The following is a 56043-nucleotide window of genomic DNA, read 5'->3' as shown; positions in this document are numbered from 1 at the left end:
ATGTGGCTGTTGAACATTCGCGGCGCCGATATTCCGCGCAACCCGGTGGCACATGGCTTTGCCATCCTGCATGACGACGGGCGGGTCGACCTGTTCATGGCAGCGGCCAAGCTGACCGGTCTGGAGGAGCATCTAGGGCCGATGGTGACGCAGCACGAACCGGATGCGTTTCTTGATGCGGTAGAGGCACTGGCAGGTCCGGTGCGGGTTGACCTGAGCACGGTACCGCAGATTGTCGCAGATCGGCTGGGACACCGGCTGGCCAAGGGGGGGGATCCCTGCGCCCTGCCCAAGGCCCGCAAGAACGCCGCCGAGATCGCAGGCGCCGCCGAGGCGCATCTGCGCGACGGCGCCGCGATGGTGGACCTGCTGGCCTGGCTCGATGCGCAAGAGCCCGGCAGCCTGACTGAAACGCAGGTGGTCAGCCAGTTGGAGACCTGTCGCCGCCGCGATAACGGCTTGCAGGATATCAGCTTTGAGACCATCGCGGGCACCGGGCCCAATGGTGCGATCATGCATTACCGGGTGACCGAGGAGACCGACAGCCGTCTGGAGGACGGGCATCTTCTGGTGCTGGACAGCGGCGGCCAGTATCTGGACGGGACCACCGACATCACCCGCACCATCGCCATCGGCACCGTGGGGGACGAGGAGAAAGCCTGTTTCACGCGGGTGCTGAAAGGCATGATCGCCATGTCCATGCTGCGCTGGCCCGTGGGGCTGGCGGGGCGCGATATCGAATGCGTGGCGCGCCTGCCGCTGTGGCTGGCGGGGCAGGATTTCAACCACGGGGTCGGGCACGGCGTCGGTGCGTATCTGAGCGTGCATGAGGGGCCGCAGCGGCTGGCACGGGTCAGCCACGTGCCGCTGGAGCCGGGCATGATCCTGTCGAACGAGCCGGGATATTATCGCGAGGGCGCATTCGGCATCCGCATCGAGAACCTGGTGGTGGTGCAAGAGGCCGCCCCCCTGCCCGGTGGCGACGCAGAGCGCGCCATGCTGAATTGGCGCACCCTGACCTATGTCCCGATTGATCGGCGGCTGATCGTCGCGGAGATGCTGACGGTTGAGGAACGCGACTGGCTGAACGACTATCATGCCGACGTCGCGGCAAAGATCGGTCCACGTCTGGGCGCCGAGACGCGGATGTGGTTGGATGCCGCAACCGCGCCGCTTTGACACGCGGCTGTTACACCGGCGGGGCAACACTCGCCGCCGGACCGAAAAATACGAGATACGAGATACGGGGAAGGAAACGGAACATGAGCGATCACATCACCATCCGCAAGGCGCCGGGCAAATGGAGCGTCCGGTCGGGCGGCGCCATCCTGGGCGAAAGCAGCAACGCGCTGGAACTGAGCGAGGGCGATCTGCCACCGGTGATCTATTTCCCGCGCGCCGATATCGCCATGGCGTTTCTAGACCGCAGCGACAAGACCACCCATTGCCCGCACAAGGGCGATGCCAGCTATTACTCGATCGTCAACCGCTCGTCGGTGACCAAGGACGCGGTCTGGAGCTATGAGGACCCGCTGCCCGCGATGGAGCGGATCAAGGGCCATCTGGCCTTTGTGCTGAGCGACAGCGTCAAGGTGGAACAGATCTGAACGAAAAGAAACGCCGTGCAGGACCTTGCTCCTGCACGGCGTCATGCCTTTTGGGGCGTGTCCCTTAGCCTGCCGCGCGCACAAGCCCCTGCGGAACCACCTCGTACCCCGGCTCTTCGGGTTCGTCGTCCACCATCTCGGGCGGAAAGCCCGGCGCGGTGATGTCGAGGCCGGTCGCCTCTTCCAGGCGGCGGATGATGTCGTCGGACTGGGCCCGCATGCCATAGCGGGCGATCCCGTCCTCGAAGATGCTGATCATCAGCGGCGAGATTTCCAGCGGTACGCCGGTGCGGTCGGCAATCGACTGAAACAGGCCGATATCCTTTTTCACCAGGTCCATGGTGAAGTTGATGTCGCGACTGCCGTTCAGGATCACCTGGCTTTCCGTCTCGTGCACGAAGGAGGTGCCCGAGCTGATCTTGATCGCCTCGTAGGTGGTGTTCAGATCCATGCCGGCGGCCTTCATCGTCACCAGCGCCTCGCAGCAGGTCAGCAGGTTTGCGGTGGCCAGATAGTTGGTCATCACCTTCAGAACCGAGGCGCTGCCCAGCGGTCCGGTATGCAGGATGCGACGGCCCATGACGGTCAGAAAGGGCAGGATGCGCTCGAACGTGGCCCGGTCGCAGCCCGCGAAGATCGAGATATTGCCGGTATCGGCCCGGTGACAGCCCCCCGAGACCGGGCAGTCGACCGCGGCCCCGCCGCGCGCGATCACCTGTTCACCCAGCCGTTTGACCTCGGCCTCGTCGGTGGTGGACATTTCCATCCAGATCTTGCCGGGTCCGACCTCGGGCAACATCTCCTCCATCACCGCGGCACTGGCGGCGGGCGACGGCAGACAGGTGATCACCGCGTCGCAATCGCGCATCATCTGCGCCGGCCCTTCGGCCGCCTTGGCGCCGCGCGAGACGAAACCCGCGACCAGATCGGGGTTGAGATCATGCACCGTCAGGTCGATGCCATTGCGCAGGAGCGAGCCCGAGAGCTTGCCACCCACATTGCCCAGTCCGATAAAGCCTACTTTCATTGCGTCCTCCCTTGCCGGTCCTGCCGGGGTCATGGTTCGCGCGCAGTATGAAAGCTGGATTTAGCCAAGAGAAACGAATAAAAAATCGAAAGATGCCATGAATTTTTTGGTGATGGATGTCGAACCAGCGCAGCCGACAAAATTTCCCCGGAAATTTTGTCCCAGAAAATTTGAATTTTCTGGGCCCCGCCCCGGTCCTCGGTCCGGAGCCACGCTGAGATGGCCCGCCTGCCCAACCCGGTCTGGCTGCGGACGTTCGAGGCCGCCGCCCGTCATCTGAACTTTACCGAAGCCGCGCGCGAGTTGGGGCTGACCCAGACCGCCGTATCCCTGCATATCCGTTCGCTCGAGGCGGAACTGGGCGAGCCGCTCTTCACGCGCGCCGCCCGGCGGCTGGGCCTGACCGAGTTGGGGCGCAGCTATGCGCTGTCGGTGCGGCAGGCGCTGGCGGATGTGGCGTTGTCGACCTCCAGCCTGTTCGGCCCGGCCAGGCGCGGCATCCTGCGCATCCGTGCGCCGATCTCCTCGGCGACCTACTGGCTGGCCGCCACCCTGCCTGATTTTGCCACCGATCATCCCGGCATCCCGGTCCGGTTGGTTTCGAACATCTGGGATGACGGTCCGGCGGCGGGCGGCGTGGATGTGGATATCCGGCTGGGGCGTGGCGACTGGGCAGGGCTGGTGACCGAGAAGCTCTGCGATGAGACCATCGTGCCGGTGGTCCGGGCCGGGGCGCCGGAGCAGCCCCTCGCGGCGTTACAGGCGCACCAGTTGATCCACATCCTGGGTTACGATGACAACTGGCCGCGCTGGTTCGCGGCGCAGGGCCTGCCCGCTCCGACCGGCGGCAGCCTTTATTCGGTCGATACCACCGTCGCGGCGCTGCAACTGGTGATGGCGGGCGCCGGGCTGGCCATCGTGCTGACCCGCTTTGCCCAGGGCGCCATCGCCCAGGGGGCTCCGCTTCGGCTGGCGGGACCGCCGATTCCCTTTTCGCAGGCGCATTACCTGGTTCGGCCTGAACGCGCCGCCGCGCCCGGGGCCCCGGCACAGCTCTATCTCGACTGGCTGCGTACGCGGCTGGCGGCGGATGCCGCTGGCTGAACGTCAGAGGTCGCTTTTCCCCTGCCCCCTCAGGCGCACCGCCAAGCGCGCTTGACAAGGCCCCTGCCCATGCCGCATGTCCGCCCTGTTGGTGTCCGGGAAACCGGATGAAAAGGGAATGCGCCAGCGGATCGGCCCCAAGGCCGGACGTCAAGCGCAGCCGCCCCCGCGACCGTGACCGGAGAGGGTGCCCAAGCCACTGGCCGATTGGCCGGGAAGGCGGGACGCCCGACAGGGCAAGACCCTGACATCCGCAAGCCGGGAGACCTGCCAGCACCCGAAGACAAGACCGGACGGGGTGTTCCGGTGTCGGGTCCATGTCCGAGAGCGTGGCCCGCGCAAGCCCCGTCCCCCGCACCAGACGAGGGGGGATGAGAGACATGACCGAAGCTGCACCAGTCGAACTGCTGGTCTGCACCACCTGCCGCCGCGGATTGCCGGTCGAGGACGATGCCCAGCGCCCCGGCGCCCTGCTGCACCGCGCGCTGAGCGCGGCCGAACTGCCCGAAGGGGTCACCGTGAGGCCGGTCGAATGCCTGTCCAATTGCGATCAGGGCTGTTCCATCGTGTTGCGCGGCGGCCCGGCGCGCTGGACCTTTGTCTATGAGAACCTCAACGAGGCCGACGACGTGGCCACCATCGTCGAGGGCGTCACCAAGTATCACGCCACCGCCGACGGGCTGGTGCCCTGGCGCGAGCGTCCCGTCCATTTCCGCAAGAACTGCGCCGCGCGCATCCCCCCGATCGGAGCCTAAGCCATGAGCACCCTTGAAAAACTCCCCGTTACCGTGATCACCGGCTTTCTCGGCTCGGGCAAGACCACGCTGATCCGCCACCTGATGCAGAACCCGCAGGGCAAGCGGCTGGCCGTGGTGGTCAACGAGTTTGGCGATGTTGGCGTCGATGGCGAGATCCTGAAAAGCTGCGCCATCCCGGAATGCCCGGCGGAAAACATCATGGAACTGGCCAATGGCTGCATCTGCTGCACCGTGGCCGATGACTTCATTCCTACCATCGAGGCGCTGATGGCGCTGGAGCCGCGCCCCGATCACATCCTGATCGAGACCTCGGGCCTGGCGCTGCCGAAACCGCTCTTGAAGGCGTTCGACTGGCCCGATATCCGCTCGAAAATCACCGTGGATGGCGTCATCGCGCTGGCCGATGCCGAGGCGGTGGCCGCGGGCCGCTTCGCGCCCAACGTGGCGGCCGTGGACGCCCAGCGGCTGGCAGACGACTCGATCGACCATGAAACGCCCCTGTCCGAGGTGTTCGAAGACCAGATCAGCTGCGCCGACATCATCCTGCTGACCAAGCCCGATCTGGCCGGCCCCGACGGCGTGGCCCGCGCGCGCGAGGTGATCGCGGCCGAGGCCCCCCGCCCGCTGCCGGTGGTCGAGGTGGCCGAGGGCGCGGTGGATGTGCGGGTGATCCTGGGCCTTGGCGCCGCCGCCGAGGACGACATGGATGCCCGCCCCAGCCATCACGATGGCCATGACGATCACGAGCATGACGATTTCGAAAGCATCGTGGTGGAACTGCCCGAGCAATCCGACCCGGCAGAGCTGGTCGCGCGGATCGAGCGGCTGGCCAACGAGCTGAACATCCTGCGGGTCAAGGGCTATGCCGCCGTTGCGGGCAAGCCTATGCGCTTGCTGGTGCAGGCGGTTGGCGCGCGGGTGCGCCACCAGTATGACCGTCCGTGGCAACCCGGAGAGGAGCGCCGCTCGCGCATGGTGGTGATCGCCGAGCATCACGACATCGACGAGGCCGCGATCCGTGCCATCCTGACCGGCGTTTCCGAGCCTGCGGAGTAAGCCCACGTCATGCATGTCGTTTTCCGCGAAAGCCACGGGCTGGAAGAGACCGAGACCCCGACCGACCTGGGCCAGAGCCCGGCGGATCTGGTGGTTTTGTCGTTCTCGGACAGCGACCTGGGTGCTTTTGCGGCGGGCTGGCATCGCGGCGGCGGGGCGGTGGGCAGAATGCCCACCCTACGCCTGGCTAACCTGACGGCACTCAAACATCCTCTGTCGGTCGATACCTATGTGGAAAATACCCTGTCAGGGGCCAAGGGCATTCTGATCCGGCTGATCGGCGGGGTGCCCTATTGGGCCTATGGGCTGCAACAGGTTCTGGCGCTGGCGCAGGAAAAGGGGCTGGCGCTGGCGGTGTTGCCGGCGGATGGGCGCGAGGATACGCGGCTTGACGCCTATTCCACCCTGCCTGTGTCCACCCTGCGGCGCCTGCAACATCTCTGCGATACCGGTGGCGAGGTAGCGGCGCAGGCGGCACTGGCGCAGATGGCGCTGGCGACCGGGCTTTATGCCGGGCCGGTGGTGGGGTCAAAGGTGCTGCCGGAATGCGGGTTCTGGTGCCCCGAGCGCGGCGTGATCGCCCCCGAGACCGTGTTCGAGGGCGACGCCCCGCGCATTCTGGTGACCTTTTACCGCGCCTACCTGACTTCGGCCGACACGGCCTCGGTCGCGGCGCTGATCCGTGCCTTTCGCGCGCGTGGGTTTCAGGCGATGGGCATGTTCGCGCCCTCACTGAAGGCACCCGCCGCTGCCGACTGGATTGCCGGGCAGATGCCCGGGCTGGCCCCGGCGGCCATCGTCAATGCCACCGCTTTCTCCGGCAAGGGCGCCAATGGCGCCTCGCCGCTTGATGCCGCCGGTGTACCGGTGTTCCAGGTGGCGCTGGCCACCTCGCGCCGCAAGGCCTGGGCCGAGGCCGAGCGCGGCCTGTCGCCTGCCGATCTGGCCATGCATGTGGTCCTGCCCGAGGTCGACGGGCGCATCGACGCAGGCCTGATCTCGTTCAAGGAGCCGGGCAAACGCGACCCGGAGTTGGAGTATTCCCGTTTCGCGCACCGCCCAGAACCCGACCGGATCGAGGCGGTGGTGAACCGGGTGTCGGGCTGGCTGCGGCTGACGGCCAAACCCGCTGCCCAGCGGGTGCTGGCGCTGGTTCTGTCCACCTATCCCGGCAAGGATTGGCAGATGGCCCATGCGGTGGGTCTGGACGCGCTGGCCTCGGCCGAGGCGATCCTGAGCGATTTGCAGGATGAAGGGTACGATATCCAACCTGGACAGCCGATTGCGGAAGACCTGCAAACTGTGTCGATTTCGTGGCCAATCTCGGAATATCGCAAAGCTTTGGCCAGCATTCCGCCACAATTGCGCCAGGATTTGCAAAACGTTTGGGGTGATCCGGAGTCTGATCCGGCATTTTCGCAAGGCAATTTGCACTTTCGCGCCATTCGGCGTGGCAAGGCGCTGGTCGCCCTGCAACCGGAACGGGGCACGCCCGAGGCGCGCGATGACGATTATCACGATCTCTCGCGCACCCCGCGCCACGGCTATGTCGCCTTCTATCTCTGGCTGCGGCAGGCGCTGGGGGCCGACGCCCTGATCCATATCGGCGCCCATGGCACGCTGGAATGGCTGCCGGGCAAGGCGGTGGCGCTGTCGGATGAATGCTGGCCCGAGGTTCTGATCGGCGATCTGCCGGTGATCTATCCCTTTATCGTCAACGATCCGGGCGAGGCCGCACAGGCCAAGCGCCGCATCGGCGCGGTGACGCTGGGCCATATCCCCCCGGCCCTGCGCAGCAGCGGCACGCCGGACCGGATGGTGCAACTCGAGGCACTGCTCGACGAGTTTTCCAATGCCGACGGGCTGGACCCCAAGCGCCGCGACCGCTTGCAGGACGATATCCGGGCCGAGGCGCAGGCGCTGGGGCTGGAAGACGATCTGGGCCTCGACCGCGCCACCTCGACCGCCGAGGCGATCACCCGCATCGACCGGTTTGTCTGCGACGTGAAGGAAAGCCAGTATGGCGACGGGCTGCATGTCTATAGTCGTGTGCCCGAGGTGACCGGTCCGTTCGATCCCACCCCTTCGGCGCAGGGCGAGGCGCGCGCGCTGATCGATGCGCTGGCGGGCAAGCGGATCGCGGCGGGGCCGTCCGGGTCGCCCTATCGGGGGCGGACCGACGTGCTGCCGACCGGGCGCAACCTTTATACCACCGATCCCCGGTCGGTCCCCACCCGCGCGGCCTATGCGCAGGGCGTGAAGCTGGCCGAGGAACTGGTGCGGCGGCATTTGCAGGAAGAAGGCGATTACCCCAAGGGGCTGATCGTCGATCTCTGGGGCTCGGCCACCATGCGCACGGCGGGCGAGGAATTCGCCATGGCGCTGCATCTGTTGGGGGTTAAACCGGTCTGGGATCAGGGGTCCGAGCGGGTTTCGGGCATCGAGGTATTGCCGATCACCGACCTGGACCGGCCCCGGCTGGACGTGACCCTGCGCGTTTCGGGCCTGTTCCGCGACGTGTTTCCGACCCTTTCGGCGCTGTTCGGGCAAGCCGTGCGCGCGCTCAGCGCGCGTGACGAGGCGCCCGATTGGAACCCCTATGCCGGACATGCGCCCGCAGCACGGGTCTATGGCCCGGCGCCGGGCAGCTATGGGCTGGGCATGGGCCACCTGCCCGAGACCTATACGGACGAGGCCCGCCAACAGGCGGGAGAGGCCTGGCTGGCGGCCAGTTCCTTTGCGCTCGAAGGCGAGAACATCGCCCGCGATGCCGAGGGCATCCGCGACCGCGTCGCCAAGGCCGACGGGTTCGTGCATTTGCAGGATCTGGCCGAGACCGACCTTCTCCTGGCCGCCGACTATGCCACCCATGAGGCAGGCTTTGCCGCCGCCAAACGGGTGACAGGGGGCAAGGCGCAACTCTATCATCTCGACAACACCAACCCCGACACCCCCCGCGCCCGGACCCTGCCCGAGGAAATCGCCCGCGTGGTGCGCGCCCGCGCCGCCCATCCCGGCTGGATCGCGGGTATGATGCGGCACGGGTTCCGGGGCGCCGCCGAGATCGCGGCGACGCTCGACCACATGGCCTCGTTCGCGCATCTGGCCGACAGCGTGGCGCCGCATCTGTTTGACCTCTACCACGATGCCACTTTGGGAGACGCGCAGGTCGCGGCCTTCCTGCAAGAGGCCAACCCGCAGGCCTATCAGGCCATGCTGGACCGGTTCCGCGCGCTCTACGAGGCGGGGCTGTGGCAGACCCGGCGCAACTCGATCCGGGCCGATCTGGAGGGGCTGGCATGACCGCACCCATTGTTCAGGGCTGGTGCCCCGGCGCGCATCGTCCGATGATGTCGGGCGACGGGCTGGTGGTGCGGGTGCGCCCGCGCCTCGCCCGGCTGAGCGTGGCGCAGGCGCTGGGTCTTTGCGCGCTGGCAGACCGGTTCGGCAATGGCACCATCGACCTGACCAACCGCGCCAACCTGCAACTGCGCGGGGTGGGTGAGGCGGATCATCAGCCGCTCTTGGCGGAACTGGCGGCGCTTGACCTGTTGGACGGTGAACCGGGGATCGAGGTACGGCGCAATATCCTGTTCTCACCGCTTTACACTCATGGCGACTTGACCGAGCGGCTGGGGCGAGAGTTGACGGAGCGACTGGGCGAGTTGCCCGCGCTGCCTGCGAAATTCGGCTTTGCCATCGACACCGGGGCGGGCCGCCTGCTGAGCGGGGACTCGGCGGATATCCGGCTGGAAACCGGCGGAAATGGCCTGATCCTGCGCGCCGATGGCGTGGATACGGGACGTGAGGTGACCGAAGGCGAGGCGATCGACCGCCTGATCGAACTGGCGCGCTGGTTTGCTGACCGGTTTACCCCCGACACCCGCCGCATGGCGCGGCTGGTGAAGGTCGAACCGCTGCCTGCTGTCTGGCTAGGTGTTGCACCGGGGCCGGTTGAAGAACCGCTTGCGCCCGGCCAAACCACCCTTGGTTCACTGTACGGCGCCGCCTTTGGCCAACTGCCCGCGCAGGCGCTGGCTGCGCTCTTGCGTGACAGCGGCGCCACCGGTTTGCGGGTCACCCCCTGGCGGCTGATCCTGCTGGAAGGCGCTCGGGCCATCCCCGCCCCCGATTTCGTCACCCGCACCGGCGATCCGCTGTTGACCACAGATGCCTGCCCCGGCGCGCCCTATTGCCCGCAGGCCCAGGCCGAGACCCGCGATCTGGCCCGCGCGCTGGCCGGGCGCGTGAGCGGCAGCCTGCATGTCTCGGGCTGTGCCAAGAGCTGCGCCCGGATGGGCGCCGCCGATATCACGCTGGTCGCACGTGACGGGCGATTTGACCTTGTAAAACAGGGCCGCGCAGGGGATGAGCCCTGCCAGCGCGGCCTGACCCCCGAAACACTGAAGACGATGGACCTGACCTGATGCCCTATGAATACGAAACCGATGGCGCGGCGATCTACAAACAGTCCTTTGCCACCATCCGGGCCGAGGCCGATCTGGCCCGTTTCGACACGGATGAGGAACAGGTCGCGGTGCGGATGATCCATGCCGCCGGCATGGTCGGGCTGGAGGAGTTCGTTCATTTCTCGCCCGGCTTCGTCACCGCCGCGCGGGATGCTCTGGAGGCGGGCGCGCCGATCCTGTGCGATGCGCGCATGGTCAGCGAGGGCGTGACGCGGTTCCGCCTGCCCGCCGACAATCAGGTGATCTGTACCCTGCATGACGAGCGCGTGCGCCCGCTGGCCGCCGAGATGGGCAATACCCGCTCGGCCGCCGCGCTGGAACTGTGGCGGCCGCATCTGGCGGGCGCGGTGGTGGCGATCGGCAATGCGCCCACCGCCCTGTTTCACCTGTTGAACATGCTCGAGGACCCCGACTGCCCGCGCCCCGCCGCAATCATCGGCTGCCCGGTTGGCTTTGTCGGCGCGGTCGAGTCGAAAGACGCCCTTTGGGAGGCCCAGCCGGTGCCCTGCTGCATCGTCAAGGGCCGCCTGGGCGGCAGCGCCATCACCGTTGCGGCGATCAACGCCATCGCGAGCCGCGCCGAATGAGCGCGGGCACCATATACGGTCTGGGCCTTGGCCCCGGCGACCCCGACCTGATGAGCGTCAAGGCCGACCGCCTGCTGCGCAGCGCCCGCCACGTGGCCTATTTCCGCAAGCCCGGCCGCAGCGGTCAGGCCCGCAAGATCGTCAACGGCATGGTCCCCGAGGGCGCGGTCGAGTTTCCGATGGAATACCCGGTGACGACCGAGATCCCGGTCACCGACCCCCGCTATAACCAGCTGCTGTCCGAGTTCTACGAGGGTGCCGCCGCCCATCTGCGCGCGCTGGCGGACGCGGGCGAGGATGTGGTTGTCCTGTGTGAGGGTGACCCATTCTTCTACGGCTCGTTCATGCATCTTTATACACGCCTGCGCGATCTGGTCCCGGTCGAGGTGATCCCCGCCATCACCGGCATGTCCGGCGCCTGGACCGCCACCGGCACCCCGATCACCTGGGGCGACGATGTGTTGACCGTGCTGCCCGGCACCCTGCCCGAGGATGTGCTGTCCGCCCGCATGGCCGAAACCGACGCGCTGGTGGTGATGAAGCTGGGCCGCAACCTCGACAAGGTGGTGCGCGCGCTCAAGACCTCCGGTCTGTTCGAACGCGCCTGGATCGTCGAATACGCCCAGATGGCCAATCAGCAGGTCTCGCGCCTGTCCGAGAAATGCACCGGCATCACCCCCTATTTCTCGATCATCATCGTGCATGGCCAGGGGCGGCGGCCATGAGCGGCTGGCTGCGGATTGTCGGACTTGGCCCAGGCACCGAGGCACTGGTGACGCCCGAGGTGACGGCGGTGCTGGCTGAGGCCACCGATGTGGTGGGCTATATTCCCTACGTCGCGCGGGTGGCTGAACGGCCCGGCCTGACGCTGCATGCCAGCGACAACCGGGTCGAGATCGACCGGTCGCGCCACGCGCTGGAGATGGCCGCCGACGGACACCGGGTGGTCGTGGTCTCGTCGGGCGATCCCGGCGTGTTCGCCATGGCCTCGGCAGTGTTCGAGGCGGTGGACTCTGGGCCGCGCACATGGCGCGATCTGGATATTCAGGTGCTGCCCGGCATCACCGCAATGCTCGCCGCTGCTGCGCGCGCAGGCGCGCCGCTGGGCCATGATTTCTGCTGCATCAACCTCAGCGACAACCTGAAGCCATGGCCGTTGATCGAACGCCGGTTGCGGCTGGCCGCGCAGGCGGATTTCGCCATGGCCTTCTACAATCCGCGCTCGAAGTCCAGGCCCGAAGGGTTTGAAAAGACGCTGCAAATCCTGCGTGAGGAATGTGAGCCTGAGCGGCTGATCCTGTTCGCCCGCGCGGTGTCGCGCCCGGACGAGGCGCTGCGTGTCACGCAGCTGGCCGAGGCGACACCCGAGATGGCCGATATGCAGACCGTGGTTCTGGTGGGATCGTCACGCACCCGTCTCATCGAAAGAGATGGCGCACCAATCGTTTACACGCCGAGGTTCACGCCGGAATGACGCAGCCAGCGCAGCACATCGGCGGGGGTGGCAAGCTCGGTCCGGGGGGGCAGAACGGGGCGGTCGATCATCAGCACCGGCAGGCCCAGATCGCGGGCCGCGTCCAGCTTGGCCCGCGCGCCCGCTCCGCCTGCGTTCTTGCTGACTACAAGCTGCGTTTTATGCTGTTGCATCAGGGCCTTGTCTCCCTCGCTTGTGAAGGGCCCCCGCGACACCACGACCTGCGCCTTGGGCAAGGGCAGCGGACCGCCGGGCGCATCGACGAGACGCAGCAGATAGTCGTGCTGCGGCTGGGCGGCAAAGTCGTCCAGATGCATCCGTCCAACCGCCAGAAACACGCGCTGCGGCGTCCCCGCGAGTGCGGCAACAGCGGCAGGGATATCGCGAACGTGGCGCCAGTTGTCTCCATCGACGGGCTGCCAGGCGGGCCGCGTCAGCGCGGCCAGCGGCGTGCCCGTTTGGGCGCAGGCAGTGTAGGCATTGATGCTCATCTGCGCGGCAAAAGGATGTGTTGCATCAACGAGATGCGTGACATTGTTGCTGTGGATGAAATCCACCAGACCGGCCACGCCTCCAAATCCGCCGACCCGCACCGGGATCGGCTGCTCGCGCGGCGCCTCGACCCGGCCGGCATAGGAATAGGTCGCGCGCAGGCCCGTGTCTGCCACGGCGCGCGCCAAGGCGTTCGCTTCGGTGGTACCGCCCAGGATCAGGAGGTGGGACATGTCTGATGCTCCGTGGCTGAGCGTGATCGGCATGGGCGAGGATGGACTGGATGGCCTGCCACCCGCAAGCCGTCAAGCCCTGGACGCGGCCGATGTGATCATGGCGCCGCCCCGGCACCTGTCGCTGCTGCCCGAGGGACCGCAAGAGCGCATCGCTTGGCCTGTCCCCTATGCCGACGGGTTGGAGATTCTGGTCGGGCTGCGCGGACGCCGTGTCGCGGTGCTGGCTTCGGGCGATCCGTTCTGGTTTGGCGCGGGCGCGGTCATTGCCCGGCATTTCGATGCGAGCGAATGGCGCGCGCTGCCGGGGGTATCGACCTTTTCGCTGGCGGCAGCGCGGCTGGGCTGGCCGCTGGAGAAGACCCTGACACTTGGCCTCCATGCTGCCCCCCTGTCCCGGCTGCGCCCGCATCTGGCATCCGGCCTGCGCGCGCTGGTCCTGCTGCGTGACGGTGCGGCGGTATCCGAGTTGGCTTGCTATCTGGACCAGAGCGGTTTTGCCGCCAGTCGCCTGCATGTGATGGAGGCGCTGGGGGGGCCGCGCGAGCGCGTGCATATCCTGTCTCTGGCTGAAGCGCAGGCCGGTGCCTTCACGCACCCGGTCTGTGTCGGCATCGAGGTGGCGGGCGACGGCCCCGCGATCCCAAAGGCCAGCGGCAGGCCCGATGCCATCTTTGAGACTGACGGACAGATCACCAAGCGCCCGGTGCGGGCGCTGACCTTGTCGGCACTGGCACCGCAACGGGGCGAACACCTGTGGGATATCGGCGGCGGCAGCGGCTCGATCGGGATCGAATGGCTGATGAGTGACCCGACGCTGAGCGCCACCACGGTCGAGCCCCGCGCCGACCGCGCCGCGCGCATCCGCGCCAATGCCGACGCATTGGGTCAGGACCACCTGCGCCTGGTCGAAGGCAGCGCGCCCGAGGTGCTTGGCAGTCTCGGCCAACCCGATGCTGTGTTCATCGGCGGTGGTCTGAGTGCCACCTTGCTGGAATGGCTCTTTGCCGAACTGCCCGCCGGAACCCGGCTTGTCGCCAATGCGGTGACGCTGGAAAGCGAGGCTTTGCTGGCGCAATGGCAGGCCAAGAAGGGCGGCGATCTGCTGCGGATCGAACTGGCGCAGGCCGCTCCGCTGGGGCCGCGCCGGGGCTGGAAATCGGCCTATCCCGTGGTGCAGTGGAGCGTGACGCTATGATTGTCGCCGGACTGGGTTTCACCACCACGGCAGAGGCGGCAAGCCTGCGCGCGGCTTACGACAAGGCCGCCGCCGGGCAGGCGGTGGCCGCGCTCGCCACCGTTGCCGACAAAGCCGGGCACCCGGCGCTGGAGGCACTGGCTGAGGAACTCGCCTTACCCCTGCATCTGATCCCCGCCGCTGAGCTTGCCGGGCAGCGCACCCTCACCTGCTCGCCGCAAAGCCGCGCCAGCTATGGCACCGGCAGCGTGGCCGAGGCCGCAGCACTGGTCGCCGCCGGGCCGGGCGCGCGGCTGATCACCCCCAGACAGATATCGGACGACCGGCGCGCCACCTGCGCCCTCGCCATCGGAGACAAGACATGACCGTTCATTTCATCGGCGCCGGACCGGGCGCCGCCGACCTGCTGACCCTGCGTGGCCGCGATATCATCGCCTCTTGCCCGGTCTGCCTCTATGCCGGGTCGCTGGTGCCCGAAGAGATCCTGAGCCATTGCCCCGAGGGGGCAAGGATCGTCAACACCGCGCCGATGGATCTGGATCAGATCATGGCCGAGATCGAGGCTGCGCATCAGGCGGGGCAGGATGTGGCACGGCTGCATTCGGGCGATCTGTCGGTCTGGTCGGCCATGGGCGAGCAGATCCGGCGGCTGAAACAGTTGGGCATCCCGGTCAGCGTGACGCCCGGCGTGCCCTCGTTTGCCGCCGCCGCCGCCGCGCTAGGGACCGAGCTGACCCTGCCGGGTCTGGGGCAATCAGTGGTACTGACCCGCACGCCCGGTCGCGCCTCGTCAATGCCCGAGGGCGAGAGCCTGGAGAATTTCGCCCGTACCGGCGCCACGCTGGCCATCCACCTGTCGATCGGCAACCTCGACCGGGTGATCGCCGACCTGACCCCGCATTACGGGGCCGATTGCCCGGTGGCGGTGGTCTATCGCGCCAGCTGGCCGGACGAGCGGATCATCCGCACCACCCTGGCCGGGCTGGCAGGGGCGGTGGACGAAAGCATCTCGCGTACCGCGCTGATTCTGGTGGGGCCGGTGCTGAAGGGCGAAGGGTTCGACGAAAGCTGCCTGTATTCACGGGAATACGACCGCCGTTACCGGCCGCAAAGCGCCGACAGCCCATGGTCGAGCTGGAGCCATGGCGATGACTAACCCCCGCGGCCTGATGATCTCGGCCCCGGCCTCGGGCACCGGCAAGACCACGGTCATGCTGGGGTTGTTGCGCGCGCTGGCCGAGGATGGGCTGATGGTGCAGCCCTTCAAGAGCGGGCCCGATTATATCGACCCCGCCTTTCACCTGGCGGCGGCGGGACGGGCTTCGTTCAACCTCGACAGCTGGGCGATGGGCGAGGGTCTGCTGAGTGCTGTGGCCGCGCAGGCGGCAGGTGCCGATATCGTGGTGGCCGAAGGGTCGATGGGCCTGTTTGACGGCGTCGCCAAACCGGGCGAAACCGGCCACGGGTCGAGCGCCGAGACCGCGCTCAGGATGGGCTGGCCGGTGGTGCTGGTCCTCGATGTGGGTGGACAGGCGCAATCGGCGGCGGCGACCGCGCTGGGGTTCCGGATGTACAATCCCGACCTGCCCTTTGCCGGAGTGATCCTGAACCGCTGTGCCAGCCCCCGGCACGAGCGGCTGACCCGGCTGGGGATGGAGCGCGCGGGCCTGCCGGTTCTGGGCGTGCTGCCCCGGCGCGGCGACCTGACCCTGCCCGAGCGGCATCTGGGCCTCATTCAGGCGGTGGAACATCCCGACCTGGAGGCCGCCATCGCGGGCTATGCCGCGTTCCTCCGGGAACATGTGGATCTGGACGCGATCCGCGCCGCCGCCTCTTCTAGCCCTCTCGGGCTTTCCTCGGCACCGCTGCCGCCGCCCCCCGCCCAGCGCATCGCGCTGGCGCGGGACGCCGCGTTCTCGTTCACCTATCCGCATCTGCTGGAAGGCTGGCGCGCTGGCGGCGCCGAGATCCTGCCGTTTTCGCCGCTGGCCGACGAGGCCCCCGCACCCGATGCCGATCTGGTCTGGCTGCCCGGCGGCTATCCCGAACTGCATGCGGGCACACTCGCCGCCGCCAATACCTTTCGCGCGGGGCTGAGACGACATGCCGAAACCCGGCCCGTGCACGGCGAATGCGGCGGCTACATGGCATTGGGCGAAGCGCTGATCGACAAGGATGGCACCCGCCACCGGATGGCGGGTCTGTTGGGCCTCGTCACCTCGTATGAAAAGCGCAAGTTCAACCTGGGCTATCGCCGGGCCGAATTGCTGGCGCCCCTGCCCGGCTATGGCACCGGTGCCACCCTGCGCGGGCACGAGTTCCACTATTCCTCGATCCTGGAGCAACCCGACGCGCCGCTGGCCCGTGTTTTCGATGCCGAGGGCGTCGAGGGGCCGCAAACCGGATCCGTGCGCGGCCATGTGACCGGCACCTTCTTTCACCTGATCGCGGAGGCGGGATCATGAGCGGCTTTGTCTCCTTTGTCGGCTCGGGGCCGGGCGACCCGGACCTGTTGACGCTGAAAGCGGTGGATCGGCTGGGCAAAGCCGATGCGGTGCTGTTCGACGATCTGTCGAGCGGTCCGATCCTGACCCATGCGCGCGCGGATGCCGATCTGGTTGGGGTGGGCAAACGAGCGGGCCGCGCCTCGCCCAAACAGGACCATGTGAGCCGCCTGCTGGTGGATTATGCCCAGACCGGCGCACATGTGGTGCGGCTGAAATCCGGCGATGGCGGTCTCTTTGGCCGGCTGGAGGAAGAACTGGTCGCGCTGCGCGCGGCCGGGATCGGGTATGAGATCATCCCCGGCATCCCCTCGGCGGTGGCGGCGGCGGCGGCGGCGGGCATCCCGCTGACCCGACGACTGACCGCGCGGCGGGTGCAATTCGTCACCGGCCATGACGTCAGCGGGCAATTGCCCCCCGACCTGAACCTGCCCGCACTGGCGGATTCGCAGGCCACCACGGTCGTGTTCATGGGCAAGCGCACCTTTCCACTGCTGCTGGATGCGCTTGAGGCGCATGGCCTGCCACGTTCAACGCCTGCGCTGATGGCCGAAAGCGTCTCGACCCCTGAACAGCGCCTGACCCGCGCCACCATGGGTGAACTGGCCGAACGGCTGGCAGCGGAGATCGGCACCGCCCCTGCCCTGATCCTTTATGGTCCGCTGGCGGAGTTCGGCGATGACTGAGCTTCTCCTGATCGGAATCGGCACCGGCAATCCCGACCACATCACCCGCGAAGGCATCGCCGCCATTCGCGCCGCCGATCTGATCCTGATCCCGCGCAAGGGGGCGGGGAAATCCGATCTGGCCGGGCTGCGCGAGCGCATCATCACTGACGCCACCGACACACCGCCGCAGATCGCCTATTTCGACATCCCGGCGCGCCGGGCCGAGGATGGGTATCTGAAGGGTGTCGACGAGTGGCACGATGCCATTGCGCTCCGCTGGCAGGCGGCGATGGAGGACCACCCCGACGCGGCGCGGGTGGCGCTGCTGATCTGGGGCGACCCGTCGCTCTATGACAGTTCGCTGCGAATCGCGGCGCGGCTCGATCCGCAACCCAAGGTGCGGGTGATTCCCGGCATCACCGCGCTTCAGGCGCTGACAGCGGCGCATGGCATTCCGGTCAACGAATTGGGGGCACCGTTCCTGGTCACCACCGGGCGGCGCCTGCGCGACGAAGGCTGGCCGCCCGCGGTGGATACCGCGGCCGTGATGCTGGACGGCGAATGCTCGTTCCAGGCGCTGGATATGTCCGATTACCACATCTGGTGGGGCGCCTATGTGGGCATGGAGGAACAGATTCTGGTGGCGGGACCTCTGGCCGAGATGGCGGGCGAAATCGTCGAAACCCGTGCCCGTGCGCGAGCCGATCACGGCTGGATCATGGATATCTATCTTTTGAAAAAGCGCGGAAACTGACCGGAAAGGTCGCAAATGACGATTGCGCCGGATGCGCGTTCGCGGCTAAATGGAGGGGTCTGGTCCTGCCGGAGCAATCCGGATGCTAAGAGGGAATTTGGTGCGACCGCCCGTCGGTTCAGGCCAAAGCCGCCCCCGCGACTGTAAGCGGTGAGCCTCTGTTCAACCAGCCACTCCCGGGTTCGCTCCGGGGGGAAGGCGAACAGAGGCACCGACCCGCGAGCCAGGAGACCTGCCAGACAGGTAATGAAACACCGGCCGTCGGGTGCGGCGGCAAGGAGGAAATGACATGACGACCAAAACACTCAAGGCATCGGCCACCGGTTCCGCGATCTTGCCGGCTCTGTTCGCCGTGATCCTGGGCCTGGGCATCGTGACCCTGGCGGGCCATGTGCAGGCATCCGCGCTGCATGACGCCGCCCACGACGTGCGCCACGCAACCGGCTTTCCCTGCCACTGAACCATGTTCAGTCGCATTCTGACCAGCGCGTTGTTCGCTGGCGCTGCAGCAGGGCTGATTGCCGCCTTGCTGCAGTTTCTGTTCGTGCAGCCCGTGTTGCTGCATGCCGAGTTGTATGAAACCGGCGAACTGGTGCATTTCGGCGCCGAGGCGGTAAGTGCCCAGCCCGACCTGCCCGGCATGTTCGCCGATCCGATGCGCGATGCGCTGACGGTCGTTTTTGCAATGCTCACCTATACCGGCTATGCTGTGGTGATGGTCGCCCTGATGTCGGTGGCCGAGGGGATGGGTCATGCGGTCACCGCGCGCGCCGGTCTGCTCTGGGGTCTGGCCGGGTTCATCACCTTTCACTTCGCACCCGGACTGAGCCTCGCGCCCGAGGTGCCCGGTGTGTCCTATACTGATATCACCGCCCGCCAGATCTGGTGGACCGCGACCGTGGCCGCTGCGGGTATCGCCATGTGGCTGATCGCCTTTGGCGGAAACCTGATGGCCTATGGCGCCGCCGCGCTGCTGTTGATGGCGCCGCATCTGATCGGCGCGCCCGAGCCTGACAGCTTTGCCGGCCCGGTGCCGACCGAGCTGGGCGCCCTGTTTGCCGCCCGCGCCTTTGGTGTCGGGATGGCGGCCTGGGTGCTGCTGGGTGGTTTCGCCGGTTACTTCTGGCAGACCGAGAGCAAGCGCGCCGAAGCGCACGCCTGATCCGTCGACCCATATGCCCCGCCGGACCCATCCGGCGGGGTTTTCCTTTGTTTGGAGACTGATATGTCCCGCTCTCTCGCTCTTTTCGCCATCGGCCTTGTCTTTGGTGGCGGTGCCGGTTTCGTCACCGCGGCGGCCTATGGTGTCACCTTTGACGGTCATGATCATGGCGACACGGCCCAGCATGGCGCCCATGACCCGGCACAAGACGGCCACAACCACGCCCAGGCCACCCATCTGCCCGCAGGCCCCGACGCACCCGGTGTGTCCGTAGCACTGACCCGCGATCCGATGTCGGGCTGGAACCTGCATGTAAGCCCGCAGAATTTCCGCTTTGCCCCCGAAAACGCCTCGGCCAGTGACGTGCCGGGCGAAGGCCATGCCCATGTCTATGTCAACGACGTGAAACTGGCCCGGCTTTACAGCGAATGGATGCATATCCCCGACCTGCCCAAAGGTCCGGTCGAGGTGAAGGTCTCGCTGAACGCCAACAGCCACAGCCCGCTGATGGTCGATGGCATCCCGGTCGAGGCCGTGGTCACGGTTCAGGTGGAATAGGCCGGGATCCGCGCCAACAGGCATTGCCGCAACCGTCCACAGGGACGGGCATCGGCAATCCAGCCTCCGGGGCTGTCCAGATAGACACGGCAGGTGGCGGCGATATCGTCGGCATCCGCCACCACGTCGAGATCCGAGAACACATAGCTGGCCCGCCCCGGCCCCTGAAGGGCCAGCGCCACCGGGGTGGCGCAGGCGCCGAAACAGGCATGATCCACCAGCTCCACCCGCCCGCTCAGCCCGGCGCGCGCCAGCGCCTCGGACACGGCGGCACGTTCGGCCCCTTGGTCACGGTCCCGCTCACCCTGGCAGCTGGAGCAAAGGGAAAGGCGCATGTCGCTCATGGTGTCTCCTTGATCGGTGCGGCAGATGTGGCGCATCGGGTCCGCCGAGGCAAGCTCAACGCGCCATTTGCGCGGCCTCTATCCGCAGCGCATCCAGCACCCCGGCGACCGAGGGCGACAGGCTGGCAGATTTGCGCATCGACACGCCCACCGGCCCGATCGGGATCGGCACCGGCCAGTCGACCCGCGCCAGCGCCCCCGCGCTGATATCGTGGCGCGGCACATGCGCGGGCATCACCGCCAGCATGTCCGACCCCACCAACAGGCCCCGATTGGCCAGATACGACACCGATTCCACCGCATAGGGCGGCGCACCACCGCCCAGATCGACAAAGACCTGATCCAGCTGGCGGCGCAACGTGGTTTCCGCCGGTGGCAGGATCCAGGGGTATTCCATCAGGTCGGTCAGCGCGGGCGCGGCATGGCGATGCACCGGGTGGTCGCTCCGGGCGACACATATCACCTCTTCGTCGAACAGCCGCTCCTGCACGATCTCGGCCCTGTGCCGGTGCATCGGCAAGCGCCCCACCACCAGATCGACATCGCCCGAGCGCAGCGCCGGCATCAGCACCTCGTTGGTGCCCTCGACCAGTTTCACCACCAGCCCCGGCTTGTCGGTCAGAAGCCGGGTAAGCACGCGGGGCAGAAACTCGGCCGAGGCGGCCAGCAACGTGCCCACCACCACGCGCCCGCCATTGCCCTCGTTCAGATCGTCAAGCTCTTGGGCGGCATGGGAAATCTGCGCCAGGATCAGCTTGCCATGCCGGATCAGCGCCGCCCCGAACACGGTGGGCACCATGCCGCGATTGGTGCGGTCGAACAGCTGCACGTCGAAATCCAGCTCCAGATCCTTGATCAGCTTGGTGGCGGCGGGCTGGGACATGTTCAGCGCCTGTGCCGCATGCAGGATCGAATGCCGCTCGCCCACGGCGACCAGCAGGCGCAGCTGTTTCAGCTTGAGCCGGGTCAACACGCGCTCGACAATGCGGATCTGGGTGCGGTTCATGGGTTTTGCGATATCACGAAGCGTGGCTATCGGTCAAAGCGATAGCCGGATCGCCGCGCCGCGCTGTCTCAGCGCCGCCAGCAGGCTGAGGGCGGTCAGCGCCGAGGAGCGCGGATTGCCCGGCAGCGGCAACCCCTCGATCTGAAACCGGAACCGGCCAAAGGCGCCCTCGGCCGCGATCTCGTGGATATTGGCGGTGGCGCCCGGATCGGCGATCAGCTCGGCCCGGGTGGCGTCCAGCCCGGCCCCGGCCAGCGCCACGGCAGCGGCCACATTGGCGTTCTTGGGATAGGCCTGCGCCGCCGCGCGCGCGGTGCCGGTGAAATGGGTGGCGGGTGCGGTAAGCGCGTCCAGATCCAGCACCTTTTCGGCGCGGCTGCCGCGCCAGCCCTGCGGCGGCTTGCGCCCGGTATAGGTCACCTGCAAGCCCGTCCCCATCGCCGCCGCCGCCAGCGCATCCAGCGCCCCGATCGCCCCCGAGGCCAGGCACAGCCTTGTCCCGCCAACGCGGGCGGCAGCCTCAAGCTCGGCACAGAACACGGCATCGGCCAATGCACCGACCGAGACGGTCAGCACCTCGACCCCCGCGCCCAGCGCCGCCACCCCATGGGCGCGCAGGCCGGAATGACCCGCGCAATCGACCAGCAGGTCGGGCCGTTCGGACAGGTCCTCCAACACCTGCGCAACCGGCACGCCCAAGACCGCCCGCGCGGCCTGCTCGCGCCCGGGCCGGCAGAGCGCCCCGATCAGCCTGACGCCTTCGGGCAGATGCGCCGCCACATGGGCGGCAATGGGCCCGTGCCCGATCAGTGCTATCCTCACCCTGTCCCCCTTTGGCCGACTGCCCCATAGTTTCCACATATCAGCATGATTGTGATATGCCGATTGCGGATAGCAGGATGCAATTTCGCGATTTGTGCCCACCCGGTCGGGCTTGCAGGATCGAGGCACCCGCCACCGCAACCGAGACCCCCGTGACCAAATCCGCTCCCTATACCGGACAAGCGCTGCCCCGGCGCGAAGACCCCCGCCTGCTGCGGGGAGAGGGGCAGTATACGGGTGATATCCATCTGCCGGGGGCGCTGCATCTGGCCTTTCTGCGCAGTTCCCACGCCAGCGGGCGGCTTGACGCTTGCGACGTGACCGCGGCGCGCGCGATGCCCGGCGTGGCAGCTGTGCTGACCGTCGCCGACCTCGGCGCACTGGGCAGGCTCGAGGTCAACCCGGTGCTGCCGCTCGACCATGCCACGCCCTATCCGATACTTGCCGGCGACACGGTCTCGGCAGTGGGTCAGCCCATCGCGGCGGTGCTGGCCGAAACACCGGGACAGGCGCTGGACGCGGTCGAGGAGATCTGGGCCGAGATCGACGAGACCCCCTCCCCACCCTCCGAGCTTCTGGCCATGCAACATTGGCAAAGCGGCGATCCGGCGGCAGAGTTTGCCCGCGCCGCCCATGTGGTCACGGTCCGGGTCGCGCATCCCCGCCTTGCCCCCAGCCCGATGGAGCCGCGCGCCATCGCCATTCTGCCTGAGAGCCACGGTCTGACCGTCTGGCTGTCCACCCAGACACCGCACCGGGCGCGGGCCGATCTGGCCCGTATCCTGTCGCTCGACCCCGAACACCTGCGGGTGATCGCCCGCGATGTGGGCGGCGCCTTTGGCATGAAGGCCTCGCTTTACCCCGAAGAGGTGCTGGCGGTCTGGGCCGCGCATCATCTGGGCCGCCCCGTGCGCTGGACCGCCACCCGCAGCGAAGAGTTCCTGTCGGCCACCCATGGCCGGGGGCTGACAAGTGAAGGCCAGCTTGCCATTGACGGTGACGGGCGGTTTCTGGCGCTCAAGGCCCGCGTCGAGGCACCGCTGGGCCACTGGCTGCCCAATTCGGCGCTGATCCCGGCCTGGAACGCCGCGCGCATCCTGCCCGGCCCCTATGACATCCCTGCCACCGATCTGGGCACCAGCGCCCGACGCGCCCATACCGCGCCCACCGGCATCTATCGCGGCGCGGGCCGCCCCGAGGCCTGCGCGCTGATGGAGCGTCTGGCCGATGCCGCCGCCCGCGCCACCGGCCTTGATCCCGCCGAGATCCGCCGCCGCAACCTGAACCGCTTGAACGGCCCGCGCGACCTGCCCGCGGGCCGGGTCGAGGGGGCCGACTATGCCACGGCACTCGACCGCTTTCTGACGCTGGCCGATTACCCCGCCTGGTGCGCCCGACGCGACGCAAGACGCGCCGACGGCGCATTGGCCGGTGTTGGGCTGGGGTTCTATGTCGAACCTTCGGGCAAGGGCTGGGAAAGCGCCCGGGTCACCCTGGTGGCGGGCCGCGCCACAGTGGATTTTGGCGGCAGCAGCCAGGGCCACGGGCGCGAAACCGCGCTGGCCCAGATTGCCGCCGACGCACTGGAGCTAACGCCCGCCGATATCACCGTGCTGCATGGCGACACCGCCACCTGCCCGCCCGGCATCGGCGCGCTGGCCAGCCGCAGCACCCCCATCGGCGCCAGCGCCGTGCTCGAGGCCTGCCGCGAGATCACCCGCCGCCGCGACGCGGGCGAAAGTGAACCGATCACCGCCGACACCGTCTATACCGCCCCGGGCGAGGCCTGGGGCCATGGCTGCTACCTCGCCGCGATCGAGATCGACCGCGACACCGGCGCCCCGCAGTTGACGCATATGGCCTGCCTCGACGATGCCGGGCGGCTGATCAACCCCATGCTGGCCGAGGGACAGGTGATGGGTGGCTTCGCGCAAGGCCTGGGAGAGGCGATGATGGAGGCGTTGCACTTCGCCGACGGCCAGCTTCTCACCGGCTCGTTCATGGATTACGCGATGCCGCGCGCGGATGACCTGCCGTCACTCACCATCCACAAGACCGAGACGCTCGCCACCACCAACGCGCTCGGCGCCAAGGGCATCGGCGAGGCCGGCACCATCGGCGCCCCGGCGGCGATCCTGAACGCCGCGCTGGACGCGCTGGCACCGCTGGGCGTGACCGATCTGCAAATGCCGCTTACCAGCCTGTCGCTCTGGCAGGCGATCACCGATGCAAGCAAGGAACCCCAGACATGAAATACGCCAAGAGCGAGGCCAAGGACCATGCCCGCGAACATATGCGCGGCATCTGGGCCGCCGCCCTCAACCCCTTTGCCGAGGATCTGTCATTTGACGAGGCCGGTTTTCGCCGCAACATCCGCCACTGGGTCGATGATCTGGGCATCGAGGGCCTCTTCATCTGCGGCAAACAGGGAGAGTTCTTCTCTATGTCGCTGGAGGAGCGCAAGCGCAACCTCGAGGTTGCGGTCGAGGAATGCGCCGGGCGCGCGGGCACCATGATGTCGGTCTCGGACCAGAATTTCGACACCGTGCTGGAACTGGCCCGCCATGCCCAGGACGTGGGTGCCGATTATATCGTGGTGCATGCGCCGGTGCTGCATTTCGTGCATGACCGCGACGCGCTGCTATTTGAATACTACAAGGCCATCAGCGAGGCGGTCGATATCGGTATCGCCATGTGGAGCCATCCTGACAGCGGTTACCTGATGAGCCCCGAGCTGTGCGCCCGCATCGCTGACCTGCCCAATGTGGTGGCGATCAAATACTCGGTCCCGCGCGAGATGTATGCCCGCCTGACCGAGCTGGCGGGTGACCGGATCCAGGTCTCTACCGCCTCCGAAGAGGAATGGTTCGACAATATCGTGGAACTGGGCTGGCGGCTTTACCTCTGCTCCTCGCCGCCCTACCAGCTGCAAACCGCAAACGACCGGCGCATGCATGACTATACCCAACTGGCTTTTGCCGGCCGCATCGACGAGGCACGCGCCATCCGCGACAGCCTCGACCCGGTGCGCCAGGCGATCAAATCCACCAAACCGGGCGGCAAGCCGCAGGCGCATGGCAAATACTGGCAAGAGCTGCTTGGACAGACCGGCGGGCGAGTGCGCTTTCCCATGCAGGAGCTGACCGAGGCGGAAAAATCCGCCACACGTGCTGCCTTTGAGGCCTGCGGCCTGCGCCTCTGACCCTTCATTTCGCTGAAAATACTCCGGGGGAGTCGCGCACGGCGCGGCGGGGGCAGCGCCCCCTCCCCAACTCCGCTAAAGCAGAACCTCGATCAGGTTTGGCCCCGCCTCGGCAATGCCCCGCGCCAGCGCCTGCGCAAAATCCTCGGCCCGCTCGACCCGGACAGCCGGCACACCAAGGCTTTGCGCCTGCCCGACCCAGTCGATGGCGGGCCGTTCCAGGCTCAGCATGTCCAGCGCGCGTGGGCCGGGGTTCATCACCCCCACGCCCGACAATTCGCCCAGCAGGATGCGATAGCTGCGATTGGCCCAGATCACCACGGTGATATCCAGCCCCTCTCGCGCCATGGTCCACAGCGCCTGCGGCATGTACATGGCCGAGCCATCGCCGGTGAGCGTCATCACCTTGCGGTCCGGGCGGGCGATGGCGGCCCCGATGGCGGCGGCCAGGCTGTACCCGATGGAGCCGCCGCAATTGTTGACCCATGTATGCGGCGCAGCGCCCAGCGTGGCGCCGTGAAAGGCGCGGCCCGTTGTCACCGACTCGTCCAGCACGATGGCGCCTTCGGGGATGCTTTGGCCCAGCACGGCGGCAACGCTCTCGGGCGTACAGGGGCCGCTGACCGATCCCGGTGCGACAGGCGGCGCGAGCACCGGCGCGGCACCCGCAGCGCCCACTGCCTGTTCCAACCCTGCCAGCGCGCCGTCCAGATCGGCGGCCCAATCGGCCAGCGCGATGATCTCGGCCTCGGGATGGGTCAGCACGGCGGGCTTGCCCGGATAAGCGAAAAAGCCGATGGGAGGACGCGCGCCGAGCAAGACGATGCGCCGAAAGCGCGCCAGCGCCTCCAGCGCCATGTCGATCGGATAGGGCACGCGCGCCACCGGCACCCGGCCCGCGCCGCGCTCCATCCGCGCATTGGCCCATTCCGACAGCAACGCGCAGCCGGTTGCCGCCGCGATGCGGCCAGCACGTTCCAGGTTTTCCTCGGTAAGCGCTTCGCCCCCGAGCAGCAACAGGCTGTCCGGCCCGCTCAGCGCGGCGGCGGCCTGCTCCAGTGTCGCTGCCTCGACCGGCGCGCGCGCAGGCACCGGCAAGGCCGATGCCACCTTCCCGCCCGGGGTCCAGGCCGTGTCCGAAGGCAGGATCAGCGTTGCCACCTGCCCCGGCGCGCTGCGCGCCGCCTGTACCGCGCGGGCGGCATCGCGCCCCACATCCGCCGCAGACAGCGAGGTCTCGACCCAATGCGACACCGGCCGCGCCAGCCCTTCGATATCCGCGGTCAGCGGCGCGTCCAGTTCCAGATGGCTGGCCGCGTGCTGGCCGACGATGTTGACGACGCCCGATCCGGCCTTCTTGGCGTTGTGCAGGTTCGAGATACCGTTGGCCAGACCCGGCCCCAGATGCAGCAGTGTCGCCGCCGGTTTGCGCGCCATCCGGTAATAGCCATCCGCCGCCCCGGTCGCGACCCCCTCGAACAGCGCCAGAACCGAGCGCATGCCCGGCACCTGATCGAGCGCCGCCACAAAATGCATCTCGGAGGTGCCGGGATTGGTGAAACAGGTATCGACCCCGCTTTGCAGCAGGCTGTGCACCAGGCTTTCGGCGCCGTTCATTTCGCTCATCACCCTCACTCCTCGCAATTGGGGCGAGCCTAGGCGGCGCGCGGCGTCACGTAAACGGTGCACGATATCGTGAGCAGCGGGGAGCGATGAAATCTGGCATCAAGGGTCCAGCAAATGAGAGACCCGCCATGCGCCTTGCCATCCTCACCCTGATCACCTGCCTTGCCCTGCCCGCATTGGCGGGTGACCTGAGTCCGCGCCCGGGCTGGGCGGTACACGCCACGGCCAAGACCCATGCACAACTGGTCGAGGATACCCGCACCGCGATCACCGCAAACGGCTTGGGCATCGTCACCCAGGCGGGCCCGACCGAGGCCGCCGCGAGGCGCGGCATCACCATTCCCGGCAACCGGGTCATCGGCGCCTTCAACAACGATTTCGCTGTGCGGATACTGGCGCTGTCCACCGCCGCGATGATCGAGGCACCGATCCGTTTCTACGTCACCGAAAATACCGATGGCACCGCGACACTGGGCTACAAGCTGCCCTCGCAGGTCTTTGCCCCCTATCTGGACGAAGGTGGCGACGAACTCGCCGCGATTGCCGCCGAGCTGGACGCACGGTTTGCGGCGGTGGCGGCGCAGGCAATCGCCTCACAGTGACGTGACCCCCCTTGCCTTCGGGCGCAGGCTCCGCAATCTCGGCCAGAACCGACCCCTGTAACGGAGCCCCACCATGTCAGACCCCCTTCCCCGCGCCGCCGACCTGCTGGCCCGGCGGCTGTACGAGGCGGGCTGCCGCCATGCCTTTGGCATGCCTGGCGGCGAGGTGCTGACGCTGGTCGATGCGTTGGACAAGGCCGGGATCATCTTTCATCTGGCCAAGCATGAGAATGCCGCGGGCTTCATGGCCGAGGCGGTGCATCACCGCGATGGCGCACCCGCGATCCTGCTGGCAACGCTGGGGCCGGGGGCGATGAACGGGGTCAACGTTGTGGCCAATGCGCTGCAGGACCGGGTGCCGATGATCGTGCTCACCGGCTGCGTCGATGCCGACGAAGCGCTGACCTATACCCATCAGGTGATGGACCATGCCCAGGTGTTCCGCCCGATCACCAAGGGCAGTTTCCGCCTGACCGCCGAAAGCTCGGATATCATCGCCGACAAGGCGGTGTCGCTGGCGATGCAGCCCCGGCCCGGCCCGGTTCATATCGACGTGCCGATCGGCGTGGCCGATACCCCGGTGCGCGAGACAAGGCGGCGGCGGCTGACCCCGGCGGCCCCGGTGGCGCCCGGCGGCACCTGTCTGGAAACCGCCCGCCGCTGGGTCGCCGAGGCGCGGCGCCCGCTGGCGGTCATCGGCCTCGACGTGCTGGCGGACAACTCGAAATGTGTCCTGCAAGCCTTTCTGGAACATTTCGAAATTCCCTTTGTCACCACCTACAAGGCCAAGGGTATCCTGCCCGAGGATCACCGCCTTTGCCTGGGCGGCGCGGGCCTGTCGCCGCTGGCCGACAGCCACCTGTTGCCGCTGGTCAAGGCCGCCGACCTGATCCTGTGCCTGGGCTATGACCCGATCGAGATGCGCCCCGGCTGGCGCGAGGTCTGGGACCCCGAAAACCAGCGGGTGATCGACATCTCGGCGGTGGTCAACGATCATTACATGCATCAGGCCGGGATCAATATCGTTGCCGATACCGGCGCCACGCTCGAGGCCATCGCCAAGGGGACGACCGGGCATGCCACCTGGCCCGCGGGCGAACCGCAGGCGGCCCGCGCCGCGCTGGCCCGCGCCTTTCCGCAGGACGAGGTCTGGGGCCCCGCCGCCATCATCGCCGAGGCCCGCGCCACCCTGCCCCAAGGCACATTGGCCACCGCCGACAGCGGCGCCCATCGCATCCTGCTGAGCCAGATGTGGCGCTGTGACGAGCCGCGCGGGCTGATCCAGTCCTCGGGCCTGTGCACTATGGGTTGCGCCCTGCCGATGGCAATCGGTCTGAAACTGGCCGCGCCCGACCGCCCGGTCATCAGCTTCTCGGGCGATGCCGGGTTCCTGATGGTCGCCGGAGAGCTGTCGACCGCCGCCGAGATGGGCGGCAACCCGATCTTTCTGGTCTTTGTCGATGCCAGCCTGTCGCTGATCGAGTTAAAACAGCGCGGCCGCCAGTTGCCCAATCGGGGCGTCGATTTCGGGCATCACGACTTTGCCGCCATAGGCCGCGCCTTTGGCGGGCATGGACACACCGTGCGCTCGCGGGCAGAGTTGCGCGCGACGCTGGAGGCGGCGCAGGCAGCGGACCGCTTCACGGTGATCGCCGCCGAAATCGCGCGAGGGGATTACGATGGCCGGATCTGAACAACCCAAAGGGCCGCTCGACGGGGTGCGCGTGCTGGACCTCAGCCGCATTCTGGCGGGGCCGACCTGTACCCAGCTGTTGGGCGATCTGGGCGCCAATGTGATCAAGATCGAGAACCCCGGCTCGGGCGGTGACGACACCCGCCAATGGGGGCCGCCCTATGTGACTGATGCGGATGGCAATCCGAGCGACCTGAGCGCCTATTTCATGGCCGCCAACCGCAACAAGAAATCGGTGGCGCTGGATATCTCGACGCCCGAGGGGCAGGCACAAATCCGGCGTCTGGCGGCACATGCCGATATCCTGATCGAGAATTTCAAACCCGGCGGGCTGGCCAAGTACGGGCTGGATTATGCGAGCCTCGGCCCGGAATTTCCGGGCCTTGTCTATTGCTCGATCTCGGGCTTTGGCCAGACCGGCCCCAACGCCTCGAAACCTGGTTATGACCTTATGGCCCAAGGGTTTGGCGGCGTGATGTCCCTGACCGGAGAGCCCGAGGGCGCCCCGATGAAGGTGGGCGTGGGCATCGCCGACGTGATGTGCGGCATGTATGCAACCGTGGGGATCCTCGCCGCGCTGCATCACCGCCAGTGCACCGGCGAGGGCCAGCATATCGACCTGGCGCTGGTCGATGCGCAGGTGGCCTGGATGATAAACGAGGGCGTCAACTATCTGACCAGCGGCGCCCTGCCCCAGCGGCGGGGCAATGCTCATCCCAACATCATGCCCTATGACGTCTATGCCACCTCGGACGGGCATGTGGTGCTGGCGGTGGGCAATGACAGCCAGTTCCGAAGGTTCTGCGGTTTTCTCGACCTGGGCGCGCTGGCGGACAACCCGCGCTTTGCCACCAACCAGGCGCGGTTGCAAAACCGCGCCGAACTGGATGCGCTGCTGCGACCGGCGCTGGCGGCGCGCAGCATGGCCGAGGTGATTGCCGGGCTCGAGGCGCTCAAGGTCACGGTGGGGCCGGTCCAGACCATCGACCAGGTCTTTGCCAGCGATCAGGTCGTGGCCCGGCAGATGCAGATCGACATGGAGGCCGAGCCCGGCCCGGTGCACCTGATCGGCAATCCGCTGAAACTGTCGCGCACCCCTGTCACCTATCGCAGGGCGCCGCCGCGCTGCGGGCAGGACACCGAATCCGTGCTCTCCTCGGACGAGCCGTTCGCAGACTGAAACATCGCCTGTCCCTGGGCGGCAAATTGCTGAAACAACAGGGGCATTCGGCGGCTTTTCCCCCATTTTCCGCACACGCGCTTTCACCAATTCGCGAGCGGCGTCGATCCTGATACGGGGCTCCAATAGACTTGGCAAAGGCGCGAACTGCCCCCTTTGCAAGGAACGGACCCGGTATGAGAGACGATGTTTTTGGACAGACCAACAGCCTGACCCGCGCGGACAGCGCCGAGGCGTGGGACGGCGTTCTGTTGGGCTTCATGGCCCATGCGGCAGTAACCCCGCAGCACCTGGCGCGGGTGTTGGAACTGGAACCCGATTTTGCCCTGGGCCATGCCATCAAGGGCCTGTTCATGCTGCTATTGGGCCGGCGCGAGATGACGCCGGTCGCGGTCGACGCGATGGCCGCCGCCCAGCGCGCGGCCGATGCGCACCCGGTGACGCCGCGCGAGGCGCATTACCTGGCCGCGCTGCGCCACTGGCTGGCAGGCAGCCCCAGCCGCGCGGTTGAGGAATTCGAGGCGGTACTGCGCACCCATCCCGAGGATACGCTGGCGATGAAGCTCAGCCATGCGACCCGGTTCGTGCTGGGCGATCCCGACGGAATGCGTCGCTCGATCGAGCGGGTGATGCCCGCCTATGCCCCCGATCACGCCGGGCGCGGATACCTGCTGGGTTGCCATGCTTTCGCGCTGGAGGAAACCGGCGCTTACGACAAGGCAGAGATCGCCGGGCGGCAGGCGCTTTGGATGGTTTCGGACGATGCCTGGGGCCTGCATGCGGTTGCGCATGTCCATGAAATGAAAGGACAATCCGAACAAGGCCTGGAATGGTTGGCCGGGCGCGAGTCGGCCTGGTCCCATTGCAACAATTTTCGTTACCACGTCTGGTGGCACAAGGCACTTATGCATCTGGACCAAGGCCAGATTGATCAGGTATTCGATCTCTACGATTCAGCGATTCGCAAGGATAAGACAGACGACTATCGGGACATATCGAACGCCACCTCGCTGCTGTCGCGGCTCGAGCTCGAAGGCGTAAATGTCGGAAACCGCTGGGAAGAACTGGCCGATCTGAGTGCCGCGCGCACCGAGGATGGATGCCTGATCTTCGCAGACCTGCATTACCTGCTGGCCCTGACCGGGGATACCCGAGAAGACGCCATCTCGCGAATGCTGCACCGGATCAAACGCGATGCAGACATGGCCCAATGCGACACCACGCGCCGCATGGCCGACCCCGGACTGGCCGCCGCACAAGGGCTCGAAGCCTTTGGCGAGGGGCAGTATGGCCAAGCCTTCGACCACCTGCTGGCCGCGCGCGGCAGCATGCAGCTGGCCGGTGGCAGTCACGCCCAGCGCGACGTTTTCGAACGCATCACCATCGACGCGGGCCTTCGGGCGGGGCGTCTGGACGCAGTCGAGCGGGTGCTGGACGATCGTCGCGCCAAGCGCGGCGGTCATGAAGATACCTATGCCCTCGCCCGCCGGGCCTTGATCGAGGCGGGCCGCGACGACCGCGATTTTCACAGCGTTCCCGCGGAATGACGAGTGACACAGAAGGACCAAGGACGTATGGCGACGATTTCGCCCGCCTCTGATTTCGCCCCCACAGCCGCGGCGCCCCGCGCTGCGGCCACGGCTGCCAGAACCCGCGATCTGCGGCTGGATTTCTTTCGCGGTATCGCGATGTTCATCATCCTGGTGGCGCATATCCCTTTCAACCCCTGGGCCGGCTGGATCCCGGCGCGGTTCGGCTTTTCCGACGCGACCGAGATCTTTGTCTTCTGCTCGGGCATGGCCTCGGCCATCGCCTTTGGCGGCGCCTTTCTGAAACGGGGCTGGTGGATGGGCACCGCCCGCATCGCGTTCCGGGTCTGGCAGGTCTATTGGGCACATATCGGCCTGTTCTTCTTCACCGCCATGTGCATGGCGGCGCTGGACCTCTCGGGACTGTTTGAAAAGAGCTATGTAGACGGGCTGAACCTTCAGCATTTCTTTGGCGATCCGATGCCGCAGATCGTGGGCTTGTTTACGCTCACCTACGTCCCCAACTACTTCGACATTCTGCCGATGTATCTGGTGGTTCTGGCAATGATGCCGCTGATGATGGGACTCCGACAGGTTGGGTTCTGGGCGATGGCGCTGGCCTCGGTGCTGATCTGGGCGGTGGCCCAGACAGGTGCGCTGGCGCTGCCGGCGGAACCCTGGTCCGAGCGGCAATGGTTCTTCAACCCGTTCGGCTGGCAGTTGCTGTTCTTTACCGGCTTTGCCTTCATGCGGGGCTGGATCCCGGCGCCGCCCGTCCACAAGGCACTGATCTGGGCGGCGGCGCTGTTCGTGGTGCTGTCGGCCCCGTTCGGCTCGTGGAAGGTGTTTTTGTGGGTCGATGCCTGGAACTCCACCGTCAGCGAGCCGATCCGCGAGACCTGGAAAGTGACCGGAGAGCTGCGCGACAAGACCGATTTCGCGCTGCTGCGCTATGTGCATTTCCTGTCGCTGGCCTATCTGGGATGGGTCGTGGCAGGCGACAAGGGCGCGCGGTTGCTGCCGCAGGGCACTGGCGGGCTGGCGCGTCTCTGGCAGATCGTTCTGAACGTCATCCTCAAGGTCGGTCAGCAATCGCTGGCGGTCTTCGTCTTCTCGATGGCCGCGGCCCGTCTCCTTGGTGTGCTGCTGGATCTGGGCGGGCGCGACGCCGCCACCGTTCTTGCCGTCAACCTGTTCGGCTTCGCCCTGATTGCAACGGTCGCCTATGGCGCCGCCTGGTTCAAATCGCATCCCTGGAAATCCCGCACATGATGCTGTCTCGCCGTTTCTTTCTGGCCTCTGTCTCGTCTCTGGCGCTGGTGCCGCGCGCCTTTGCCGCTGCACCTGCCGAGCCTTTCGAGCGCGCGATGGTGACCGCCATGGCGCGCGATCTGGCATCGCGCGCCTACGCGCCGCGCCCCAGCGTACCCGAGCCATGGCAGGCGCTGACCTATGAGCAATACCGCTCGATCCGGTTCCGCATCGACCACGGGCTCTGGGCCGGGACCGAGACCCCGTTCAGCGTCGATTTCTTCGCGCCCGGTCTCTATTTTCCGCGCGCCGTTCAGGTCGAGGCGGTCGAGAGCGGCATGACCCGCCCGGTCGCCTTCGAGATGGACATGTTCGACACCGGCCCCGAGGTGCCGCCGCTGCCTGCCGACGAGGCACTGGGCTTCTCGGGCCTGCGTCTGCGTACCGAGATGCACCGCCCCGGTGAGACCGATGAATTCTGTGTCTTTCAGGGGGCCAGCTATTTTCGGGCCATCGGCCTGGGCGAGGCCTATGGCCTGTCGGCGCGCGGTCTCGCGCTCAAGACCGGCGATCCGATGGGTGAGGAATTTCCCGATTTCATCCGCTTCTGGCTGGAACGCCCTGAACCGGGCCAACGCACCATGGTCGTGCATGCGCTGATGGACAGCCCCTCGGTCACCGGCGCCTACAGGTTCGAGGTCACCGCCGGCGAGGATACCGTGATGGAGGTCGAGGCGACGCTGTTTGCCCGCGAGGACGTGGACCATGTGGGCCTCGGCCCGCTCACCTCGATGTTCCTTTACGACGCCACCGATCGCACCAGGTTCGACGATTTCCGCCCTGCCGTGCATGACAGCAACGGTTTGATGATCCGCAATGGCGCGGGCGAGGTGATCTGGCGACCGCTGGCCAATCCGCGCGACTTGCAGATCTCGTCGTTTGTCGACGAGAACCCGCGCGGGTTCGGCCTGATGCAGCGGGCACGCGACTTTGCCGATTTTGCCGATCTCGAGGCGCATTACCACCGCCGCCCCGGCCTGTGGGTCAAACCGCATGGCGACTGGGGCAAGGGCGCGGTGACCCTGGTCGAGATCCCCGCCGATCAGGAGATCTATGACAATATCGTCGCCTATTGGCGCCCCGCGCCCCCCTATGCCGCCGGCAGCGAGGTGTCGCTGGCCTATCGTCTGACCTGGGGCGAGGAACCGCACCGCACGCCGCTGCCGCGGGTGATCCGCACCGCCATGGGCGAAAAGACCTTTGGCGAGGGGCGGCTGGTCGTCATCGACTTTGAAGCCAGCCCGCTGTTCGACGATGCCGATACGCTGGAACCGATCGTGCAATCGCCCCATGCCCAGATCGCCCCGCCGGTCCTGCAACGCAACCCCGACACAGGCGGCATGCGACTGGCGTTTTCCTTTGTTCCCGGCGAGGTCCCGCTGGTCGAATTGCGCGCCCAGCTGCGTCACGACAAGGAACCGGCCTCCGAAGTCTGGCTTTACAGGTGGACCGCGTGATGCGCGACGATCTTCATATCATGCCGCCCCGCGCGCCGCTCGACATGCGCGCGCAGGACTTCAGCGCCGGGTTCCGCGACGCGCAGGCCCCATCGGACACCGCGCCGCAGGACGTGGCACTGTGGCGGGTGCTGGCCTTCTCGCCCGCCATGGCGGCAACGCTAGCGCTGGTCTGGCTGATGGGCGACTGGTTCTCGGACAGCGGCATCTCGGTAATCGAGCTGGTACTGCTGGCTCTGATCTCGTTCAACTTCTTCTGGATCGCCTTTGCGGTCAGCACCGTCCTTCTGGGCATGCTGTCGCTGTCGCGCCAGCCCGCCCGGGCACGCGCGGGCCGGGCCGGGCCGCTGAAGGTGGCGTTGCTGATGCCGGTCTATAACGAAGTGCCCTGGTATGTCCTGGGCAATGCCCGCACCATGCTGGAAGAACTCAAGGCGCGCGGCGGCCAGCATCAATACGCCATGTTCATCCTGTCCGACACCCGCGACGACGCCATTGCCGCGCAGGAACAGGCCAGTGTCGAGGCTCTGCGCACCACGCTGGCGCCGGATCTGGCGCTCTACTATCGGCGCCGGGTGGAAAACACCGACCGCAAGGTGGGCAATATCGCCGATTGGGTCGCCGGCTGGGGCGCCGACTGGGACGCGATGCTGGTGCTGGATGCCGACAGCCTGATGACCGGTCGCGCCATCGTCCGGCTGACCGACGCGCTGGCGCGTGACCCCGGCGCCGGGCTGATCCAGAGCTTTCCGCAACTGATTGGCGCGCAATCGGTTTTTGCCCGGATGCAGCAATTCGCCAATGGCGTCTATGGCGCCGCCTTTGCCGAGGGCATGGCCCGCTGGTGCGGGCAGGAAGGCAACTATTGGGGCCATAACGCGATCATCCGCACCGCCGCATTCGCCAATTGCGCGGGCCTGCCCAAGCTGCGCTCGCTTTCGGGGCGCGAAAAGCTGATCATGAGCCACGATTTCGTCGAGGCGGGATTGTTGCGCCGGGCCGGATGGTCGGTGCGCTTCCTGCCACGGATCCGGGGTTCCTACGAGGAAACCCCGCCCACCCTGATCGACCACGTGCTGCGCGACCGCCGCTGGTGCCAGGGCAACCTGCAACACCTGAACCTGCTGACCGCGCGCGGCTTTCGCTCGGTCTCGCGGTTTCACATGTTCCATGGCGCGATCGGATATCTGATGTCGCCGATCTGGTTTGCTCTGTTGGTGATGTGGGCACTGATCGGGCATGGGCAGGACGGATCGGTGCTGTATTATTTCAGCCCGGACAACCCCCTGTTCCCGCAATGGCCCGAGATGACCGAGGGCCGGCATGTGCTGATCATCGTGGTGATGTATGCGATGCTGCTCTTGCCCAAACTTCTGGGCGTCGTAGCGCTGCCGCTGAGTGGCGCGCATTACTCGGATTTCGGCGGCGCGGGCCGCTTCCTGCTGTCCTTCGTCTCCGAGGTGGTGCTGTCTATCCTCTATGCGCCGATCCTGATGGTACAGCAGATGATCGCGGTGTTTCGCACCTTTCTGGGCATCCAGAAGGGTTGGTCACCGCAGGCCCGCGACGGCGGCACTTATGGGCTGGCCACTCTGGTCAAATGCCATGCGCTGGAAACGCTGAGCGGCTTGGCGCTGGGTACCGGCATCGCGCTGGGTCTGGTCTCGGTCTGGCTGGCACCCATCGCGCTCAGCCTGGCGCTGGCGGTGCCGCTTTCGGCGCTGTCGGGCGTGACGGCGGGCACCGCGCGGCGCCTGATCGGCATGCGCGAGGAATTCCGTGAGCCCGCGATCACCCGCCGTGCCCACGTTTACCGCACCGAGCTGAAAACGCTCCTGGAACGCGGCAGCCGCGCCCACCCGGCCGAGTGACGGGTCAGGGCGCGGGCAGCGCCTCGACCCAGTCGGCCATCATGTCGGCCCAGCCGTCGGGCACCGTATGGCCGCCGGGAAACAGCGCGAATTCCAGCGAGCCACCGCTGCAACCCTGCCAGCGGCGGCGCAGAAAGGTGCCCGTCTGATCAAAGCCGTCCGGCTTGTGCTCGACGCAACCATTGGTCTCGCGCCAAAGCTCCAGCCCGGCAAAGATATCACCCTGCTGGAACCGGCCACCGCCCAGGAAACGCCCTTCGAGCGGCACCACCGGGTCGGCCCAGCCATGGGTCTGGAACAGGTGCACCGGACCGGCACAGCTGTCGGGCTGGGGTCGCCAGAACCCGCCCGAAACCGGCACATAGGCCCGATAGGCCCCGGGCGTGGCGCAGGCCAGATAGGTCACCATGAAGGCGCCCGCCGAAAACCCGCCCAGCACCGCCCGCTCGGCATCCAGCCCGAAGCGCGCGCTGGCATCGGCCAGAACCTGGGCCAGAAAGGCGGTCTCGTCCCGTCCCTCCCATCCGGGAAAGAAGGTCCAGCTGCGCGGGCGACCCGGCGCGCGGGACTGGCCATCAGGCGCGATCACAGCCCAGCCACGCGCCAGCAAGGGCGCCACCAGCCGCGCATTTCGCAGGGTCGCCGCGCCCTCGCCGCCATGACCGTGCAAGAAGATCAGGACCGGCGGGTTCTCAACCTCGGGCAAGGCGATGTGATAGGTGCCGTCTGAGGTCTCGCAGGGGGCGGCGTCGCCTGCACAGCCTGCCAGCGCCCCCTGCCCCCAGAAACCGGCCAGCAGCGCCAGAACAGCCGCGCGCCTCATTCCAGTGCCTCGGCATGGGCCACGACCGGCAGTCCAGCGCGCAGCCAGCCCGGCCCCGCGCGCGAGCCCAGCATCCCCTCGGGCACGTCGATGATGCCGGTGAATCCGGCCTGCGCCAGCCGGTTGGCCAGCCGCGCCGAGCGCACCCCGCGCGCGCAGATAAGGGCAATCGGTCGCCCCCGATCTCCACCCGCCAGTTCATCAAGCGCCGCCACGAAATCCTCGCGCCGCATGTCGAGCGGCTGTGCCCCGGCCCCGATCCCTGTCGAGGCCCATTCATCGGGACGGCGGATATCGACCAGCAATACCTTACCCGAGGCGGCCCGCGCATGTGCCTCTTCCACGCTCAGGGCGCCACCGGCGAAATCCTCGGGCGTCAGCAGGTATTCCCGAACGGCAAATCCGGCCAGGGCCGCAGCGCCCAGTACCAGTACGGCCCGGCGACCGACCCGGTGGGCAAGCATGGTGGATGCGGTCAAAGCAGCGTCCTTTCTGTCGAATTCGCCTGTTTCTAACACGGACGGGCCCCTGCCGCGCGCCTGGATTGGCACCTGAATGATCAAGAAAACGTCAGTCCGGAATACATGAAACACTCTGTCGCGCCGAAACTTCGGGCTTTGCATCCTTGCAATACCGGCCAAGGACATAAATTATCGCTGCAAAGCGGAAACAAGAATAACCAGCAGCGGAGTAATCGACGGTGTCCCTCTTCCTCATCGCCGCCCTTCCCTTTCTCGGGGCAATCTTCCCTGCCCTGTTGATCCGGGCGGGACGCAACGCCTCGGCCTCGGCGGCGGGACTGACCAGCTTTCTGGCCTTTACCGGTCTGATGATCCATGCCCCGACCGTGCTGTCGGGCGGGGTGGTTACGGCAAGGTTTGACTGGCTGCCCAGTCTGGGTCTGAACGCCAATTTCATGCTGGACGGTCTGGGATTCCTGTTTGCAACGCTGATCCTGGGGATCGGCATGCTGATCATCCTCTATGCCCGGTTCTATCTGTCGCGGCATGACCCGATGGGGCAGTTCTATACCTATCTGCTGCTCTTCCAAGGCGCGATGGTGGGCATCGTCCTGTCCGACAACATCCTGCTTTTGCTGGTGTTCTGGGAGCTGACCTCGCTCAGTTCCTTCCTGCTGATCGGCTATTGGAAACACCTGCCCGAAGGCCGACAGGGTGCGCGCATGGCGCTGGCTGTGACCGGGTCGGGCGGGCTGGCGATGATCGCGGGCATGTTGATCCTGGGCCATATCGCCGGGTCCTATGACCTGAGCGTGATCCTGCAACACAAGGAGGCGATCCAGGCCTCGCCGCTCTATCTGCCGGCGCTGATCCTGATCCTGTTGGGCTGTTTCACCAAATCGGCGCAGTTCCCGTTCCATTTCTGGCTGCCGCACGCGATGGCGGCGCCGACGCCGGTATCGGCCTATCTGCACTCGGCAACCATGGTGAAGGCGGGGCTGTTCCTGATGGCGCGCATGTGGCCGGTGCTGGCGGGCACGCCCGAGTGGTTCTATATCGTGGCTACCACCGGTCTGGTAACGATGGTGGTGGGCGCGGTCATCGCGCTGTTCAAGGACGATCTCAAGGCGCTGCTGGCCTTTTCGACTGTCAGCCACCTGGGGCTGATCACCATGCTGCTGGGCTTTGGCACCAAGGTCGCGGCGGTGGCGGCGGTGTTTCACATCATCAACCACGCCACGTTCAAGGCCGCCCTTTTCATGAGCGCCGGGATCATCGACCACGAGACCGGCACCCGCGACATCAAGCTGCTCGGCGGTTTGCGCCGGCTGATGCCCATAACCTTTGGCATCGCGCTGATCGCGGCCCTGTCGATGGCCGGCATTCCGCCGCTCAACGGGTTCCTCAGCAAAGAGATGATGCTGGAAGAGACGTTCCACATCGTCTGGCTGGACAGTCATGTGGTGGTGCCTGCGCTGGCGGTTTTCGCGGCGCTGTTCTCGGCGGCCTATTCCTTTCGCTATATCGCGCATGTGTTCCTGGGGCCCGAGCGCGAGAGCTATCCGCAGAACCCACATGATCCCGGTCCGGGCCTGTGGCTGTCGCCCGCCCTGCTGGTGGTGCTGGTGGTGATCATCGGCCTGAACTCGGCCACCGTGGCGGGACCGCTGGTCAAGGCCGCCGCCGGTGCGGTGATCGGGGGCGAATTGCCCTATTTCAAGCTCAAGCTCTGGCATGGGTTCACGCCCGCGCTCTACATGTCCATCGTGGCGGTTCTGGGCGGCCTGCTGCTGCTGGCGCTGCACCGGCATCTGGAGCGGTTCTGGAACGCCCTGCCCCGGCCCGAGGCAAAGGTCATCTTTGACGCGGTGATCGAGGCGCTGACGGCGCTGTCGAACCGGGTGACCGACGGGCTGCACAATGGTGTCATCAGCCGCTATGCCGCCATCATGGTCGCCTTTACCGTGGGCATCGGATACTACGCCTATGCCTCGGGCAGCATGGGGGCACCGACCCGTGTGCCGCTCCCCGCACCGATCCTGCCGATCATCGGCTGGGTCTGTCTGGTGGGGGCAACGCTGGCGATCATGTGGTTCCACCGCAACCGCCTGCTGTCGCTGGTGCTGATCGGGGTCGTCGGCCTGATCGTGTCGATGGCGTTCAACTATCTCTCGGCCCCCGACCTGGCGCTGACCCAGATCTCGGTCGAGGTGGTGACGATGATCTTGCTGCTGCTCTCGCTAAACTTCATGCCGACGGAAACACCGGTGGACAGCACCAATGGGCGCAAGCTGCGCGATGCGGCGATCTCGATCGTCGCGGGCATCGGCGCGGGCGGACTGATCTATGCGCTGATGCTGCGCGATTTCGCCTTTCCGACGATCTCCGAGTTCCACCTGGCCAATTCCTACAAGGGCGGCGGCGGCACCAATGTGGTCAACGTGATCCTGGTGGACTTCCGGGGTTTTGATACCTTTGGCGAGATCATCGTGCTGGGTATTGCCGCGCTGGTGATCTTTGCCCTGACCGAAAGCGTGCTGGCCACCAAGGTGCGCGCCTATCTGCTCAATCGCAAGCCGCACTGGCCGCAATCGGGGGATGCGCATCCGCTGATGATGGTGGTGGTGACGCGCGTGATGATGCCCATCGCTCTGATGGTGGGGGCCTATATCTTCTTCCGGGGTCACAATCAGCCGGGCGGCGGTTTCATCGCCGGTCTGGTGGTCGCCATCGCCTTCTTGATGCAATACATGGCCAGCGGTTTCACCTGGGCGGCCGAGCGGCAGCGGTTCTATTACCATGCCACCATCGGCTGGGGCGTGCTGATCGCGGCGGCCACCGGTCTGGGCGCCTGGTTCAACGACATGCCCTTCCTGACCAGCGATTTCGGCTATCTGCACTGGCCGCCGCTGGAAGAGTTCGAATGGGCCACCGCGATGCTGTTCGATACCGGCGTCTTCCTGGCGGTGCTGGGCGCGGTGATGCTGACGCTGGAAAGCCTGTCGCGCTTTGCATGGCAGCCGGGGATGACGCAGGAATTCCCGATGGATATCAACCCCGCGCGCGAGGCGCTGCGCCAGTTCGTCGAGGAGACCAAGCAGAAGATGGCCGAACAGGGAAAGACCATAGACTCGGAAAAGGGGGCCTGAGATGGAAGCGCTTCTTGCATCCGCCGTGGGCGTTCTGACCGCCGCCGGCATTTTCCTGATCCTGCGCCGGCGCACCTTTCCGGTGATCCTGGGCCTGTCGCTGCTGACCTATGCGGTCAACGCGTTCCTGTTCGCCACCGGGCGGCTGGCGCTGAACGCGCCGCCGGTACTGAACAAGTACAAGGAGGTCGCCTATACCGATCCGCTGCCGCAGGCGCTGGTTCTGACGGCCATCGTGATCTCGTTCGGGATGACGGCGGTGATCGTGATGATCGCGCTCAGCGCCTATCTGTCGTCGCGCGATGACCGCATCGACATGAGCGCGCAGGACAGTGTCGACGCGGCGGGAGAGGACGCATGAACCACTGGATCATCGCCCCCATCGTGCTGCCGGCACTGCTGGCGCCCTTCATCATCATGGTGCTGCGCTATCACCTTGATTTGCAGCGCATCTTTTCGGTCGCAGGCACCGTCGGCCTGGTCGGCATCGCGCTGACGCTGACCGCGCAGGCCTCGACTGGCGTTGTTCAGGTCTATGAGTTGGGGAACTGGCCCGCGCCCTTTGGTATCGTGCTGGTGCTCGACCGGATGTCGGCTCTGTTCGTGCTGCTGACATCTCTGCTGGCACTGGTCGTGGTGCTCTATGCGATGGGATCGGGCTGGGACAAGCGCGGGCGGCATTTCCACCCGCTGTTCCAGTTCCAGCTGATGGGGGTCTGCGGTGCCTTTCTGACCGGCGACGCCTTCAACCTGTTTGTGTTCTTCGAGGTGTTGCTGATCGCCTCTTACGGGCTGATGACCCATGGCGGCGGCGCGGTGCGGCTCAAGGCCGGGGTGCAATATGTCACCTATAACCTGCTTGGCTCCACCCTGTTCCTGTTCGCGCTCGGTACGCTTTACGCGGTGACCGGCACGCTGAACATGGCCGATCTGGCGGTGCGGGTGGCCGAGCTTCCGGCCGAGGATACCGCCCTGCTGCGCGTTGGGGCAGTCCTTCTGCTCCTGGTGTTCTGCATCAAGGCCGCGGTGCTGCCGCTGCATTTCTGGCTGCCGGCCAGCTATGCCAATGCACCGCTGCCGGTGGCGGCATTGTTTGCGATCATGACCAAGGTCGGCGCCTATGCCATCCTGCGCATGTATACGCTGGTCTTTGGCCCCGATCTGGCGATTGCCGAGGGGCTGGCGGGCGCCTGGCTGCTGCCCGCTGCTCTGGTCACGCTCGCGGTGGGCGCGATCGGTATCCTGGGCACCCAGCATGTTGCCCGCATGGCGGCCTTTGGCGCCATCGCCTCGATGGGCACATTGTTGATCGCGGTCTCGCTGTTCACCCCGCAGGCCACGGCGGCGGCGCTGTATTACGCGGTGCATTCGACCCTGGCGGCGGCGCTGATGTTCCTGGTCGCCGATCTGGTGATGGAGCGTCAGGGCGGACGCATCGACGGCATGCCGCCGATGGCGCAATCGGGGCTGATCGCGGTGCTGTTCTTCATCGGTTCGATCGCGCTGGCCGGGATGCCACCACTGTCGGGCTTTGTCGGCAAGCTGCTGGTGATGGACGCCGCGCGCGACGCGGGAGATTTCGCCGCGATCTGGGCGGTGATCCTGATCAGCTCCTTCGTCACCATAGTCGGTCTGGCGCGGGCGGGGTCGCTGATCTTCTGGCAGAGCCATGACGAGCGTCACAACACCGAGCCGGACCCGGAAAACGAGGACGAGGTGATCCACCAACCCGCGCCCGAGCCGATGCCCGGCCTGACCTTTGCCGCTGTGTTCGGCCTGGTGGCCGGTCTGGCGGCGGTCACCCTCTTTGCCGGACCGATGATGGACTATACCCGCGCCACCGCGGAGCAGCTTTATGCGCCGCAAGGGTATATCGACGCCGTGCTGACGGGAGATGAAGAATGAAGCTCTTGCGCCGCATCTTTCCGCACCCCCACCTGACCCTGCTGCTGACGCTGGTCTGGGTGCTGCTGGCCAATGCGCCGTCGCTCAACTCGCTGCTGTTCGGGCTGATCCTGGGGATCGTGATCCCCTTCATCACCCAGCCCTATTGGCCGGACCGACCCAAACTGCGCAACTGGCCGATGGTGGTGGAATACATTCTGGTCGTGCTGTGGGATATCGTGGTGGCCAATGTCACCGTTGCCGGCATCATCCTGTTCAAGCGCGACGCCGACCGCAAACCGGCCTGGATCTCGATCCCGCTGGAACTGCGCAGCCCCGAGGCGATCACCGTTCTGGCGGGCACCATCACCATGACCCCCGGTACCGTCAGCTGCGACCTGTCCGAGCGCGGCCTGAACCTGCTGGTGCATTGCCTGGACGCGCCCGACCCCGACGCGGTGCGCGACGAGATCAAGCACCGCTATGAACGCCGCCTGAAGGAGATTTTCGAATGATCCTGACCTATGCGATCTATTTCACCTTTGCCTGTTTCGGCGCGGCGATCATGATGTGCCTGTGGCGGATCATTACCGCCGACGGGGTCGGCACACGGGTGCTGGCGCTGGATACGATGGTGATCAACACCATCGCGCTGATGATCCTTTATGGCCTGGCCATCGGCAGCGAGATCTTCTTCGAGGCGGCCATGATCATCGCCATGCTGGGTTTTGTTTCAACCGTGGCCTATGCGCGCTTCATGCTGCGCGGCAATATCATCGAGTGAGGGCAGGATGGAACAAATCTGGGAAATCGTCATCGCCTTCTTCCTGATCGTGTCGGGCGTGTTCGGCTTTGTCGGCTCGTTCGGGATGATCAAGCTCAAGGACCCGATGTCGCGCCTGCACGCGCCGACCAAGGCCACCACGTTGGGGGTGGGCGGGGTCCTGATCGCCTCGATCCTGCATTCTCTGACGCTCGAGGATCACATCTCGCTGCATGAAATGCTGATCACGCTGTTTCTGTTCCTGACGGCGCCGGTCACGGCGCTGTTCATTGCAAAATGGCACATTCACCGGCATGAAACGCCCGAGACCCTGCCGCCCACCGGCGGGGATGGCAGGTGGGCCACCCATGCGGTTGCCCCCGACAACGACACACCAGAGCATACGGCCAACTGACAACATGCACATACCGCCCCTGCCCCGCACCCGTGACCTTGTACTGATCGGCGGGGGTCACACCCATGCGCTGGTGCTGCTCAAATGGGGGATGCTGCCACTGGCCGGTACCCGGGTGACGGTGATCAATCCCGGCCCCACCGCGCCCTATTCCGGCATGCTGCCCGGTTTCGTCGCCGGACACTATGACCGCGCGGCGTTGGATATCGACCTGGTGCAACTGGCGCGCTTCGCGGGCGCGCGGGTGGTGCTGGGCGCGGTCCAGGGAATCGACCTCGACCGGCGCGAGATACATGTGCCGGGGCGTCCGCCGGTCGGCTTTGACGTGGCCTCGGTCAATGTCGGCATCACCTCGGCTATGCCCGAGATGGCGGGCTTTGCCGATCACGCGGTTCCGGCCAAACCGCTGGGCCCCTTCGCCGCCCGCTGGGCGGCCTATCTGGCGGGCACCGGCCCGGCGCGTGTGGCGGTGATCGGGGGCGGGGTGGCTGGGGCCGAACTGGTCATGGCCATGGCCCATGCCCTGCGCAGCCGGGGTCGTGCGGGTCAGGTCACGCTGATCGACCGCGCGCGGGTGCTGGCGGGTCTCGGCCCGCGCGCCACCCAACGCATCCGGCAGGCTATGGAGGGGCTGGGCGTGACCCTGGTCGAAGGGGTCGAGATTGCCCGGATCACCGCCAAAGCGGTCGAACTGGCGGATGGCCGCCGGATCGAGGCCGATTTCGTGACCGGCGCCGCCGGCGCGCGCGCCTATCCCTGGCTGACCGAGACCGGGCTCGACACCCACGAGGGGTTCATCTCCGTCGATGCCTGCCTGCGCTCGAGCGATCCGATGGTGTTCGCCGCCGGAGATTGTGCGCATCTGACCGACAATCCGCGCCCCAAGGCCGGGGTCTATGCCGTGCGCGAGGCGCCGGTTCTCTATGACAATCTGCGCGCGGCGCTGGGGGCCGGGCATCCGCGCCCCTATCGCCCGCAATCCGATTACCTTAAGCTGATCTCGTTGGGCGGCAAATCCGCCCTGGCCGAGAAATGGGGCCGTGTCTTTGCGGGGCCCGCCATTTGGCGATGGAAGGACCGGATCGATCGGACCTTCATGGACCGCTTCCGCGAGCTGCCGCAGATGGGCCAGCCCGCCCTGCCCGAGCTTCACAGCGCCGGGCTGAGCGAGGCGCTGGGGGACAAGCCGCTTTGCGGCGGTTGCGGCGCCAAGGTCGGGCGCTCTGCGTTGCGCGCGGCGCTGGCGCCACTACCGGGCGCGATACGCAACGATATCACCCCGCTGCCCGGCGACGACGCGGCGCTGCTGTCAACCGGCGGTGTCCGGCAGGTGATGACCTCGGACCACCTGCGCGCGCTGGTCGAGGATCCGGTGCTGATGACCCGCATCGCCGCCCATCACGCGCTGGGCGATATCTGGGCCATGGGGGCAGAGCCGCAGGCGGCCACCGCAACGGTGATCCTGCCGCGCCTGTCGCCCGAGTTGCAACAGCGCAGCCTGACCGAGATCATGGCCGCTGCAACCGAGGTGATGCGCGCCGCCGGGGCCGAGATCGTCGGCGGCCACAGCTCGGTCGGGGACGAGCTGACCATCGGTTTCACCCTGACGGGCCTTTGTGCACAAGACCCAATCACTCTGGCGGGTGGAAGACCCGGAGATGTCCTGATCCTGACCAAGCCGCTGGGCAGCGGTGTGCTGATGGCCGCCGAGATGGCGGGCCAGGCGCCAGGCACCGATGTAGCCGCAGCTTATGCCCATATGACCACAGACCAGGGAGCCGCCGCGCGAATACTGACCACGGCCCGTGCGATGACCGATGTAACGGGCTTCGGCCTGGCCGGTCACCTGCACGGCATATGCGAGGCCTCGGGTACCGGGGCCCAGATCGCCCTCGACGCGGTGCCGCTGATGGCGGGCGCGCTGGCCCTGTCCGAGGCGGGTCACCGCTCGTCCATCTTCGCCGATAACCGGATGCTGGTGCCGGAATTGCCCGCCACCGGCGCGGCGGCGCTGCTCTTTGATCCGCAAACCGCGGGCGGTCTGTTGGCCGCTGTCGCCCCCGATCAGGCCCAAACGTGTCTCGCAGCATTGATCAAAGCAGGTTACCCCGCCGCCCGGATCGGGACACTCACCGAAAAGCCCGGCCTGCGCCTCGCCCGTTGACGGGGGGCCAGCCCCCCGCCGCCCGTTCCGGGCGCCTCCCCCCGGAGTATTTCCAACCAGAAAGAAGCAGCAGGCCACACCCCTTCATTTCGCCCCAAAATACTCCGGGGGAGTCGCGGCCCGCCGCGACGGGGGCAGCGCCCCCTCGCGCAGCACTCAGAGGTTATCCAGCGCTGCGGCCACCTGTTCCGCCAGCGCATCAATGCCTGCATGGTCGAGTGTGTCGGAGCGCAGGCACGCCGCAACCTGCACCGCATGGCTGGTGCGGGATTTACGGTAAGCCGGGTCGTAATGCTGTTCCATCAGGGCACGGGTGACCCCGTGTTTGTCACCTGCCGCAACCAGGGCCAGCCACCCCTCGACAACCGCATGCCCCCGGTGATAGCGCAGCGGGTCGAGCCGGGCGGTCAAAGTCTCGGCATCCGACAGGATATCGTCATAGGCAGCGGTCAGATAGGCGGTGCGGGCGGCGACCGGCGCCTCGATCTCGATCCGGGGCGCGGCGCAGAGCGCGGCCCAGAGGCTGGGCGGCAGGATGCGTTCGCCAATCTTGGAGCTTTCCGCCTCGACCACCACCGGGCGCGCGGGGTCGAGCCTGCAAAGCGCCGCCGCCAGCGCCGATTCGAACGCCTTCTGCCCAGGTTGGCCGCCGGGACGCGCCCCCAGCAGCGAACCGCGATGATTGGCCAGCCCTTCGAGGTCCAGCATCTGGACGCCCAGCGCCGGAAGCCGGGCCAGGATCTCGGTCTTGGCGGTGCCGGTGAACCCGTCGAGCGCCACCAGCCGGTGCGTCAGCGGATCCTCGTAAAGGTACCGGTTCACCAACCGGCGATAAGCGCGATATCCACCCGCGACCACCTCGGCCCGCCAGCCGATCTGTTGCAGCATCCAGGTGAACGAGCCGGACCGCTGCCCGCCCCGCCAGCAATAGACCAGCGGCCGCCAGTTGCCCGGGTGATGACTGAGGCTCTGCTCCACATGGTTTGCGGCGTTGCGGAACACCAGCGCCGCGCCCAGCTTGCGCGCCAGAAACGGGCTTTGCTGCTTGTAGATGGTGCCGACGCGGGCGCGTTCTTCGTTGTCCAGCACCGGCAGGTTGATGGCGCCGGGCAGATGATCTTCGGCATATTCTGCCGGGCTGCGCACGTCGATGACGGCGTCATAGCCATGCGCGTAGAGTTGCGGGAGCGTGGTGAATTCAAGAGCCATGCGCGCGGTGTAGCGCCCTTTGCGGATCAGTAAAAGATCACCCGTCGAAGGGTTCGATCAAATCCGGCCCGCTGGCGCGGTTCGAATTCACCGCCGGGTCGACGCGGTGATAATCCAGCACATCTTCGGCACCCGGCTGCATCAGCCGGGCGGCACCATGGCCTGCTTCGCCCAGCCAGAGTGGCCAATCATCTGGTTCCAGGATCAGCGGCATCCGGTGATGCAGCTTACCCAGATGATTGTTGGCTGCGGTGGTGACGATGGCGCAGGTAGGCTGGCGCGCGCTCTCGGGTCCCCAGTCCTGCCAGATCCCGGCAAAGGCGATCGGCGCGCCGTCGCGGCGGTGGATGTACCATGGCAGGCGCACGTCTCCGCCCGGTCGCGTCCATTCATAGAACCCGGTGGCCGGGATCAGACAGCGCCGCTGGCGACAAGCGGCGCGGAAAGCGGGTTTGTCGGCCAGCGTCTCGGCGCGGGCATTGATCAGCAGCGGGCCGTCGGTTTCGGTCTTGTACCAATGCGGCAGAAAGCCCCAACGCATCGCCAGCAGGTTCCGCCCGCCCGGCCCCGCCCGCACCACATGCACCGGGTTGGTCGGGCAGATATTGTAGTTCGGCACAGATGGCAGGTCATTGGCCGGTCGCGCCTGAAACAGGCGCGCCATGGCGTCGCTGGGCAGGGTGTTGGCGATCCTTCCGCACATGGCGGCAGGTTACGAGGCCGCCTGCACCTTGGCCAGCACCTCTTGCACCTGAGCCTCGGCGATCTGCCAGGCCGGCAGTGCTTCGACCGCCGCGATCCAGCGGTGAACATTGGCAAAGCCGTCCAGCGGATACTGGCACTGCGCGCGCAGGCTGAGGATGCAGGCGACCGAGATATCGGCCAGCGTCACCCCGTCGCCAACCAGCCAGTCACGCCCGGCCAGATGAGCGTCGAGAACGGCCCCGTATCTGGCGGTCTGCGTGGTGGCGGCTTCCAGATCGGCATCCATCTGGCCAAAGATATGGCGGCTGATGAACGGCGAGAGCGCAGGCGTCCAATGCGCGGTCTCCCAGAACTGCCAGCGCAGGATATCATAGCGGATGTCGGATTTCGGCCAGAGCGATGTGTCAGCCTGGGCACAAAGCCGCGCCATCATGGCGTTCGATTCCCAGAGCGTGCCGCCGTCTTCATATTCGAGCACCGGCACCTTGGCATTTGGGTTGAGGGCAACAAATCCCGGGGCGTGCTGCTCGCCGGTGGCGAGATTGACCATTTCCAGCGGCAGGTTCAGACCCAGATGGGCGTTGACCACAAGCACCTTGCGAGAGTTCGGGGACGGAGGAAAGACATGCAGTTTCATGGGGCACCTATTATTTAACTATTTCGTTAATTATATGATCTTCCTGCCCTGCGTCAACCCGTGTGTCCAAGGGCGCGGCGGTTGCGGCCCCGCGCCTCGCACCCTAAACCTGTGCTCATCTTGTAACGGAGACAGCTCAAGGTGCAGAACGACATCTCTCAGGCACAGCGCGCCGTCCAGGGCGGCGACTTCCGCACCGCTCAACGACTGGCCCGTAAGGGGCTGAAAGCCGACAAGACGCATCCCGGCTGGATGAACATCGCCGGGATCGCCGAATGCGGCCTGGGCCGACACAAGGCCGGGCTGCCGCATTTCCAGCTGGCGTTGAAACTGGCGCCGGATTTTCACGACGCCCGGCGCAACCTGGCACAGACGCTGGTGCTGTTGGGCCGCACGGACGAGGCCGACATGCATCTGCGGCGGCTGACCGATGCGAACCCGCAGGACGCCGGGGCCTGGGCGCTGCTGGCGCAGGTTGGAATGGCACGGGGCGATGACGTGGCAGCGAAGGCTGCGGTGGACAGCGTGATCGCGCTGTATCCCGGTCAGGCGCGCGGGTATCTGCTCAGGGCCCGGCTGTTGGGACAAACGGGTGACGAGATGGGGGCACTGGCCGATCTCGAACGCGCGGCAGAGCTTGAGCCGGGCAATGTCGAGGCGCTGATCGCGCTGTCGCTGCCACTGGCGCGGGCCGACCGGCCCGATGCGGCCCGCACGGTGGCGGAACGGGCGGCGGCGCTGGCCCCGGGTCATGTTCCGGCCCGGCTGGCGCTGGCAATGCGGCTGGTGGAACAGGGTCAGACCGAGGCCGCCAAGGAACAGTACCGGGCGGTGCTGGAGATCACGCCGGGACAGCCTGAGGCGCTGGAGCAACTGGCGCAGATCAATTCGGGCGCGGAAAACGCCGCGTTGATCCCACAGGCGCTGGCGGCGCTGAAGGCCGCCGATGACAGCGGCCCGGCCAAGGGGCAGTTGCATTTCGCACTGGCCCGGATCGCCGCGCAAGCGGGCGACGAGGACGGGTTTGCCAAACACCTGACCCGCGCCAATGCAGCGATGGCGCGGTTGATGCCCTATGACGCCGGGGCCGACACCCGGCTGAGCGAGGCGCTGATGGTGCGGTTCGGGCCGGGCGCGGATTGTGACGGGTCGGGCGATGGTGTGGCACCGGTCTATGTGCTGGGCCTGCCGCGATCCGGCACCTCTCTGACCGAGGCAATGCTGGGCGCGCATCCGGCGGTACATCCGCTGGGCGAGCGTATCGCGCCGGGTCGTCTGCTGGCCCCCTTGATCAACGGCAACCTGCCATTCGATGAACAGGCGCGCGCCACCTTCCGCAAAGGTGAGGCCGAGAGCCTGCCCGCCCTGCCCGACGGCACCCGGTTCTATACCGACAAGATGCCCGAGAACTATCGGCTGGTGGGGTTCCTGCTGACGGCGCGGGCGGATGCGCGGGTGATCCACCTGCGGCGCGACCCGCGCGATGTGGCGCTGTCGCTGTGGCAGGCGCATCTGGCGGGATCGGCGCTGAACTATGCCTATGACCTGCGGGCCATGGCGCATCGGTTCAACCTGTATGCCCGGATGATGGCGCATTGGCATGCGGAGTTCCCGGGCCGGATCCTGGATCTGGCTTACGAGGATCTGGTGGCGGATGTAGAGGGCGCCAGCCACCGGCTGGCCGCACATCTGGGGCTGGACTGGGTGCCCGAAATGGCGCGACCCGATCAGGCGGCAGGCCAGGTGCTGACACTCAGCGCAAACCAGTTGCGCCAGCCGGTGCACACCCGCTCGGTCGGCAAATGGCGCAAGCATGAGGCCATGCTTGAGCCATTCATCGCAGGTCTCGACCCCGGGCTCTGGCCCGAGTTGGGCCAGGCCAGAGTCTGACGGTCACTTCTTGACGATGCGCCCATCCACATAGGGCTGATAAGGCGCGTTGGCGGCAAGGTATTCCGCTGTCACATCGGCCAGATCGGGACCGTAGTCATAGGCGTTCTTGTCGTCGCCCGAGAACATCGCATAGCCGTCACCGCCATTGCGGACATAGTTGTTGGTCACAACCATGTAGGTCGCGGCCGGATCGAGAGGCACAAAACCGTCCTCGCTGGCGACCATGACCTCGACAATGCGGCTGCCGGCAGGCTGCGCGCTGTCCCAGGCATAGGTCAGGCCCGAGACCTGCGGAAAGCGGCCCGCGCCCTCTTCAACCTGGCTGACGCCGTTCTCCAGCGCCTCGACGATCAGGGCGCCGGTCGCCTCGAAGGTCGACAGCGTGTTCTGGAACGGCAGTACCGTCAGCACCTCGCCCATGGTCACGTCACCCGCGTCAATCGAGGCGCGCAGCCCGCCCGAATTGGCGATGGCGATGGTGACGCCCTGATCGGCGACGCGATCCAGCATGGCGTCAGCCACCAGATTGCCCATCTGGCATTCCTGCACCCGACAGACATCGCGGTTGCCCTCGATGGGCGCGGCGGCATTGGCGACCACCTTGTTGCGGATCTCCTCCAGCGGCACCGCCAGTTCCTGGATGCGGGCGACGGTAGCGGCGTCCTCGGACACAGCGGCGTCCATGATCAGCGGCTCGCCCACCGCCTCGGTCACATTGCCCGCATCGTCAAAGGTGACGTTCAGCTCGCCCAGGAACTTGCCATAGGCATAGGCCTGAACGATCTGCACCCCGTTGACCACGGTGGGATAGGGGCCCGACGCCTTGTCCGAGACATTCGACAGGTAGGTGTTGGAATGACCACCCACGATCACGTCGACGCCGGTCGTTTCCGCCGCGACCCGCTGGTCGGTGCCATAGCCCGAATGGCTGAGGACGATGATCTTGTTCACGCCCTCGGCGGTCAGCCGGTCAACCTCGGCCTGCACGGCAGGCACCGGGTCCGAGAACGAGATATTCGGGCCGGGGCTGGCCAGTTCATGGGTATCCTCGGGCGTCAGGCCGATCAGACCGATCTTTTCGCCACCCTTCTCGATCACCGTCGATTTCAGCAGCTTGGTGGCCAGCAGCTCCTCGCCGCTGAAATCGGCATTGGACATCAGGACCGGAAAGCCCACCGCATCCATGAAGCCGCGCAGCACCTCGGGGCCGTCGTCGAATTCGTGGTTGCCCACGGTCATCGCGTCATAGCCGAGCTTGTTCATGAACTCGGCCGCAACCTTGCCCTTGTAATAGGTATAGAACAGCGTCCCCTGGAACTGGTCGCCGCCATCGACAAGGATGGAATTGCCGGCGCGGGCGCGGGCGGCTTCGATCGCGGTCACCAGGCGGGCGGTGCCCCCGAAACACTTGCCTTCGGTATTCTCTTCGGGCTTGCACCCGCTGTCATATTTGCTGATCGGTTCGAACCGGGCGTGGAAATCGTTGGTATGCAGAATGGTCAGCTTATATTCGGCGGCGGCCATGCCGGCCGTCAGGCCCAGCGCCGCGACCGAAGTCATGAAACGGGTGAACATGCTATCAACTCCCTGTTGTTATTGCGCGTGATGGTGCGCGCGGAATTGAGCGGAGTCAAAGGTCTCGTGAGGGAAATCGCGCTTGATTCCTCCCCCTGCCCAAGGCATCACCGGGCCATGCTGATCTACAAGATTTTCCGGGCCGACGAATGGGCGGCGCTGACACGTGACGGCCAGAGCGCCGGGGCACCGGTGGACCTGGCCGACGGGTTCGTGCATTTCTCGACCGCCCAGCAGGCGGCGGAAACGGCAGCCAAGCATTTTGCCGGGGCCGAGGGGCTGGTCTTGCTGGCCTGCGAAGCGGATGCCATGGGCGAGGCACTGAAATGGGAAGTGTCGCGCGGCGGTGCCCTCTTTCCGCATCTTTACCGCGAGTTGCGGCTGTCGGATGTGGTCTGGTCGCGGCCGCTGCCGCTGGTGGATGGCGTGCATCAATTCCCGCAGGAGATGACATGACAGGCTATATCGACCCCGACCGCGACCAGTTCGAGGCGTTCAAGGCGCTGGATCGCGACCACCCGATCGAGATGCTGAACCTTGTCAGGTTCCGCGACCACGCCGCCTATCCCGAGGGCCACGCGCTGGCCGGTGCCGGACTGAGCGGGGCCGAGGCCTATCGCAATTATGGCCGCGAGACCGCGCCGATCATCGCGCGGCTGGGCGCCTCGATCGTCTGGCGCGGCGCGTTTCAGACCGTGCTGATCGGCCCCGGCGACGAGGTCTGGGACGAGATGTTCATCGCCCGCTACCCCAATGCCCATGCGTTTCTGGAGATGGTGACCGATCCCGCCTATCGGCAGGCGGTGGTTCACCGGCAGGCGGCGGTCGAAACCTCGCGCCTGATCCGCACCAAACCCGGCACAGGGGGCACCAGCTTCGGATGAAGATGATCGAGAAATTGGGGCTGGCCGCCCTGCATCGGCTGGACCCGGAAACCGCGCATGGCCTGTCGATCAAGGCGCTGCAGGCGGGGCTGGTACCCCTGCCCGGCCCGGTGACCTCGCCCCGGCTGCGCACGCGTATGGCGGGGCTCGATCTGCCCAACCCGGTGGGGCTGGCGGCGGGGTTCGACAAGAATGCCGAGGCTCTGGCGCCACTCTCGCGCGCAGGTTTCGGGTTTATCGAGGTGGGGGCGGCCACGCCGCGCCCGCAGCCGGGCAACCCGCGACCGCGTCTCTTTCGCCTGACCGAGGACCGCGCCGCGATCAACCGGTTCGGCTTCAACAACCAGGGGATGGAGGCGATTGCCGCGCGACTGGCAAAGCGCCCCCGCGACGCGGTGATCGGTCTCAATCTGGGGGCGAACAAGGACAGCACCGACCGGCCCGGCGATTTCGCCCGCGTGCTGGCGCATTGCGCGGCGCATCTGGATTTTGCCACCGTGAACGTGAGCTCTCCCAACACCGAGAAACTGCGCGACCTGCAAGGGCGCGCGGCGCTGACGGCGCTGCTCTCGGGCGTGATCGAGACCCGCGATGCGCTGGCGCGACCGATCCCGGTGTTCCTGAAAATCGCGCCGGACCTGAGCGAGGACGAGATCGCCGATATCGCCGCCGTGGCGCGCGATACGGGTGTGGATGCGGTGATTGCCACCAACACCACCCTGTCGCGCGAGGGGCTGAAAAGCCCCCACAAGGGCGAGACGGGCGGGCTGTCGGGTGCGCCGCTGTTTGACAAATCGACCCGCGTTCTGGCGCGGCTGTCGGCACTGACTGGCGGCGAGATCCCGTTGATCGGCGTGGGCGGCATCAGTAGTGCCGAACAGGCCTATGCAAAGATCCGCGCCGGCGCCTCGGCCGTGCAATTCTATACCGCGATGGTCTATGGCGGCCTGGCGCTGGCCAGTGAGATCGCGCAGGGCCTTGATGCGCTTCTGGCGCGCGACGGGTTCGCCTCGGTCGCCGAGGCGGTGGGAACCGGAAGAGAGGACTGGCTGTGATCGAATACTGGCACAATCCGCGTTGTTCCAAGTCGCGGCAGGGTCTGGCGCTGCTCGAAGAGCGGGGCGCAGAGGTGCATGTGCGCCGCTATCTTGAGGATTCGCCGGACCTTGCCGAATTGCAGGCCGCGCAAGCGGCGCTGGGGGTTGCAGCCATCGACATGATGCGCACGGGCGAGGCGCGGTTCAAGGAGCTGGGTCTGACCAAGAGCGACCCCGACGCCGTGCTGCTGGCCGCCATGGCGGAAAACCCGGTGCTGATCGAACGGCCGCTGGCGATCCGCGGGGCGCGAGCGGCGATCGGACGGCCGCCCGAGGACCTGCTCAGCCTGTTGGACTGATCGCCGCACGCTCCAGCGCCGGATAGCGCAGGCCCAGCGTGAGCCCGCGCGCGACAAAGGAAATCGTCAGCGCCATCCACAGGCCGTGATTGCCGTAGGGCTCGATCAGCAGCCAGACGGCGGCGAAGTAGATCGCCGCCGAGAGCGCCATCATGTTGCGCATGTCGGCCGAGCGGGTGGCGCCGATAAAGATGCCATCGAACATCACCAGTGCCAGGATCAAGAGCGGCGCCGCCACCATCCAGGCCAGATAATCGCGAGCCGCCAGTTGCACGCTCGGATCCTTGGTCATCACGTCGATCAGCCAGGGCCCGAGCGCCCAGAACACCACCGCCAGCAACAGAGCCAGCACCAGTCCCCAGAGGCTGGTCATCCATGCCGCGCGCCTGAGCCGGGCCACCGCACCGGCGCCAAAGGCCTGCCCCACCAGCGACTCGGCGGCAAAGGCAAAGCCGTCCAACGCATAGCCGGTGATATGGACGAATTGCAGCAAGACCTGGTTGGCCGCCAGCGTCACATCGCCGAACCGCCCGCCGAGCAACAGGAAGCTGACAAAGATCGCCTGAAGCAGCATCGAGCGGATCAGGATATCGGTGTTGACCACCGCCATGCGGCGCAGGCGGGCGGCCTCGAACACCCGCGCCCAGTCGCGCCAGCGCGGGTTCAGAAAGGCATCGCGGCAGAGCCAGAGGCCAAAGGCGAGCCCGGTCCACTCGGCCAGGAAAGTGGCAAAGGCAACCCCGTTCACCCCCCAGCCGAGACCAAGCACGAACCACAGGTCGAGCCCCATGTTGAGCCCGTTCATCCACAGTTGCAGCACCAGCACCGCCCGTGTGCGCTCCAGCGCGATCAGCCAGCCGGTTATGCCGTAGATGGCGATGGCGGCGGGGGCCGACCAGATGCGGATGGACATGTAGCCGCGTGCCAGCGTCTCGACCTCGGCGCTGGCCGGGCTGAGGGCCAACGCGCCCCAATAGATCGGCAGTTGCAGCAGAATCAGTGCGACTCCACCTGCCACACCGATCATCAGCGAGCGGGTCAGCAGGGCGGCAACCTCGCCCTCTTGCCCTGCCCCATGGGCCTGCGCCGTCAAGCCGGCAGTGCCCATGCGTAGAAAGCCAAAGATCCAGTAGATCGCCGACAGGATGATCGCGCCGACGCCAACGGCGGCGATGGGTGCGGCCTGGGGGATCTGCCCCACCACGGCGGTATCCACCGCGCCAAGGATCGGCACGGTCATGTTGGCCAGCATGATCGGAACGGCGATCTTCAACACCCGCTGATGCGTGATCGGGGCCGCGTCGGACATGTACCGCTCAGCTTTCGGGCTTGGGATCCTGCGGCATCAGGAAATGCCCGGTCCCCTGCGCATAAAGCTTGTCATGGTGGTCCTGCCATGCCTCGACCCGGACCGAGGCATAGCGCCGCCCGGCGCGGCTGATATAGGCGCGCGCATAGGCGTCGCGCGGCAGGCCCGAGCGCAGGTAGTCGATGGTAAAGTCGATGGTCTTGGGAAAGCGCATATTCTCGTCGGTCAGAATATCCTCGGGCGCCAGGTCACCGCTCTCGATCCGTTCGAACAGATGCGCCCAACTGAGGGTGATGATTGCCGTCACCTCGAGAAACGCCGCCGTCACCCCGCCGTGAATGGCGGGCAGGAACGGGTTGCCGATCAGCTTGTCGTCGAAATTCAGCACCCCGGTCAGCTCATCCCCGCGCCGGTCAAAGGTGATGCCCAGAAAGCGGATATAGGGCACGCCGCTGACCAGCGCGTTCAACGCGGCATCGCGG

Annotated in this window: 54 protein-coding genes and 2 riboswitches (1 of these 56 only partly in view); of the genes, 40 read left to right on the top strand and 14 right to left on the bottom strand. The window is 66.6% G+C overall.

Annotated elements, in window-relative coordinates; genetic code table 11:
- Both AC2FNY_RS12730 and AC2FNY_RS12725 read left to right on the top strand, forming a co-directional pair.
- Window positions 1–1179, top strand: the 3' portion of a protein-coding gene (locus AC2FNY_RS12730) for an aminopeptidase P family protein (RefSeq protein ID WP_496802686.1). 612 nt of this gene lie to the left of the window's left edge; only the last 1179 of its 1791 coding nucleotides appear in the window; its start codon lies off the left edge, out of view; it ends in the stop codon at window positions 1177–1179.
- Between the two features lie 83 nt (window positions 1180–1262).
- The gene (locus AC2FNY_RS12725; protein ID WP_234138898.1) at window positions 1263–1607 is read left to right on the top strand and encodes a DUF427 domain-containing protein; all 345 of its coding nucleotides are present in this window, start codon (window positions 1263–1265) and stop codon (window positions 1605–1607) included.
- Between the two features lie 64 nt (window positions 1608–1671).
- On the opposite strand, the gene AC2FNY_RS12720 is transcribed toward AC2FNY_RS12725, so the two are convergent.
- Window positions 1672–2634, bottom strand: a complete 963-nt coding sequence (locus tag AC2FNY_RS12720) for an NAD(P)-dependent oxidoreductase (protein WP_234138897.1) — start codon at window positions 2632–2634, stop codon at window positions 1672–1674.
- A gap of 219 nt (window positions 2635–2853) precedes the next feature.
- Between AC2FNY_RS12720 and AC2FNY_RS12715 the strand changes: the two genes are divergently transcribed.
- From AC2FNY_RS12715 to cobJ, 8 genes are all read left to right on the top strand, one after another.
- A complete protein-coding gene (locus tag AC2FNY_RS12715) occupies window positions 2854–3738 on the top strand; it encodes a LysR substrate-binding domain-containing protein (protein WP_496802685.1) in 885 nt (294 codons plus the stop codon).
- Between the two features lie 72 nt (window positions 3739–3810).
- Window positions 3811–4027, top strand: a riboswitch (cobalamin riboswitch).
- Window positions 4028–4118: 91 nt separating this feature from the next.
- On the top strand, window positions 4119–4493 hold the full coding sequence (locus AC2FNY_RS12710; protein ID WP_234138895.1) for a DUF1636 family protein: 375 nt from the start codon (window positions 4119–4121) through the stop codon (window positions 4491–4493).
- A 3-nt stretch (window positions 4494–4496) separates the two neighbouring features.
- Window positions 4497–5552 carry a cobalamin biosynthesis protein CobW gene (cobW, locus tag AC2FNY_RS12705; protein WP_496802684.1) on the top strand — a complete coding sequence of 352 codons (1056 nt, stop codon included), beginning with the start codon at window positions 4497–4499 and terminating at the stop codon, window positions 5550–5552.
- A 9-nt stretch (window positions 5553–5561) separates the two neighbouring features.
- Window positions 5562–8855 carry a cobaltochelatase subunit CobN gene (cobN, locus tag AC2FNY_RS12700; protein WP_496802683.1) on the top strand — a complete coding sequence of 1098 codons (3294 nt, stop codon included), beginning with the start codon at window positions 5562–5564 and terminating at the stop codon, window positions 8853–8855.
- The gene (locus AC2FNY_RS12695) at window positions 8852–9979 is read left to right on the top strand and encodes a ferredoxin-like domain-containing protein (protein WP_496802682.1); all 1128 of its coding nucleotides are present in this window, start codon (window positions 8852–8854) and stop codon (window positions 9977–9979) included. The genes cobN and AC2FNY_RS12695 overlap by 4 nt, the downstream gene beginning before the upstream one ends.
- Window positions 9979–10608 carry a precorrin-8X methylmutase gene (locus AC2FNY_RS12690; protein ID WP_496802681.1) on the top strand — a complete coding sequence of 210 codons (630 nt, stop codon included), beginning with the start codon at window positions 9979–9981 and terminating at the stop codon, window positions 10606–10608. The genes AC2FNY_RS12695 and AC2FNY_RS12690 overlap by 1 nt, the downstream gene beginning before the upstream one ends.
- Window positions 10605–11333 carry a precorrin-2 C(20)-methyltransferase gene (locus AC2FNY_RS12685; RefSeq protein WP_496802680.1) on the top strand — a complete coding sequence of 243 codons (729 nt, stop codon included), beginning with the start codon at window positions 10605–10607 and terminating at the stop codon, window positions 11331–11333. The genes AC2FNY_RS12690 and AC2FNY_RS12685 overlap by 4 nt, the downstream gene beginning before the upstream one ends.
- Entirely contained in the window at window positions 11330–12082 is a 753-nt protein-coding gene (gene cobJ / locus AC2FNY_RS12680; protein WP_496802679.1) for a precorrin-3B C(17)-methyltransferase, read from the top strand. The genes AC2FNY_RS12685 and cobJ overlap by 4 nt, the downstream gene beginning before the upstream one ends.
- On the opposite strand, the gene AC2FNY_RS12675 is transcribed toward cobJ, so the two are convergent.
- The gene (locus tag AC2FNY_RS12675) at window positions 12055–12807 is read right to left on the bottom strand and encodes a cobalt-precorrin-6A reductase (RefSeq protein WP_496802678.1); all 753 of its coding nucleotides are present in this window, start codon (window positions 12805–12807) and stop codon (window positions 12055–12057) included. The genes cobJ and AC2FNY_RS12675 overlap by 28 nt on opposite strands.
- Here AC2FNY_RS12675 and cbiE point away from each other — a divergent pair.
- The 9 genes from cbiE (at window position 12806) to AC2FNY_RS12630 (ending at window position 19651) form a co-directional block, all read left to right on the top strand.
- Window positions 12806–14005 carry a precorrin-6y C5,15-methyltransferase (decarboxylating) subunit CbiE gene (gene cbiE, locus AC2FNY_RS12670; RefSeq protein ID WP_496802677.1) on the top strand — a complete coding sequence of 400 codons (1200 nt, stop codon included), beginning with the start codon at window positions 12806–12808 and terminating at the stop codon, window positions 14003–14005. The two genes, AC2FNY_RS12675 and cbiE, sit on opposite strands and share 2 nt — an antisense overlap.
- Window positions 14002–14370, top strand: coding sequence for a cobalamin biosynthesis protein (locus AC2FNY_RS12665; protein WP_496802676.1), 369 nt, complete (start codon window positions 14002–14004; stop codon window positions 14368–14370). The genes cbiE and AC2FNY_RS12665 overlap by 4 nt, the downstream gene beginning before the upstream one ends.
- Complete coding sequence (gene cobM / locus AC2FNY_RS12660; RefSeq protein ID WP_496802675.1) at window positions 14367–15161, top strand: precorrin-4 C(11)-methyltransferase; 795 nt, start codon at window positions 14367–14369, stop codon at window positions 15159–15161. Before AC2FNY_RS12665 ends, cobM begins: the two co-directional genes overlap by 4 nt.
- On the top strand, window positions 15148–16470 hold the full coding sequence (locus tag AC2FNY_RS12655) for a cobyrinic acid a,c-diamide synthase CobB (protein WP_496802674.1): 1323 nt from the start codon (window positions 15148–15150) through the stop codon (window positions 16468–16470). Before cobM ends, AC2FNY_RS12655 begins: the two co-directional genes overlap by 14 nt.
- A complete protein-coding gene (gene cobA / locus AC2FNY_RS12650) occupies window positions 16467–17195 on the top strand; it encodes a uroporphyrinogen-III C-methyltransferase (RefSeq protein WP_496802673.1) in 729 nt (242 codons plus the stop codon). The genes AC2FNY_RS12655 and cobA overlap by 4 nt, the downstream gene beginning before the upstream one ends.
- Window positions 17188–17931, top strand: a complete 744-nt coding sequence (gene cobF / locus AC2FNY_RS12645) for a precorrin-6A synthase (deacetylating) (protein WP_496802672.1) — start codon at window positions 17188–17190, stop codon at window positions 17929–17931. Before cobA ends, cobF begins: the two co-directional genes overlap by 8 nt.
- Window positions 17932–17974: 43 nt before the next feature.
- A riboswitch (cobalamin riboswitch) is annotated at window positions 17975–18185 on the top strand.
- 35 nt (window positions 18186–18220) lie between these two features.
- A complete protein-coding gene (locus tag AC2FNY_RS12640; RefSeq protein WP_234138881.1) occupies window positions 18221–18391 on the top strand; it encodes a CbtB domain-containing protein in 171 nt (56 codons plus the stop codon).
- A 3-nt stretch (window positions 18392–18394) separates the two neighbouring features.
- Complete coding sequence (locus AC2FNY_RS12635; RefSeq protein WP_234143427.1) at window positions 18395–19093, top strand: CbtA family protein; 699 nt, start codon at window positions 18395–18397, stop codon at window positions 19091–19093.
- Window positions 19094–19156: 63 nt separating this feature from the next.
- Entirely contained in the window at window positions 19157–19651 is a 495-nt protein-coding gene (locus AC2FNY_RS12630; protein WP_496802671.1) for a hypothetical protein, read from the top strand.
- Here AC2FNY_RS12630 and AC2FNY_RS12625 read toward each other — a convergent pair.
- The 3 genes from AC2FNY_RS12625 to AC2FNY_RS12615 are packed head-to-tail and all read right to left on the bottom strand — an operon-like array spanning window position 19639 to window position 21862.
- Window positions 19639–19995 (bottom strand): DUF1636 family protein, encoded by a 357-nt coding sequence (locus AC2FNY_RS12625; protein WP_496802670.1) that lies wholly within the window; start codon window positions 19993–19995, stop codon window positions 19639–19641. The genes AC2FNY_RS12630 and AC2FNY_RS12625 overlap by 13 nt on opposite strands.
- Window positions 19996–20050: 55 nt before the next feature.
- On the bottom strand, window positions 20051–21001 hold the full coding sequence (locus AC2FNY_RS12620; RefSeq protein WP_234143425.1) for a LysR substrate-binding domain-containing protein: 951 nt from the start codon (window positions 20999–21001) through the stop codon (window positions 20051–20053).
- A gap of 33 nt (window positions 21002–21034) precedes the next feature.
- The gene (locus AC2FNY_RS12615) at window positions 21035–21862 is read right to left on the bottom strand and encodes an aspartate dehydrogenase (RefSeq protein WP_496802669.1); all 828 of its coding nucleotides are present in this window, start codon (window positions 21860–21862) and stop codon (window positions 21035–21037) included.
- A gap of 113 nt (window positions 21863–21975) precedes the next feature.
- On the opposite strand from AC2FNY_RS12615, the gene AC2FNY_RS12610 reads away from it, so the two are divergent.
- Both AC2FNY_RS12610 and AC2FNY_RS12605 read left to right on the top strand, forming a co-directional pair.
- Window positions 21976–24075: a xanthine dehydrogenase family protein molybdopterin-binding subunit gene (locus tag AC2FNY_RS12610; RefSeq protein ID WP_496802668.1), complete on the top strand. Its 2100-nt coding sequence runs from the start codon at window positions 21976–21978 to the stop codon at window positions 24073–24075.
- Entirely contained in the window at window positions 24072–25025 is a 954-nt protein-coding gene (locus AC2FNY_RS12605; RefSeq protein ID WP_496802667.1) for a dihydrodipicolinate synthase family protein, read from the top strand. The genes AC2FNY_RS12610 and AC2FNY_RS12605 overlap by 4 nt, the downstream gene beginning before the upstream one ends.
- Before the next feature lie 75 nt (window positions 25026–25100).
- Here the strand turns inward: AC2FNY_RS12605 and AC2FNY_RS12600 are convergent, their stop codons facing one another.
- Window positions 25101–26651 carry an acetolactate synthase large subunit gene (locus tag AC2FNY_RS12600; protein WP_496802666.1) on the bottom strand — a complete coding sequence of 517 codons (1551 nt, stop codon included), beginning with the start codon at window positions 26649–26651 and terminating at the stop codon, window positions 25101–25103.
- 128 nt (window positions 26652–26779) lie between these two features.
- On the opposite strand from AC2FNY_RS12600, the gene AC2FNY_RS12595 reads away from it, so the two are divergent.
- The 7 genes from AC2FNY_RS12595 to mdoH all read left to right on the top strand — a co-directional run bounded on the left by AC2FNY_RS12595 (window position 26780) and on the right by mdoH (window position 36294).
- Window positions 26780–27253 (top strand): DUF302 domain-containing protein, encoded by a 474-nt coding sequence (locus AC2FNY_RS12595; protein ID WP_496802665.1) that lies wholly within the window; start codon window positions 26780–26782, stop codon window positions 27251–27253.
- Between the two features lie 73 nt (window positions 27254–27326).
- A complete protein-coding gene (locus tag AC2FNY_RS12590) occupies window positions 27327–28946 on the top strand; it encodes a thiamine pyrophosphate-binding protein (RefSeq protein ID WP_496802664.1) in 1620 nt (539 codons plus the stop codon).
- Entirely contained in the window at window positions 28933–30126 is a 1194-nt protein-coding gene (locus AC2FNY_RS12585; protein WP_238904491.1) for a CaiB/BaiF CoA transferase family protein, read from the top strand. Before AC2FNY_RS12590 ends, AC2FNY_RS12585 begins: the two co-directional genes overlap by 14 nt.
- Before the next feature lie 176 nt (window positions 30127–30302).
- Complete coding sequence (locus AC2FNY_RS12580; RefSeq protein ID WP_234163088.1) at window positions 30303–31673, top strand: tetratricopeptide repeat protein; 1371 nt, start codon at window positions 30303–30305, stop codon at window positions 31671–31673.
- Between the two features lie 27 nt (window positions 31674–31700).
- Complete coding sequence (locus tag AC2FNY_RS12575; RefSeq protein WP_496802663.1) at window positions 31701–32927, top strand: OpgC family protein; 1227 nt, start codon at window positions 31701–31703, stop codon at window positions 32925–32927.
- Window positions 32924–34423, top strand: coding sequence for an OpgD/OpgG family glucan biosynthesis protein (locus tag AC2FNY_RS12570; protein WP_496802662.1), 1500 nt, complete (start codon window positions 32924–32926; stop codon window positions 34421–34423). Before AC2FNY_RS12575 ends, AC2FNY_RS12570 begins: the two co-directional genes overlap by 4 nt.
- Window positions 34423–36294: a glucans biosynthesis glucosyltransferase MdoH gene (gene mdoH / locus AC2FNY_RS12565; protein ID WP_496802661.1), complete on the top strand. Its 1872-nt coding sequence runs from the start codon at window positions 34423–34425 to the stop codon at window positions 36292–36294. The genes AC2FNY_RS12570 and mdoH overlap by 1 nt, the downstream gene beginning before the upstream one ends.
- Window positions 36295–36298: 4 nt before the next feature.
- Here mdoH and AC2FNY_RS12560 read toward each other — a convergent pair whose 3' ends face one another.
- Window positions 36299–37117 (bottom strand): CE1 family esterase, encoded by an 819-nt coding sequence (locus tag AC2FNY_RS12560; RefSeq protein ID WP_496802660.1) that lies wholly within the window; start codon window positions 37115–37117, stop codon window positions 36299–36301.
- Complete coding sequence (locus AC2FNY_RS12555; RefSeq protein WP_496802764.1) at window positions 37114–37581, bottom strand: rhodanese-like domain-containing protein; 468 nt, start codon at window positions 37579–37581, stop codon at window positions 37114–37116. Before AC2FNY_RS12555 ends, AC2FNY_RS12560 begins: the two co-directional genes overlap by 4 nt.
- 236 nt (window positions 37582–37817) lie before the next feature.
- On the opposite strand from AC2FNY_RS12555, the gene AC2FNY_RS12550 reads away from it, so the two are divergent.
- Genes AC2FNY_RS12550 through selD form a run of 7 tightly spaced genes read left to right on the top strand, consistent with a single transcriptional unit; the run spans window position 37818 to window position 45953 of the window.
- Entirely contained in the window at window positions 37818–40727 is a 2910-nt protein-coding gene (locus AC2FNY_RS12550) for a monovalent cation/H+ antiporter subunit A (RefSeq protein WP_496802659.1), read from the top strand.
- A 1-nt stretch (window position 40728) separates the two neighbouring features.
- On the top strand, window positions 40729–41088 hold the full coding sequence (locus AC2FNY_RS12545) for a Na+/H+ antiporter subunit C (RefSeq protein WP_234138862.1): 360 nt from the start codon (window positions 40729–40731) through the stop codon (window positions 41086–41088).
- Window positions 41085–42632 carry a monovalent cation/H+ antiporter subunit D gene (locus tag AC2FNY_RS12540; protein WP_496802658.1) on the top strand — a complete coding sequence of 516 codons (1548 nt, stop codon included), beginning with the start codon at window positions 41085–41087 and terminating at the stop codon, window positions 42630–42632. The genes AC2FNY_RS12545 and AC2FNY_RS12540 overlap by 4 nt, the downstream gene beginning before the upstream one ends.
- The gene (locus AC2FNY_RS12535) at window positions 42629–43126 is read left to right on the top strand and encodes a Na+/H+ antiporter subunit E (RefSeq protein ID WP_496802657.1); all 498 of its coding nucleotides are present in this window, start codon (window positions 42629–42631) and stop codon (window positions 43124–43126) included. The genes AC2FNY_RS12540 and AC2FNY_RS12535 overlap by 4 nt, the downstream gene beginning before the upstream one ends.
- On the top strand, window positions 43123–43395 hold the full coding sequence (locus AC2FNY_RS12530; protein ID WP_235776030.1) for a K+/H+ antiporter subunit F: 273 nt from the start codon (window positions 43123–43125) through the stop codon (window positions 43393–43395). The genes AC2FNY_RS12535 and AC2FNY_RS12530 overlap by 4 nt, the downstream gene beginning before the upstream one ends.
- 7 nt (window positions 43396–43402) lie before the next feature.
- Window positions 43403–43789 (top strand): Na+/H+ antiporter subunit G, encoded by a 387-nt coding sequence (locus AC2FNY_RS12525; protein WP_496802656.1) that lies wholly within the window; start codon window positions 43403–43405, stop codon window positions 43787–43789.
- Window positions 43790–43793: 4 nt separating this feature from the next.
- Entirely contained in the window at window positions 43794–45953 is a 2160-nt protein-coding gene (gene selD, locus AC2FNY_RS12520; RefSeq protein ID WP_496802655.1) for a selenide, water dikinase SelD, read from the top strand.
- Window positions 45954–46109: 156 nt separating this feature from the next.
- Here selD and mnmH read toward each other — a convergent pair whose 3' ends face one another.
- From mnmH to AC2FNY_RS12505, 3 genes are read right to left on the bottom strand one after another with little or no spacing between them, the layout of a single operon-like run.
- Entirely contained in the window at window positions 46110–47162 is a 1053-nt protein-coding gene (mnmH, locus tag AC2FNY_RS12515) for a tRNA 2-selenouridine(34) synthase MnmH (protein ID WP_496802654.1), read from the bottom strand.
- A 37-nt stretch (window positions 47163–47199) separates the two neighbouring features.
- Window positions 47200–47865 (bottom strand): SOS response-associated peptidase, encoded by a 666-nt coding sequence (locus AC2FNY_RS12510; protein ID WP_496802653.1) that lies wholly within the window; start codon window positions 47863–47865, stop codon window positions 47200–47202.
- Window positions 47866–47874: 9 nt separating this feature from the next.
- Window positions 47875–48504, bottom strand: coding sequence for a glutathione S-transferase family protein (locus AC2FNY_RS12505; RefSeq protein ID WP_496802652.1), 630 nt, complete (start codon window positions 48502–48504; stop codon window positions 47875–47877).
- Window positions 48505–48645: 141 nt separating this feature from the next.
- Between AC2FNY_RS12505 and AC2FNY_RS12500 the strand changes: the two genes are divergently transcribed.
- The gene (locus AC2FNY_RS12500; RefSeq protein WP_496802651.1) at window positions 48646–50394 is read left to right on the top strand and encodes a sulfotransferase family protein; all 1749 of its coding nucleotides are present in this window, start codon (window positions 48646–48648) and stop codon (window positions 50392–50394) included.
- Between the two features lie 3 nt (window positions 50395–50397).
- On the opposite strand, the gene AC2FNY_RS12495 is transcribed toward AC2FNY_RS12500, so the two are convergent.
- Window positions 50398–51972 carry a bifunctional metallophosphatase/5'-nucleotidase gene (locus AC2FNY_RS12495; RefSeq protein WP_234138853.1) on the bottom strand — a complete coding sequence of 525 codons (1575 nt, stop codon included), beginning with the start codon at window positions 51970–51972 and terminating at the stop codon, window positions 50398–50400.
- 117 nt (window positions 51973–52089) lie between these two features.
- On the opposite strand from AC2FNY_RS12495, the gene AC2FNY_RS12490 reads away from it, so the two are divergent.
- Genes AC2FNY_RS12490 through arsC form a run of 4 tightly spaced genes read left to right on the top strand, consistent with a single transcriptional unit; the run spans window position 52090 to window position 54252 of the window.
- Window positions 52090–52428, top strand: coding sequence for a DUF952 domain-containing protein (locus tag AC2FNY_RS12490; RefSeq protein ID WP_496802650.1), 339 nt, complete (start codon window positions 52090–52092; stop codon window positions 52426–52428).
- Window positions 52425–52856, top strand: a complete 432-nt coding sequence (locus AC2FNY_RS12485) for a DUF1330 domain-containing protein (protein ID WP_496802649.1) — start codon at window positions 52425–52427, stop codon at window positions 52854–52856. Before AC2FNY_RS12490 ends, AC2FNY_RS12485 begins: the two co-directional genes overlap by 4 nt.
- On the top strand, window positions 52853–53911 hold the full coding sequence (locus AC2FNY_RS12480; RefSeq protein ID WP_496802648.1) for a quinone-dependent dihydroorotate dehydrogenase: 1059 nt from the start codon (window positions 52853–52855) through the stop codon (window positions 53909–53911). The genes AC2FNY_RS12485 and AC2FNY_RS12480 overlap by 4 nt, the downstream gene beginning before the upstream one ends.
- The gene (arsC, locus tag AC2FNY_RS12475; protein ID WP_496802647.1) at window positions 53908–54252 is read left to right on the top strand and encodes an arsenate reductase (glutaredoxin); all 345 of its coding nucleotides are present in this window, start codon (window positions 53908–53910) and stop codon (window positions 54250–54252) included. Before AC2FNY_RS12480 ends, arsC begins: the two co-directional genes overlap by 4 nt.
- Here arsC and AC2FNY_RS12470 read toward each other — a convergent pair.
- Both AC2FNY_RS12470 and AC2FNY_RS12465 read right to left on the bottom strand, forming a co-directional pair.
- Complete coding sequence (locus AC2FNY_RS12470) at window positions 54236–55561, bottom strand: MATE family efflux transporter (protein ID WP_496802646.1); 1326 nt, start codon at window positions 55559–55561, stop codon at window positions 54236–54238. The two genes, arsC and AC2FNY_RS12470, sit on opposite strands and share 17 nt — an antisense overlap.
- Before the next feature lie 7 nt (window positions 55562–55568).
- The coding region (locus tag AC2FNY_RS12465; protein ID WP_496802645.1) for a PaaI family thioesterase at window positions 55569–56043 on the bottom strand (475 nt) is incomplete at its 5' end.

This window comes from Ruegeria sp. BHSC223 (genome assembly GCF_059613025.1).
The sequence above is the reverse complement of the archived record's forward strand: the minus strand, read 5'-3'. Positions and strand labels throughout refer to the sequence as shown.

Coding starts and splice junctions, on each gene's coding strand:
- AC2FNY_RS12530 (WP_235776030.1), top strand. CDS start 43,123: ATGATCCTGACCTATGCGATCTATTTCACCTTTGCCTGTTTCGGCGCG.
- AC2FNY_RS12720 (WP_234138897.1), bottom strand. CDS start 2,634: ATGAAAGTAGGCTTTATCGGACTGGGCAATGTGGGTGGCAAGCTCTCG.
- cobW (WP_496802684.1), top strand. CDS start 4,497: ATGAGCACCCTTGAAAAACTCCCCGTTACCGTGATCACCGGCTTTCTC.
- AC2FNY_RS12615 (WP_496802669.1), bottom strand. CDS start 21,862: ATGTGGAAACTATGGGGCAGTCGGCCAAAGGGGGACAGGGTGAGGATA.
- AC2FNY_RS12495 (WP_234138853.1), bottom strand. CDS start 51,972: ATGTTCACCCGTTTCATGACTTCGGTCGCGGCGCTGGGCCTGACGGCC.
- cobA (WP_496802673.1), top strand. CDS start 16,467: ATGAGCGGCTTTGTCTCCTTTGTCGGCTCGGGGCCGGGCGACCCGGAC.
- AC2FNY_RS12505 (WP_496802652.1), bottom strand. CDS start 48,504: ATGAAACTGCATGTCTTTCCTCCGTCCCCGAACTCTCGCAAGGTGCTT.
- AC2FNY_RS12470 (WP_496802646.1), bottom strand. CDS start 55,561: ATGTCCGACGCGGCCCCGATCACGCATCAGCGGGTGTTGAAGATCGCC.
- AC2FNY_RS12545 (WP_234138862.1), top strand. CDS start 40,729: ATGGAAGCGCTTCTTGCATCCGCCGTGGGCGTTCTGACCGCCGCCGGC.
- cobJ (WP_496802679.1), top strand. CDS start 11,330: ATGAGCGGCTGGCTGCGGATTGTCGGACTTGGCCCAGGCACCGAGGCA.
- AC2FNY_RS12555 (WP_496802764.1), bottom strand. CDS start 37,581: ATGCTTGCCCACCGGGTCGGTCGCCGGGCCGTACTGGTACTGGGCGCT.
- cobM (WP_496802675.1), top strand. CDS start 14,367: ATGACCGTTCATTTCATCGGCGCCGGACCGGGCGCCGCCGACCTGCTG.
- AC2FNY_RS12540 (WP_496802658.1), top strand. CDS start 41,085: ATGAACCACTGGATCATCGCCCCCATCGTGCTGCCGGCACTGCTGGCG.
- AC2FNY_RS12570 (WP_496802662.1), top strand. CDS start 32,924: ATGATGCTGTCTCGCCGTTTCTTTCTGGCCTCTGTCTCGTCTCTGGCG.
- AC2FNY_RS12480 (WP_496802648.1), top strand. CDS start 52,853: ATGAAGATGATCGAGAAATTGGGGCTGGCCGCCCTGCATCGGCTGGAC.
- AC2FNY_RS12665 (WP_496802676.1), top strand. CDS start 14,002: ATGATTGTCGCCGGACTGGGTTTCACCACCACGGCAGAGGCGGCAAGC.
- AC2FNY_RS12710 (WP_234138895.1), top strand. CDS start 4,119: ATGACCGAAGCTGCACCAGTCGAACTGCTGGTCTGCACCACCTGCCGC.
- AC2FNY_RS12620 (WP_234143425.1), bottom strand. CDS start 21,001: ATGAACCGCACCCAGATCCGCATTGTCGAGCGCGTGTTGACCCGGCTC.
- AC2FNY_RS12560 (WP_496802660.1), bottom strand. CDS start 37,117: ATGAGGCGCGCGGCTGTTCTGGCGCTGCTGGCCGGTTTCTGGGGGCAG.
- AC2FNY_RS12490 (WP_496802650.1), top strand. CDS start 52,090: ATGCTGATCTACAAGATTTTCCGGGCCGACGAATGGGCGGCGCTGACA.
- selD (WP_496802655.1), top strand. CDS start 43,794: ATGCACATACCGCCCCTGCCCCGCACCCGTGACCTTGTACTGATCGGC.
- cobF (WP_496802672.1), top strand. CDS start 17,188: ATGACTGAGCTTCTCCTGATCGGAATCGGCACCGGCAATCCCGACCAC.
- AC2FNY_RS12635 (WP_234143427.1), top strand. CDS start 18,395: ATGTTCAGTCGCATTCTGACCAGCGCGTTGTTCGCTGGCGCTGCAGCA.
- AC2FNY_RS12580 (WP_234163088.1), top strand. CDS start 30,303: ATGAGAGACGATGTTTTTGGACAGACCAACAGCCTGACCCGCGCGGAC.
- AC2FNY_RS12630 (WP_496802671.1), top strand. CDS start 19,157: ATGTCCCGCTCTCTCGCTCTTTTCGCCATCGGCCTTGTCTTTGGTGGC.
- AC2FNY_RS12575 (WP_496802663.1), top strand. CDS start 31,701: ATGGCGACGATTTCGCCCGCCTCTGATTTCGCCCCCACAGCCGCGGCG.
- AC2FNY_RS12510 (WP_496802653.1), bottom strand. CDS start 47,865: ATGTGCGGAAGGATCGCCAACACCCTGCCCAGCGACGCCATGGCGCGC.
- AC2FNY_RS12640 (WP_234138881.1), top strand. CDS start 18,221: ATGACGACCAAAACACTCAAGGCATCGGCCACCGGTTCCGCGATCTTG.
- AC2FNY_RS12525 (WP_496802656.1), top strand. CDS start 43,403: ATGGAACAAATCTGGGAAATCGTCATCGCCTTCTTCCTGATCGTGTCG.
- AC2FNY_RS12685 (WP_496802680.1), top strand. CDS start 10,605: ATGAGCGCGGGCACCATATACGGTCTGGGCCTTGGCCCCGGCGACCCC.
- AC2FNY_RS12690 (WP_496802681.1), top strand. CDS start 9,979: ATGCCCTATGAATACGAAACCGATGGCGCGGCGATCTACAAACAGTCC.
- AC2FNY_RS12655 (WP_496802674.1), top strand. CDS start 15,148: ATGGCGATGACTAACCCCCGCGGCCTGATGATCTCGGCCCCGGCCTCG.
- AC2FNY_RS12675 (WP_496802678.1), bottom strand. CDS start 12,807: ATGTCCCACCTCCTGATCCTGGGCGGTACCACCGAAGCGAACGCCTTG.
- AC2FNY_RS12625 (WP_496802670.1), bottom strand. CDS start 19,995: ATGAGCGACATGCGCCTTTCCCTTTGCTCCAGCTGCCAGGGTGAGCGG.
- AC2FNY_RS12695 (WP_496802682.1), top strand. CDS start 8,852: ATGACCGCACCCATTGTTCAGGGCTGGTGCCCCGGCGCGCATCGTCCG.
- mdoH (WP_496802661.1), top strand. CDS start 34,423: ATGCGCGACGATCTTCATATCATGCCGCCCCGCGCGCCGCTCGACATG.
- AC2FNY_RS12715 (WP_496802685.1), top strand. CDS start 2,854: ATGGCCCGCCTGCCCAACCCGGTCTGGCTGCGGACGTTCGAGGCCGCC.
- AC2FNY_RS12595 (WP_496802665.1), top strand. CDS start 26,780: ATGCGCCTTGCCATCCTCACCCTGATCACCTGCCTTGCCCTGCCCGCA.
- AC2FNY_RS12605 (WP_496802667.1), top strand. CDS start 24,072: ATGAAATACGCCAAGAGCGAGGCCAAGGACCATGCCCGCGAACATATG.
- AC2FNY_RS12600 (WP_496802666.1), bottom strand. CDS start 26,651: ATGAGCGAAATGAACGGCGCCGAAAGCCTGGTGCACAGCCTGCTGCAA.
- AC2FNY_RS12535 (WP_496802657.1), top strand. CDS start 42,629: ATGAAGCTCTTGCGCCGCATCTTTCCGCACCCCCACCTGACCCTGCTG.
- cobN (WP_496802683.1), top strand. CDS start 5,562: ATGCATGTCGTTTTCCGCGAAAGCCACGGGCTGGAAGAGACCGAGACC.
- AC2FNY_RS12485 (WP_496802649.1), top strand. CDS start 52,425: ATGACAGGCTATATCGACCCCGACCGCGACCAGTTCGAGGCGTTCAAG.
- AC2FNY_RS12725 (WP_234138898.1), top strand. CDS start 1,263: ATGAGCGATCACATCACCATCCGCAAGGCGCCGGGCAAATGGAGCGTC.
- AC2FNY_RS12590 (WP_496802664.1), top strand. CDS start 27,327: ATGTCAGACCCCCTTCCCCGCGCCGCCGACCTGCTGGCCCGGCGGCTG.
- AC2FNY_RS12585 (WP_238904491.1), top strand. CDS start 28,933: ATGGCCGGATCTGAACAACCCAAAGGGCCGCTCGACGGGGTGCGCGTG.
- cbiE (WP_496802677.1), top strand. CDS start 12,806: ATGTCTGATGCTCCGTGGCTGAGCGTGATCGGCATGGGCGAGGATGGA.
- mnmH (WP_496802654.1), bottom strand. CDS start 47,162: ATGGCTCTTGAATTCACCACGCTCCCGCAACTCTACGCGCATGGCTAT.